The organism is Pedobacter sp. BAL39, assembly GCF_000170795.1.
GTDB lineage: Bacteria > Bacteroidota > Bacteroidia > Sphingobacteriales > Sphingobacteriaceae > Pedobacter.
The window spans coordinates 57672-115342 of the sequence record NZ_ABCM01000010.1 but is presented as its reverse complement, the minus strand read 5'-3'; the positions used below and the strand labels follow the sequence as shown (position 1 = coordinate 115342).

49 protein-coding genes (2 of these 49 cut by a window edge) are annotated in these 57671 nt (G+C 44.2%); 33 read left to right on the top strand and 16 right to left on the bottom strand.

The features are described from left to right. Positions 1-244 carry the beginning of an ABC transporter permease gene (locus PBAL39_RS14150; RefSeq protein ID WP_008242597.1) on the bottom strand. It extends 491 nt beyond the left edge of the window, so the window shows 244 of its 735 coding nt (coding positions 1-244); its start codon is at positions 242-244; the stop codon falls past the left edge of the window. A 172-nt stretch (positions 245-416) separates the two neighbouring features. Here PBAL39_RS14150 and PBAL39_RS14145 point away from each other — a divergent pair, with 172 nt between their 5' ends. The 19 genes from PBAL39_RS14145 (at position 417) to PBAL39_RS14060 (ending at position 26306) form a co-directional block, all read left to right on the top strand. Further along, positions 417-1106 (top strand): SDR family oxidoreductase, encoded by a 690-nt coding sequence (locus PBAL39_RS14145; protein WP_008242596.1) that lies wholly within the window; start codon positions 417-419, stop codon positions 1104-1106. 24 nt (positions 1107-1130) lie between these two features. Then, entirely contained in the window at positions 1131-1961 is an 831-nt protein-coding gene (locus PBAL39_RS24730) for a PspC domain-containing protein (protein WP_008242589.1), read from the top strand. A 50-nt stretch (positions 1962-2011) separates the two neighbouring features. After that, a complete protein-coding gene (locus tag PBAL39_RS14135) occupies positions 2012-2965 on the top strand; it encodes a LiaI-LiaF-like domain-containing protein (protein WP_039866657.1) in 954 nt (317 codons plus the stop codon). A 2-nt stretch (positions 2966-2967) separates the two neighbouring features. Beyond that, a complete protein-coding gene (locus tag PBAL39_RS14130; protein WP_008242584.1) occupies positions 2968-3588 on the top strand; it encodes an RDD family protein in 621 nt (206 codons plus the stop codon). Positions 3589-3717: 129 nt separating this feature from the next. After that, complete coding sequence (ispG, locus tag PBAL39_RS14125; RefSeq protein ID WP_039866655.1) at positions 3718-5679, top strand: (E)-4-hydroxy-3-methylbut-2-enyl-diphosphate synthase; 1962 nt, start codon at positions 3718-3720, stop codon at positions 5677-5679. Next, positions 5660-6250: an RNA polymerase sigma factor gene (locus tag PBAL39_RS14120; protein WP_008242580.1), complete on the top strand. Its 591-nt coding sequence runs from the start codon at positions 5660-5662 to the stop codon at positions 6248-6250. Before ispG ends, PBAL39_RS14120 begins: the two co-directional genes overlap by 20 nt. 85 nt (positions 6251-6335) lie before the next feature. Next, positions 6336-7529 (top strand): FecR family protein, encoded by a 1194-nt coding sequence (locus PBAL39_RS14115; protein ID WP_008242578.1) that lies wholly within the window; start codon positions 6336-6338, stop codon positions 7527-7529. A gap of 192 nt (positions 7530-7721) precedes the next feature. Further along, the gene (locus PBAL39_RS14110; protein WP_232282961.1) at positions 7722-11288 is read left to right on the top strand and encodes a SusC/RagA family TonB-linked outer membrane protein; all 3567 of its coding nucleotides are present in this window, start codon (positions 7722-7724) and stop codon (positions 11286-11288) included. An 11-nt stretch (positions 11289-11299) separates the two neighbouring features. Beyond that, complete coding sequence (locus PBAL39_RS14105) at positions 11300-12679, top strand: RagB/SusD family nutrient uptake outer membrane protein (protein WP_039866653.1); 1380 nt, start codon at positions 11300-11302, stop codon at positions 12677-12679. A gap of 99 nt (positions 12680-12778) precedes the next feature. Beyond that, positions 12779-13708 carry an ABC transporter ATP-binding protein gene (locus tag PBAL39_RS14100; RefSeq protein ID WP_008242572.1) on the top strand — a complete coding sequence of 310 codons (930 nt, stop codon included), beginning with the start codon at positions 12779-12781 and terminating at the stop codon, positions 13706-13708. A 32-nt stretch (positions 13709-13740) separates the two neighbouring features. After that, a complete protein-coding gene (locus tag PBAL39_RS14095; RefSeq protein ID WP_008242569.1) occupies positions 13741-16041 on the top strand; it encodes a Gldg family protein in 2301 nt (766 codons plus the stop codon). Positions 16042-16077: 36 nt separating this feature from the next. Then, a complete protein-coding gene (locus tag PBAL39_RS14090; protein WP_008242567.1) occupies positions 16078-17418 on the top strand; it encodes a DNA mismatch repair protein in 1341 nt (446 codons plus the stop codon). Between the two features lie 2 nt (positions 17419-17420). Then, positions 17421-18743, top strand: coding sequence for a mismatch repair-like protein (locus tag PBAL39_RS14085; protein ID WP_008242565.1), 1323 nt, complete (start codon positions 17421-17423; stop codon positions 18741-18743). Then, positions 18715-18906 (top strand): hypothetical protein, encoded by a 192-nt coding sequence (locus PBAL39_RS14080; RefSeq protein ID WP_008242563.1) that lies wholly within the window; start codon positions 18715-18717, stop codon positions 18904-18906. Before PBAL39_RS14085 ends, PBAL39_RS14080 begins: the two co-directional genes overlap by 29 nt. Further along, positions 18899-21430, top strand: coding sequence for a zinc-dependent metalloprotease (locus PBAL39_RS14075; RefSeq protein WP_008242562.1), 2532 nt, complete (start codon positions 18899-18901; stop codon positions 21428-21430). Before PBAL39_RS14080 ends, PBAL39_RS14075 begins: the two co-directional genes overlap by 8 nt. A 175-nt stretch (positions 21431-21605) precedes the next feature. Further along, the gene (locus tag PBAL39_RS14070) at positions 21606-24047 is read left to right on the top strand and encodes a TonB-dependent receptor (protein WP_039866650.1); all 2442 of its coding nucleotides are present in this window, start codon (positions 21606-21608) and stop codon (positions 24045-24047) included. Continuing rightward, on the top strand, positions 24047-25429 hold the full coding sequence (locus PBAL39_RS14065; RefSeq protein ID WP_008242560.1) for a PepSY domain-containing protein: 1383 nt from the start codon (positions 24047-24049) through the stop codon (positions 25427-25429). Before PBAL39_RS14070 ends, PBAL39_RS14065 begins: the two co-directional genes overlap by 1 nt. Positions 25430-25445: 16 nt before the next feature. Further along, the gene (locus PBAL39_RS25390; protein ID WP_157274030.1) at positions 25446-25736 is read left to right on the top strand and encodes a hypothetical protein; all 291 of its coding nucleotides are present in this window, start codon (positions 25446-25448) and stop codon (positions 25734-25736) included. Positions 25737-25793: 57 nt separating this feature from the next. Next, positions 25794-26306 (top strand): DUF2911 domain-containing protein, encoded by a 513-nt coding sequence (locus PBAL39_RS14060; RefSeq protein ID WP_008242558.1) that lies wholly within the window; start codon positions 25794-25796, stop codon positions 26304-26306. A 270-nt stretch (positions 26307-26576) separates the two neighbouring features. Here the strand turns inward: PBAL39_RS14060 and PBAL39_RS14055 are convergent, their stop codons facing one another. Then, on the bottom strand, positions 26577-27404 hold the full coding sequence (locus tag PBAL39_RS14055) for a S9 family peptidase (RefSeq protein WP_008242557.1): 828 nt from the start codon (positions 27402-27404) through the stop codon (positions 26577-26579). Positions 27405-27577: 173 nt separating this feature from the next. On the opposite strand from PBAL39_RS14055, the gene hemA reads away from it, so the two are divergent. From hemA to PBAL39_RS13990, 13 genes are all read left to right on the top strand, one after another. Beyond that, positions 27578-28804 carry a glutamyl-tRNA reductase gene (gene hemA / locus PBAL39_RS14050; protein WP_008242556.1) on the top strand — a complete coding sequence of 409 codons (1227 nt, stop codon included), beginning with the start codon at positions 27578-27580 and terminating at the stop codon, positions 28802-28804. A 24-nt stretch (positions 28805-28828) separates the two neighbouring features. Next, positions 28829-30409, top strand: a complete 1581-nt coding sequence (hemC, locus tag PBAL39_RS14045) for a hydroxymethylbilane synthase (RefSeq protein WP_008242542.1) — start codon at positions 28829-28831, stop codon at positions 30407-30409. Between the two features lie 10 nt (positions 30410-30419). Beyond that, positions 30420-31388, top strand: a complete 969-nt coding sequence (gene hemB, locus PBAL39_RS14040; protein WP_039866645.1) for a porphobilinogen synthase — start codon at positions 30420-30422, stop codon at positions 31386-31388. Positions 31389-31423: 35 nt separating this feature from the next. Continuing rightward, a complete protein-coding gene (gene hemL, locus PBAL39_RS14035; RefSeq protein ID WP_050784347.1) occupies positions 31424-32797 on the top strand; it encodes a glutamate-1-semialdehyde 2,1-aminomutase in 1374 nt (457 codons plus the stop codon). 36 nt (positions 32798-32833) lie between these two features. Continuing rightward, positions 32834-33700, top strand: coding sequence for a sensor histidine kinase KdpD (locus PBAL39_RS14030; RefSeq protein ID WP_008242539.1), 867 nt, complete (start codon positions 32834-32836; stop codon positions 33698-33700). A gap of 5 nt (positions 33701-33705) precedes the next feature. Then, positions 33706-34410, top strand: a complete 705-nt coding sequence (locus PBAL39_RS14025; protein WP_008242538.1) for a response regulator transcription factor — start codon at positions 33706-33708, stop codon at positions 34408-34410. After that, positions 34410-34934 (top strand): hypothetical protein, encoded by a 525-nt coding sequence (locus tag PBAL39_RS14020; RefSeq protein WP_008242537.1) that lies wholly within the window; start codon positions 34410-34412, stop codon positions 34932-34934. Before PBAL39_RS14025 ends, PBAL39_RS14020 begins: the two co-directional genes overlap by 1 nt. A gap of 96 nt (positions 34935-35030) precedes the next feature. Then, positions 35031-36053: a uroporphyrinogen decarboxylase gene (gene hemE / locus PBAL39_RS14015; RefSeq protein ID WP_008242536.1), complete on the top strand. Its 1023-nt coding sequence runs from the start codon at positions 35031-35033 to the stop codon at positions 36051-36053. A 4-nt stretch (positions 36054-36057) separates the two neighbouring features. Continuing rightward, positions 36058-36603: a protoporphyrinogen oxidase HemJ gene (gene hemJ / locus PBAL39_RS14010; protein ID WP_008242535.1), complete on the top strand. Its 546-nt coding sequence runs from the start codon at positions 36058-36060 to the stop codon at positions 36601-36603. 79 nt (positions 36604-36682) lie between these two features. Then, positions 36683-37249: an RNA polymerase sigma factor gene (locus tag PBAL39_RS14005; RefSeq protein WP_039866642.1), complete on the top strand. Its 567-nt coding sequence runs from the start codon at positions 36683-36685 to the stop codon at positions 37247-37249. Further along, positions 37230-38000 carry a hypothetical protein gene (locus tag PBAL39_RS14000; protein ID WP_008242533.1) on the top strand — a complete coding sequence of 257 codons (771 nt, stop codon included), beginning with the start codon at positions 37230-37232 and terminating at the stop codon, positions 37998-38000. Before PBAL39_RS14005 ends, PBAL39_RS14000 begins: the two co-directional genes overlap by 20 nt. 10 nt (positions 38001-38010) lie before the next feature. After that, a complete protein-coding gene (locus PBAL39_RS13995) occupies positions 38011-38850 on the top strand; it encodes an outer membrane beta-barrel protein (protein ID WP_008242531.1) in 840 nt (279 codons plus the stop codon). A 147-nt stretch (positions 38851-38997) separates the two neighbouring features. Further along, positions 38998-40215, top strand: coding sequence for an ABC transporter ATP-binding protein (locus PBAL39_RS13990; protein ID WP_232282960.1), 1218 nt, complete (start codon positions 38998-39000; stop codon positions 40213-40215). An 11-nt stretch (positions 40216-40226) separates the two neighbouring features. Here the strand turns inward: PBAL39_RS13990 and PBAL39_RS13985 are convergent, their stop codons facing one another. The 14 genes from PBAL39_RS13985 to atpD all read right to left on the bottom strand — a co-directional run bounded on the left by PBAL39_RS13985 (position 40227) and on the right by atpD (position 57419). After that, on the bottom strand, positions 40227-40640 hold the full coding sequence (locus tag PBAL39_RS13985; protein WP_008242525.1) for a hypothetical protein: 414 nt from the start codon (positions 40638-40640) through the stop codon (positions 40227-40229). Between the two features lie 335 nt (positions 40641-40975). Beyond that, positions 40976-42226 (bottom strand): threonine ammonia-lyase IlvA, encoded by a 1251-nt coding sequence (gene ilvA / locus PBAL39_RS13980; protein WP_008242524.1) that lies wholly within the window; start codon positions 42224-42226, stop codon positions 40976-40978. Positions 42227-42228: 2 nt separating this feature from the next. Beyond that, complete coding sequence (locus tag PBAL39_RS13975; RefSeq protein WP_008242522.1) at positions 42229-43737, bottom strand: 2-isopropylmalate synthase; 1509 nt, start codon at positions 43735-43737, stop codon at positions 42229-42231. A gap of 12 nt (positions 43738-43749) precedes the next feature. Continuing rightward, a complete protein-coding gene (gene leuB / locus PBAL39_RS13970) occupies positions 43750-44841 on the bottom strand; it encodes a 3-isopropylmalate dehydrogenase (RefSeq protein WP_008242520.1) in 1092 nt (363 codons plus the stop codon). 3 nt (positions 44842-44844) lie between these two features. Next, positions 44845-46323, bottom strand: a complete 1479-nt coding sequence (locus PBAL39_RS13965; RefSeq protein ID WP_008242518.1) for an ATP-binding cassette domain-containing protein — start codon at positions 46321-46323, stop codon at positions 44845-44847. Next, entirely contained in the window at positions 46323-46907 is a 585-nt protein-coding gene (leuD, locus tag PBAL39_RS13960; RefSeq protein WP_008242514.1) for a 3-isopropylmalate dehydratase small subunit, read from the bottom strand. Before leuD ends, PBAL39_RS13965 begins: the two co-directional genes overlap by 1 nt. Before the next feature lie 135 nt (positions 46908-47042). After that, positions 47043-48449, bottom strand: coding sequence for a 3-isopropylmalate dehydratase large subunit (leuC, locus tag PBAL39_RS13955; RefSeq protein WP_008242510.1), 1407 nt, complete (start codon positions 48447-48449; stop codon positions 47043-47045). Between the two features lie 65 nt (positions 48450-48514). Next, positions 48515-49996 carry a ketol-acid reductoisomerase gene (ilvC, locus tag PBAL39_RS13950; protein ID WP_008242509.1) on the bottom strand — a complete coding sequence of 494 codons (1482 nt, stop codon included), beginning with the start codon at positions 49994-49996 and terminating at the stop codon, positions 48515-48517. A gap of 133 nt (positions 49997-50129) precedes the next feature. Then, positions 50130-50729: an acetolactate synthase small subunit gene (ilvN, locus tag PBAL39_RS13945; protein WP_008242508.1), complete on the bottom strand. Its 600-nt coding sequence runs from the start codon at positions 50727-50729 to the stop codon at positions 50130-50132. A gap of 28 nt (positions 50730-50757) precedes the next feature. Beyond that, on the bottom strand, positions 50758-52497 hold the full coding sequence (gene ilvB / locus PBAL39_RS13940) for a biosynthetic-type acetolactate synthase large subunit (RefSeq protein WP_008242507.1): 1740 nt from the start codon (positions 52495-52497) through the stop codon (positions 50758-50760). 49 nt (positions 52498-52546) lie between these two features. Then, positions 52547-54244 carry a dihydroxy-acid dehydratase gene (gene ilvD, locus PBAL39_RS13935; RefSeq protein ID WP_008242506.1) on the bottom strand — a complete coding sequence of 566 codons (1698 nt, stop codon included), beginning with the start codon at positions 54242-54244 and terminating at the stop codon, positions 52547-52549. Between the two features lie 7 nt (positions 54245-54251). Beyond that, a complete protein-coding gene (locus PBAL39_RS13930; protein ID WP_008242505.1) occupies positions 54252-55142 on the bottom strand; it encodes a branched-chain amino acid transaminase in 891 nt (296 codons plus the stop codon). 508 nt (positions 55143-55650) lie between these two features. After that, positions 55651-55893, bottom strand: a complete 243-nt coding sequence (atpC, locus tag PBAL39_RS13925) for an ATP synthase F1 subunit epsilon (RefSeq protein ID WP_008242504.1) — start codon at positions 55891-55893, stop codon at positions 55651-55653. 20 nt (positions 55894-55913) lie between these two features. Further along, complete coding sequence (gene atpD, locus PBAL39_RS13920) at positions 55914-57419, bottom strand: F0F1 ATP synthase subunit beta (protein WP_008242503.1); 1506 nt, start codon at positions 57417-57419, stop codon at positions 55914-55916. Between the two features lie 237 nt (positions 57420-57656). On the opposite strand from atpD, the gene PBAL39_RS13915 reads away from it, so the two are divergent. Continuing rightward, positions 57657-57671: the 5' portion of an SDR family oxidoreductase gene (locus PBAL39_RS13915; RefSeq protein WP_008242502.1), read on the top strand. It continues 900 nt past the right edge of the window; 15 of the gene's 915 nt are visible here — the first part of the coding sequence; it begins with the start codon at positions 57657-57659; its stop codon lies beyond the right edge, outside the window.

Below are 57671 nucleotides of genomic sequence, written 5' to 3'. Positions count from 1 at the left end.
TCGAGTCGCGGTTAACAGAACCGATGATGGTTTTAGGAATAAAATCACTCACCAGCTGAAAGGCGATCTGTAAGGTCATTACTGCACCAATGAAGGTAGAGATGATTGCAATTAAGCCAAGTGATCCGACACCGATAAAGTCCATCTGCTTAAAAATGGCCTTCATGTATATACTTGCTTTTTCCGGCTTTCGAAATACGGCCTTAAGCAAAAGGATGTACCTGCCAAAATTGGTGAAATTCATTGTTGAAAGATTAGCTGTGGCAATAATGCAATATTACTACAAAGAAACAACAAAAATTGTTGTGACATTCTTAATTTATCAAATAATTATTTCTTATAAATGCTTTTTTGCTGTTTTAAGACCGAAGTTTTGTGTGATGTTTTTTATAATATTGCGACCAAAACTTAATTGTATGAAAGCTGTAATCACAGGAGCGACAAAAGGGATCGGACGGGCCATTGCCATCAAATTGGTCCAGCAGGGGTATGATGTCGCCGTGTGTGCAAGAACAGCCGCGGACCTTGAGCTCCTGGCCGCTGAACTCCGTAAATCGGGCAACAGTGTCTTTACTTTTAAGGCCGATTGCAGCCTTAAAGATGAGGTGTATGCTTTTTGTAATGCAGTAAAGGAAACTTTTGGTAGTATCGATGTGCTGGTCAACAATGCGGGTCTGTTCTTACCCTCAGCGATCTTCAAAGAGGCCGACGATGCGCTTGAATCACAGCTTCAATTGAACTTGCTTGCACCCTATTACATGACGAAATTTTTTGGCAAAATGATGATTGAACAGAGCTCAGGGCATATTTTTACCATTTGTTCCGTAGCGAGCCGGGTAATTCCTGAAAATGCAGGGAGTTATGGTGTAACTAAATCAGCATTGCTCAGTCTTAATGATGTATGGAGGAGGGAGTTATCCAGACACAACATAAAAGTAACCGCTGTTTTGCCGGGGCCGACCTTAACATCGTCATGGGCAGGGACAGAAATTCCACCCGATCGTTTTGTACAAGCCGGGGACGTTGCGGATATGATTAACGCCATTTTAAACTTAAGCAATGGTGCGAATGTTGATGAGATACTGATGAAACCATTACAGTTTTAAAAAAAAGAAAAGGAGGATAGCGTCATGGAAAAGAGATTATTTAGAAATGAACACGAGAAGGTAATTGCAGGTGTTTCATCTGGCATTGCAGAATATATTGAGGTGGATGTAACTATTGTGAGGTTGCTATTTGTATTGTCGACGATATTTCTGGTAGGCACAGGTATATTGGTGTATGCCATTATGTGGATTGTTGTACCGGTGAATAACGATCCGGCAGCAAAATTTTCAAGGTTCAATGAGTTTTTCAAAGGACCACATGGTGGTGTTTACAATTCGCCAAATGCTTTTACACAGCCGCACCAACAAGCTTACCCACAACCAGAGCCTAAAAAAGCAGAAACACAGGATCCCAACAAGGGATGGACATCATCGACCATCAATAATGATCCTTTTGCGTTCGAAACTAAGAAGGACTTTAAACCTTATCAGAAACGTAATAGCGAAACTGGCAGGACTGTGGGTGGATTATTCTTACTCGTGATTGGGATTTTTTTCCTGATGAAGGAGTTCAATATCATACCATTCTGGCTTGGCATTGATAAGTTGTGGCCACTGATCTTTGTGGCTATTGGTATCAGCTTCATCATGAAATCAAAACGCAAAAACGCCTGGGAAGAGTGGAAGAGCCAGCAGGAAGAACAGGTGGCTGCCTCAGTAGAGCCAATTGTTACTGAAGCCCCAGCAAGCACTGTGCAGGACACACCGGTGAGCACCGTCCAGGAAACACCGACGGGTGATACGCATGAAATGCCTGCAAGCACTGTGCGGGAAACACCTGCAGAAGGAACGGGAACGGTAAACCCCGAAGCCGGAACGTCAATCGACGACCGTTTTAAAAAGAAAGAGGACTAAGGTCTTTAAGTATTCACAAAAAGAAATTATTCAAATTAACATAGACAGATATGAAAACGGATAGAATAATGTGGGGAATCATCCTGCTGTTTATCGGCGGCGTGTTGCTCCTGGAGAATTTTAACATTATTGATTTTTACTGGAGCAGTGTTTGGCGCTTCTGGCCGATATTCCTGATTATTGCCGGTTTGAATATACTTTTCAATAAAAACAAATCGCAGATGGGTGGTGCCATTTCTCTTGGCGTACTCATCATTGCATTGGGAGTTCTTTTCTACAGAGGCATACAGCCAAGGCATAATGAAAATAAGTGGTTGGACAAGAGTTTTGAACCCAATATCGATATGGATTTTGATGATGATCATGAACATAGTCGCGGTAAGGAATCCAGGTTTTCGGCTCCTCTGCCAGATGTGATGGCAAAACGTACCGTATTGAACATCTCCGGTGGTGGTACTTCCTTTGAGCTGAAAGGGGAAACCGATAGTCTGTTTACTGCATCGACACACCGTTCCCGTACCGGCTATTCATTGGTGAATGAAACGGTCGACAGCGTCAATACCTTAACTTTTAAGATGAAAGGGAAGTCCAGCTGGTCAGTAAATGAGGGGGGGAACGATGTTGATTTCCTCATGAACAAGAATCCGGAGTGGGAAATCCACATGAATATGGGTGCCGGAGAGGTGAAATTTGACCTATCAGAATATAAAGTGCGCAGTTTTAACTTTGATGGTGGTGCGGCAGCGCTGGACATCAGAATCGGGGACCTGTTACCTATTGCAGATGTCACCGTAAAAACCGGTGTGGCAGATGTGAAGTTGAATGTGCCGGAAAGTGTTGGGTGCAGAATCACCACCAAAACGGGACTATCCGCGAAAGATTTCAATGGATTTACGAAGTTGAAGGAAGGTTTGTATGAATCGCCAAATTATGCCTCCTCCACTAAAAAGGTTTTTATCAAGCTGGACGGTGGACTGAGCAATTTTGAGGTGCACCGTTATTAAAGATGGAAGATCCTACTGATGCAATTTATACGGTAGTTCAGCAAGGTAAGCCGACCGGCCCTTTTGCTTTGGCTGCTTTAAAAGGAATGACCATCCTTCCCGAAACCTTTGTCAGGAAACCGGGAATGGACGATTATAAAGAAGCTCACGAGTTCCCGGAACTGCGTGAGCTTTTTGGTTTTGGCTTCCAGAAGACGGCACCTCAGTATTTCGCATCCTTTGATCAGCGCTTGCTGGCAATGGTGATCGATTACTTTTTTATTGCCATCGGTTATGTTTTTTTAATTTTACTGAGTTACCTCTTCATCACAGAAAAAGGAGCACGTATTACTGCGGGCATTATGGGGCTGCCTTTGTTGCCTTTAGTTAAACTGATCTACGGCAGCGTTGCCGAAGCCTCAGAGAAGCAGGCCACGGCAGGAAAGGCCCTGCTGAATATCAGGGTATGCGACCTTCATGGGGAACGCATCAGCCTGAACCATGCCTTTGGCAGGAACCTTGCCAAGGTGGTTTCTGCATTGCCAGTTTGTTTTGGATATCTGTATAGCTTCTTAAATAGAAAACAGCAGTGTTTTCATGACCTTTTGGCCGGAACACTTGTGATCAAAGACAGGCTCCTCTAACGGATTGATCCGCTTAATCTGTATTTTAGAGGATGGTCAGACTTAAAACGCAGATGATAAAGCATCACTCAGACTTTACATTCGAGTTATGAACATAATCTTTATCTTTGCTTTATATTAGTAGGTGACATGGAAGAAGTATCTGTTCAGAAAGCGTTAATTGGTGGGTATTGCAACAGTTTAACAAAGTATTCGAGGTTTTTAACCCGGGAAGTAACCATCGGCGACGTGCCTATGGGAGGATTGAACCCCATCAGGATTCAGTCGATGACCACCACAGATACGATGAACACTATTGCAACGGTAGAACAGACCATCAGGATGGTGGAATCTGGCTGTGAGTATGTGCGCATCACCGCACCCAGCATGAAGGAGGCGGATAATCTGGCCAACATCAAAAAGGAACTCCGTTACCGTGGCTACAATGTGCCTTTGGTTGCGGACATTCATTTTACACCTAACGCTGCGGAAGCTGCGGCGCGGATTGTAGAAAAGGTACGTGTGAACCCGGGTAACTATGCCGACAAGAAAAAGTTTGAGAACATCGAATATACACAGTCGGCCTACCAGGCAGAGCTGGAACGCATCTATAAAAAGTTTACACCACTAGTAAATATCTGTAAGGAATATGGTACCGCCATGCGGATCGGTACAAACCACGGCTCTTTATCGGACCGCATCATGAGTCACTATGGGGACACTCCAAGAGGTATGGTTGAATCGGCCATGGAGTTCATCCGGATGTGTGAAGACCTGAATTACTATAACCTGGTGATTTCCATGAAAGCGAGCAATACGCAGGTCATGGTGCAGGCTTACCGTCTGCTGGTGGAAACCATGGTGAAAGAGGGAATGAATTATCCGCTACATCTGGGTGTGACTGAAGCCGGTGATGGGGAAGATGGGCGGATTAAGTCCGCAGTCGGCATTGGCACACTGCTGGAGGACGGTCTTGGGGATACTATCAGGGTTTCGCTGACTGAAGATCCGGAATTTGAGGCCCCTGTTGCCCGTGCAATGGCACAACGCTATGAAGCCCGCGCGATGCAGATGGATCAGCAGCCGGCAAGGGAGATACTCAACATTCAGGAGCTGCCTTATACTCCTTTTGCCTATAACAGAAGAACCACGGTTCCTGTACAACATATTGGTGGGCACCATCATCCCGTGGTGATGATTGATGTATCAAAAGAAAATCTTAAAGATCCTTTTTTCCTGAATGCTGTGGGGTATCAGTACAGCGCGGGACTGGATAAATACAACATGACCGATCAGGCCTGTGACCTCGTTTATCTTGGTGATGCGCTGCCGTCATTCTCATTTCCAGGTAACCTGAAGCAGGTTTATAATTATGATACCTGGCTTGGGCTGAAAGATAAAAACAATTGTCATCCGCTGCTAAGCTTTTCTGAATATCAAGGAGTGGCGTTAAAAGATGAACAGCTGAATCTGGTACAGCTGAATGCTGAGGAGGCATCTGGACTGGATTTTAGCGTACTTGGTGAAAAAGTGATTTTAGTACTGACTACGTCGGAAGCACACGGAATGGCGGCACAGCGTGCGCTTTTTGTGGAGCTGATGCGGCAGGAACTTCAGATTCCGGTCATCATTAAAAGAGCATATCCGTCGGTAAATGCGGACGACCTGATGTTATATGCCGCAACAGACCTTGGTGCCCTGCTAACTGATGGTATGGGGGATGGTGTCTGGATCACTGCCGACGAAACAGTTGGCCTGGGGTTGGTCAATTCGACCAGTTTTGGTATTCTTCAGGCTACGCGTACGAGGATTTCGAAAACAGAATATATATCCTGCCCTAGTTGCGGACGTACTTTGTTTGACCTGCAGGAGACTACCCAGCTGATCCGTTCAAGGACTGACCATTTGAAAGGGATCAAAATTGGCATCATGGGCTGTATCGTAAACGGCCCTGGGGAGATGGCTGATGCAGATTACGGTTATGTAGGTACCGGTCCCGATAAAATTACGCTCTATAGAGGAAAAGAAGTAGTGAAAAAAAACGTGAACTCTGCCCGTGCTCTGGATGATTTGATTTCACTCATTAAGGAAGATGGCAACTGGGTGGACTGAACAAGACACCATAATTGCGTTAAAGGCAGGTGATGAGTCTGCTTTTCGGAAGATCTTTGACCTTAATTTCCGCAAGCTGTACACCTTTTCCTTCCGTTTGCTGAAAAATAAAGAACAGGCCGAAGAGGTGGTGCATGATACGTTGATGAATGTCTGGATGAACAGGGACAGGATCAATCCGGATTTCCCCATCGCGCCTTATTTATACACGATCACACGCAGGCTCGCATTGAACGCGCTTCGCCAGATTGCAACTTCCCAGAAGGCCATAGACCAGCTTTGGCTGAATATGGAAAAAGTGAGCAACGATACTGAAGAGTCTATCTTAAAAGAGGATCTGCAGCGTTTCACGGAAGCTGCTCTGGTAAATCTTCCTCCACAACAGCAGCAAATTTTCCGGATGAGTAGGTTTGATGGTCTGAATTATGATGAAATTGCGGAGAAATTGAATATTTCCAGGAATACTGTAAAAAATCACCTCGTTGCTGCCCTTAAAACGCTTAGAATTCATTTCAATCAATCGGATGTGATCTGTTTTCTGATGGTTTCTATGGCTGTTTTCAAAAAATAATAAAAATAATTTCATTTCGACTAGTCCTGAATTCATTTTGATGTGTAATGTCTATATAAACCCAGAGTAAAGGGAATATTAGGGGATGACATATAATCAAAGAATTACGGTTCTGATTCAGCAGTTTGCAGATGGCAGCATCAGCAGGGAAGACTATGCTGAGCTGATCCGTCATTTCAACTTAACAGGTAACGACGAGCAACTCTTTACTGCAATGGATGAGGTCTGGAAAAATACCAGCCCTTCCGCACTTTATACACAGGAGCAGGAAGAGCGGTTTTATCAGCAGCTCATCGGTACGCCGGCATTTACAAAGAACCAACATCATAAAAAGACATTCGGCTTATGGAGTCGGCTGACGGCTGCAGCGGTGGTGCTGGTTGCAGTATCTGCGGGCATCTACTTTTATAAAATCGCAGACCAGCCAGGAAACCCGAATCGTTTCGTGAAGAATGACCTTGCTCCCGGCGGGAATAAGGCCACGCTGACTTTGGCAGACGGCAGTGTGATCAATTTGAATGATGCTGCCCAGGGCGACCTTGCCAGTCAGGGTGGGATTGCCATAACGAAAACGAAGGATGGTCAGCTGGTTTATTCCGTTAAAGGAGCTGATGCAGTCAATCCTGCACAGGCCATGTTGCTGAATACCATTGCGACACCTCGTGGCGGCCAGTATCAGGTAAACCTTCCGGATGGGAGCAAGGTGTGGTTAAATACATCCAGCTCATTGAAATTTCCGGTACAGTTCAGCAAGAACGAGCGCAGGGTAGTTTTGAGTGGGGAGGCTTATTTTGAAGTGGCCAAAAACAAAATGAAACCCTTCGTGGTCAAAACAGCTGCCGAGGAGGTAGAGGTGCTGGGAACGCATTTTAATATCAATGCTTACCCTGATGAAAGTAACCAGAAAACTACGTTGATGGAGGGATCGGTATCTATATCTTTCACAAATCCTGCAATTAAGGGTGCTTTGCTGAAACCTGGGCAACAGGCGCAATTGAATGGCAGTGCGCAACTGAAAGTATTGGATGTGGACACAGAGCAGGCGATGGCCTGGAAGAATGGTTTATTCATGTTCGATGGTCAGGATCTGGAAGGGATCATGAAGCAGGTTTCCCGCTGGTACGATGTGGATGTCGTTTTTGAAAACGATGAAGTAAAAAAGAAAACCTTTAAGGGAACCATTTCCCGGTTTAATCATATATCACAATTATTGCAGGTACTGGAATCTACTGGTTCCGTTGAATTTAAGATGGAAGGAAGGAGGATCACAGCTATGTAACAACTTTACAAAACAGGAGCATGTGATTCAATGAACCGGAGATGCTGAGAACATCCCCGGCGAAGATCAGTGCTTAGACGCGACATATTCACACGTAACAACTAAACCACTAAACAAACAAATGTAATGAAATTTGGGGATCTAATCATCTCCAGGCATTCCGCCTGGAAAAATAACCTGTTAGTCCGTACTATGAAGCTAACCATACTGATATTAACCACCTTTTTGATCCAGGTCAGCGCTGCAGGCCTTGCTCAAAATGTATCTTTTGTGAAGAAAAACGCTTCTTTGAAAGAATTGTTTTCAGAAATCAGAAAACAAACAGGATACAATGTATTCTGGCAAGAGGGGAAAGTAAATGACGCCGTTAAATTTGACGCGTTTTTTAATACTGTTCCCTTAAAAGATGTGCTGGACAAAGCACTGAAACCGGAGTCGCTGGAATATACGATCGTTAACAATACGATTGTCGTGAAAAAGAAAGACGAGTCGTTCATTGACCGCATTGCTGCTTACATGCGCGAGATCAATGTGAGTGGTACCGTTACCGATGCCGAAACGGGCAAGCGAATTCCGAATGTTACAGTAAGGCTTGCTGGTACGACACGTTCTGTAGTGGCCAATGACAATGGTTACTTCGAATTTAAAGGTTTGCCTGACAATGCAAGTCTTATTTTTTCTAGTGTAGGTTATGCAGAACGCTCGGCTACTGCTAATGCGACGATGGAGATTAAGCTCATTCCATTAAGCCAGACTTTGCAGGATGTAACTGTATCTACGGGTTATCAGACTTTGAAAAAAGGTTCTACCACGGGATCTTATTCGGTGATTACAGCAAAAGATATTGAGCAGACGCCAAATGTTAACCTCATGGAGCGTCTTGAAGGTAAGGTTCCAGGTGTTCAATTTGATTTGCGTAACAATACCATAAAAATTAGAGGGGTAAATTCTTACAATTCAGGAGTTAATTCTACGCCGCTGATTGTTATTGATGGGTTTCCAGCCAGTAATCAGAAGTTAACAAATATTACTTCGGCTACAGTCGAAGGCAGCCCAAGATTTGATAAACAGCCAGGTACTTCAGGAAATGCTATATTAAGTTCGTTTAATCCTGCAGATATTGAGAGTATTACTTTTCTTAAAGACGCTGCTGCTGCTGCAATATGGGGTTCTAAAGCTGCTAATGGTGTTATTGTCATCACTACGAAGAAAGGTAAGAAGGGGACTAACACTATTAATTTTGGCGCTACATTAAGTACTTCTGCACCTGCCAATTTTAAAAATATGACCTCAATGTCTAATCGTGATTATCTTGATTTGGAACAGGAGCTGGTGGACAGAGGATTTATAGCTGATCCCATTATCAATGGTTACAGGTCTGCTCCTGTTAGCGAAGCACAGCAGTGGATGTTAAAAGCAAAACGTAATCCTATATACACATCGCAAAGAGATTCAGCACTTCTCGTCTTAGCAAATCGCAGCAATCGAGACCAGCTGAGAGATTATATGTTACAGCGTGCAGTGTCTCAGCAATATGACCTGTCATTTTCGGGCGGTGCAGAAAACAGCTCTTATTACATCTCGGGTAACTACACGAAAGACATTCCCGTGTTTAAGAGCAACTACGGCGAGGTCTATAATGTGAATTCCAATTTGACAAATGACTTTTTGAGCAAAAGAATTACTGTTGCGACTGGTTTGAATTACACTTACTCGAAGAGCCAGGTAAATAGCGCAGCTCTAAACTCGCTGAGCCTTGGTACTTACGGGTTATCTCCGTATGACATGCTTGTCGATGAAAATGGCAATAGGATTTATCGTGGCGTACATGTAACTTCCGCTGTGGCCGACAGTTTGACTCAGGCAAAAAAATTGTTACCATGGAAATATAATGCTGTTGATGAGCTGCAGTACAACAATACCATTGCAACAAGAAATCTGTTTCGAATAAATACCTCGGTTACCGGAACCATTACTGACTGGTTAAATGTTGTAGTGTCTGGACAGATCCAGAAAGGTGCTGAAGAACAGACACTAATTCAAAATTTAAATAGTTATTACACAAGGAATTTGGTCAATACTGGTACCAATCCATTAAATACTTCTGCAATTTCTGCTACTCCTCCTTACGGCATTCCAAAAGGAGCGGTATATAATGCGGGCAGAACGAATTCAGATGAATATGGTCTTCGTGCCCAGCTGAATGTAAAAAAAGATTGGAATGGAATCCATCAGTTTGATTTCCTCGCGGGTTCAGAAATCCGTCAGGTGAAAGTTAGTGGAGGCAATCAGCTACTTTACGGATACGATGAAGATTTATCTACATCTGTTAATGTCAACACTACAAATACAGGTCGGTATTACTCCATCTTTGGAAATCAAATGTCAATTCCATCGGCTAATGGAACAGTTTTTAAAGGAGTAACGCGCAACTTGTCTTACTATAGCAATGCATCGTATGCTTATAAGGGCAAGTACTTTGCTACAGCCAGTGTTCGTTTTGATGATATTAATATATTAGGTGTTGACAGGAGAGATCGCGCAACGCCACTATGGTCTGCTGGTTTAAAATGGAATGCAGCGGCTGAAGACTTTCTGAAGGATGTAAGTTGGATTGATGCACTTAGTATCCGTGCAACATTAGGAACAGGTGGTAATGCACCTACGAGCTCATCAAATTATACAACTATAAGTATATTTCCTGCTGATAGCTACTCTCAACTTCCGTATGCATCAATCTCAGCACCGGCAAACCAGGATATTGGTTGGGAAACAACTAAGACTACAAATGCAGGCTTAGATGCATCATTTTTAGACAACAGATTAAATACGTCATTCGATGTTTATAAGAAGAAAACGACTGATATATTAATGTCTCTTCCTATTAACTCTGCATATGGATTTAATAGTTTGACTTATAATGCTGGCGATATGAAAGGTCATGGTGTCGAGTTCGCATTGAATGGAGTGCTTTTGAGGAAAAATGATTGGGAATGGTCGGCGGATTTTAACGTTTCTTACAACACTAACGAAGTTACTGATACGCGTTTTCCTGCGAAAATAGCCACTGTTGGGATGCCTGTGATTACTTCTGGCTACCCAGTTGACAACCTCTTCGTTTACCGGTGGGCTGGCTTAGATAACCTCGGCCGATCGCAAATTTACGCCAATGATGGTACTGTAATTTCTTCAATATCCACGCAAACTATAAAACCTGAAGACAGAGTATACGCTGGAAGAACCACCGCTCCCTATTTCGGAGGTTTTAGCAATACAATTAGATATAAGGGTTTAAGTTTATATGCCCGGGCTTCCTTCAACATGGGGCATAAGTTCCTGTTACAGAATATCAATAGCAGTTCTTACCCTAGTTCAAATGGTTTTAGTGGTTTGTTGAGTAATACTCAGGCCCTGGCAACTCGCTGGAGAAATCCTGGTGATGAAGCGTTTACAAATGTGCCAGGATTAGGCAATATGAATTTCAATACTATTCAACGATATGTGAATTCAGATATTAATGTTAGGGACGCAGGGAACATACGTTTACAGCAGATTTCGCTAAGTTATAGCCTTCCTGGAACCGTACTAAAAAACATACCATTTATAAAAAGGGTGGATATCGGTGCTACAGTTAGTAATCTTGGTCTGATCTGGGTGAAGAATAAAGAGGGAATTGACCCAGACTATCAAATGACCGGCACATTTGCCAACCTGCCACCAACGCGCAACTATTTGTTTAACCTAAAGGTTTCACTCTAATTTTTAAGATCATGAACAAAATTATATCGACATTATTTATTAGTATCATCTTACTTACTCTTGGTAGCTGCCGAAAGTATGTTGAAGTAGACCCTCAGCAAATGAAGATATTGGAAACTACAAGTCAATATCAGCAATTGTTATACAACTCCAATAATATGGATGCGGCTTATAATTTCCCTATATTTTCAGGCGATGATTTTGGAAGTGACGAGCAGAGCTGGCAGACTGTAAACACGAACAATATAATCATTAAAAACTCCTACATCTGGGCTGATCGAATTTATGGGTCCGAAGATGAGGATATGGATTGGTCGAATCTTTATAAACAGATGTTTATCTGTAACACGGTAATCGACGGCGTAATGGATAGTAAGGAAGGCACCACATCTATGAAAGAGGGTGTGATGGCGGCAGCAAAAGTGCATAGGGCATTTATCTATTTTGTTTTAGTGAACATGTATGCAAAACAGTATGACGCTGCAACAGCGGGAACTGACCTTGGTGTTCCTTTGGTGTTGAGTCCGAAATTTTTAACCGATTTGACCAGAGCGTCCGTTCAAACCGTGTATAGTCAAATAAAAAAAGATCTGACAGACGCATTGCCTGCTTTGCCGGATCGCCCGGATTTTATTTCTAATCCATCGAAAGCCGCGGCCTATTCCATTTTGGCTCGCGTGTGTTTGAATACGAGAGAGTTTTCAGAAGCAAAAAGATATGCAGATCTAACGTTATCTATTCAAAACACTTTGTTGGATTTAAATACCTATAAAAATCTTAGCACTACGCCTTTTCCACTGAAATTTCAAAATCCGGAAGAGATTTTCTTCAAACGTGCAACATACTTTCAATCATCAATGCCAATTAGTGCCAGTGCTATCGCATTATATGATCAGACGAATGACCTGCGCTACAAAATTTACCTCACGCCTCCACCATTTGCAGGTTCGAATTTTACTACTGGAGTGGGATATTTCAAGCATAGGATTGTAACAGATGGTCTATATGTTGGTCCGAATGTGCCGGAGATGATGTTAATTAAGGCGGAATGTGAAGCCCGGGCTGACAATTCAACGGCTGCCACCAACATTCTGAATACACTAAGAAGAAAACGTTACGATGCAACCAATTATAATGCTGATGTAGCTGCGGCTACTGGTAGCGAGGCTTTGCGGTTAGTGATTGATGAGCGTAGAAGAGAATTCATCGGGAAAGGCTTCAGGTGGTTTGATCAACGTCGTTTAAGTAAAGATGCAGGACTAGTGCCAACAGTAACCAGAACTTTCCTAGGTGAAACCTATACCCTTGAGCCTGGTAGCAACCGTTATACTTATCCAATTGCCGATAAGTATATTACTCTAAATCCAGAAATCATCCAAAATCCAAGATAAAAGAAGATAAGCATGAGCTAAACAGCTAAAGGCCGGGACCTGAAAATCCCGGCCTTAGGCTAATGTTATGCGATTACAATCTTGTTAACCACAATAACCATGAATGAACCAATAGTAAGTGTTAAGGGCCTCTCTCATCAATATAGCGTACAGTGGGCGGTAAAAGACATCAATTTTGAACTCACAAAAAACGGTATTTACGGACTCTTAGGGCCAAACGGTGCAGGTAAGTCTACCATCATGAACATCATGTGTGGCGTCATCAAACAGACACATGGCGAGATCTTCATCAAAGGCATCAGCCTTGGTGAACATCCTGAGCAGGCCAAACGCCACATCGGCTTTCTCCCTCAGCAACCACCATTGCAGAACGACCTTACCGTAGAGGAGTTTTTGATCCATGCAGCGAACATCAGGCTGATGGAATCATCGAAAGTAAAGGCTGCCGTTGATGAGGTACTAGTGAAATGTGGCATCAGCCATTTCCGCCGCAGGCTGATCCGCAACCTTTCCGGAGGTTACCAGCAGCGAGTAGGAATTGCCCAGGCCATCATTCATAAACCCGATTTTGTCGTACTTGATGAGCCTACAAACGGGCTCGATCCAAACCAGATCCTGGAGGTTCGTGGTCTGATCAGGGAGATTGCTGAAGAACGTACGGTCGTATTGTCGACGCATATTCTTCAGGAAGTACAGGCCCTGTGCGACCACATCTGGATGATCAACGAAGGAAGTATGATCTTCTCCGGATCGCTGGATGAGTTTGACAACCACATTGTTCCCAACACCCTTGTCGTATCACTCGTCGCTGCACCTCCTGTGGCCGAACTATTGGCCATTCCGGGAGTAGTAGATGTAGAATCGCTTGGCGGCATCCGCTACCGCATCAGCTTTACAGATGCGCAGGACGTGATTGAGCGTGTGGTAGAAACCAGTGTTGCTCAGAAGTGGCGCCTGATTGAGGTCGTGCTGGAGAAAAACTCATTGGAGACCGTTTTTGCGGAATTGACTAAGAAAAAATCAAAATAACACCAGCACATTTTAGCTGATAACTTATTATAATGAAAACAATATTTAAAATAGCGAAGACTGAGCTCCAGGTGTTATTCTATGCACCGGTAGCCTGGTTGATCCTGATTATCTTTACCTTCCAGTTAGGAATGATGTTTACAGGAAATTTTGAGTTCCTGGTAAAGATCAACCTGACGATGAAACAGCCATTGAGAGACGTAACCATGAATGCTTTTGCAAGTGCTTTCGCTGGTTTGTTTGTCAAGGTGCAGTCTTACTTATACCTGTACATCCCATTGCTGACCATGAGCATCATGAGTCGTGAGCTGGGCAGTGGTTCTATCAAACTCTTATATTCCTCCCCAATCAGCAACAGACAGATTATCCTGGGTAAATATGTAGCCCTGATGGCTTTCGGCCTTGTGATGATCGGAATCTTGTCTGTATTCTGCCTGTTTACTGCTTTTACAGTAGTAAACGCAGATATACCTTATATGCTAACAGGACTTCTGGGACTATACCTGTTACTTTGCGCATATGCCGCCATCGGCCTCTTTATGTCGTCATTGACGACATACAACGTGGTTGCAGCATTGGGTACCCTTTGTATTTTCGGTCTGCTGGCTTATGTGAAAGGCGTTGGTCAGGATATGGAATTTGTGCGTGACATTACTTACTGGCTGGCAATTACTGGTCGGAGTGGCACTTTTGTAGCAGGGATGATCACCTCTGAGGATGTATTGTACTTCCTGATTGTCATTGCGTTATTCCTGGGATTCACCATCATCAAATTACATTCAGGAAGACAGAAAAATACCTGGACTGCAGTTACGGGACGTTATGCTTCGGTCTTTATCGTAGCCATGCTGCTTGGATACCTGAGCTCAAAACCAGCATTGAAGTTTTACTATGACGCCACAAGATCCAAAGTAAATACGCTGACAAAAAGCAGTCAGGACATTATGGCCAAGCTGGATGGTGGTTTTACCATTACCACTTACAGCAATATGCTGGATCCTACCGCATATACGGCCCTGCCAATGAACTATAAAAATGATGTCAACTCTTTTGAGCAATACATCCGGTTCAAACCAGAAATCAAGATGGTATACAAATACTATTCTGAGCCTACGGAAAATCCTATGCTTGACCGCATGTACCCTAAATTGAGCCCTCAGAAAAGACTGGATACCCTGATGAAACTAAACGACTGGAACTTTAAAGTCAGTCCTTACAGTGAAATCAAAAAAGAAATAGACCTAAAAGATGAAGGATACCGTTTTGTACGTGTGCTGGAGCGTGAGAATGGTCAGAAGACCTTCCTGCGCATCTATGATGACATGCGGCGTTTGCCATCAGAAGCGGAAATCTCAGCAGCCATCAAACGTCTGGTGATGAAACTTCCTGTGGTCGGATTCTTAAAAGGTCACGGTGAGCGCGACAGCAATGGCGAGGCGGATAGAGGATATAAGACCATTTCCCGCCTTAAGACCTTCCGTTATTCTCTGATCAATCAGGGCTTTGACTTTGAAGAGGTAACACTGGCGCAGCCTGTTCCCGAAACCATCAAAATTCTGGTCGTTGCGGAGCCTAAGGACGCTTATACCGCAGCGGAGCAGGCCAACCTGAATCAGTATATCGCCCGTGGCGGCAATCTGGTCATTGCAGGAGAACCTGGAAGACAAGAGCAGATGAATGCCATTACCGCCAGTCTTGGGGTGAAATTTATGCCTGGGCGACTAGTGAAACCAGCGGTTAAGTTTCAATCAGATCTGATGCTGATGAAACCTACTAAAGAAGGAAGGGCGTTTTCTTATCATTTGGCAGACATGATCAAAATGGGAGGTGTGCTGACGATGCCTTCTGCAAGTGGTCTGGAGTATACGAAAGATAAGGGCTTTAATATCCTTCCGCTATTCAGCAGCGATTCTACAGGTAGCTGGAACGAATTGGAAACTACCAATTTTGTGGACGACAGTGTCCGTGTGAACCCTACAGCTGGAGAAGTGGAAAAAGCTTACCCTACAGTGCTGGCGCTATCCAGAAAAGTCAATGGCAAAGAACAGAAAATCCTTGTGACCGGAGATGCCGACTGGCTGAGCAATGGTGAGCTGGGCATGCAACGTAATGATGTACAGGCTTCCAACTATTCATTGATAGTAAGTAGTTTTTACTGGTTGTCGGATGGTGAAGTGCCTATTGACATGCGTAGAGACGAGCCGACCGACAATGCGTTGAAACACCTGACCGTTGGCCTTTGGTCCTTCTTTGGCTTTTTCCTGAAATGGGGATTGCCACTGATCCTCGCGGCAGCGAGTCTGATCATCTGGATCCGCAGAAGAGGCAGATAGTGTTTGGCTTAACCAATATCTAATTAAACAACATTTATGAGTTTCTCAGTTGATAAACAAACATTAGACGACCTCAATATATTCAATAAAAAAGCGCGTGAGTCTGTTTTTGGCCTCTTTAACCGCACGCGTACCCGCGGCGGTGCAGAAATTCTTGAACAGATGTTCCGGTATCCTTTGTCGGATGCCGGAGCAATTAACCAGCGCAGTAACATCATTCGTTTTTTTAAAGCGGGAGACATCGCTTTCCCCTTTAAAGAAGAGTGGTTCGACCAGGCAGATCATTATTTGAGCAATGCTGATGAACGCAGCAGGCTTTCCGGTGATGAAAATAAGATCAGTCGTAAGCTGAATAGTCTGATTGGTGCAGATACTGCATACCAGCAGGCGGTGCAAGGTGTTGGGGCCATCCTTGACATCATCAACGCTTTTCACCGCTTCCTGGAAGCAATGCGTCAGGTGCCTGGCGACAACCCCTATGAGGAAGAGGTAAGGGCCATTGAACTGATCCTCCATGACGAGGAACTGCAGCAACTGGTTAAGCAGGCGGCCTCGGGCAAGCCAAATTATGAACAGATTGCGGCACATGATAAAATCCTGCGTTTTCAAAAGAAAGATCAACTTCAAAAGCTCTTGTTTTTTGCGCATCATGTAGATGTATACTGCGCAGTTGCAAAGGTTGCCAGGGAGCATCAGTTTGTATTCCCCCGGGCATTGTCTGAAGGGGTTGTCATGAAAATGGAGGGTTTATACCATCCACTTGTAGAAAATGCGATTGGCAATGACCTGATGGTTACTCCGGATAGCAACATGATTTTCCTGACCGGTGCAAACATGGCCGGTAAGTCAACATTTATGAAGTCCCTCGGGATAGCCGTTTTTCTTGCCCATGCAGGATTCCCGGTGCCGGCAGCCAGGATGGAATTTCCGGTAATGGATGGCTTGTTCAGCACCATCAACCTGCCGGATAACCTGAGTATGGGCTATAGCCACTTTTATGCGGAAGTGCTCCGGGTAAAAAAGGTGGCTGAACAACTGGCACAAAAGAAAAAACTGTTCGTCATCTTTGATGAGCTTTTCCGTGGTACCAATGTGAAGGATGCCTATGAAGCCACGGTGGCCCTAGCGGCAGCTTTTGCAAGAAAACGTGATTGTGTATTCGTGATCTCCACACACATCATCGAGGCAGGAGAAGAGCTGAAATCCAAATGCGACAACATACAGTTTACCTATTTGCCTACTTTGATGGAAGGCAGCAAGCCTGTTTATACTTATAAACTGAGACAGGGAATCACGTCCGACAGACATGGAATGATCATCATCAACAATGAAGGCATTATTGATATTTTGAAAAATAAAAAGACCAGAGCCAAATAGCTATGCCATTTATAACAGATAAACAAACGCTGGACGATCTGAACGTACTGGGAAAATATAAGAACAACTCTGTATTCAACCTCTTTAACAGGACAAAAACAGCTGGTGCGGAACGATTGCTGGAACAGATGTTTCAGCATCCACTGACAGATATGAAGCTCATTAATGAACGCAGTGATGTAATCCGCTATTTCCAGGGAAAACGACTTGTGTTTCCGCTGGATGTGCAGCTGCTTCAAACCGCAGAGCAGTACCTCGCTGGGGCTGCAGGTTCAAATATGCTGATGACTACAGTGCAGACGGGCAGGAGAAAAGCATTGAAATTACTTGGCTTGACGGTGGAACATACCCTGGTGACAAATGGGCTTTCGGCAACGATACAGGTGCTGGCGGACATCAGGACTTTTGTATCCAGGTTGTTGTCGGAAGATCCTGACGGGCCCTTTGCTGCCGAACTGAACATGGCTGCAGAAAGTTTCAATAGCGGTAAGCTGGACTGGTTGCCGGCAGCGAAAGCGAAAGTTACATTGTCATTTTTTGAAACTTCACGTTATGATTACCTGCTCAGGGTGGCGTTAAGGAATGAGATGGAAATCATCATGAAACTGGTGCACCTGACAGACCTTTACATCTCAGTTTCTTCAGTAGCACAGGAAAAATCCTTTGCCTATGCGGAGGCTGTTGAGGAAACACAAGACCTGCTGGACATCAACGAAGGTTTTCATCCATGTCTCAATAAAGCGGTTCCAAACTCCGTGAAGATGGATGGCAATGAAAACGTAATCTTCCTAACGGGAGCCAACATGGCGGGGAAATCCACCTTTATGAAATCTTACGGACTTTGTATCTACCTGGCACACATGGGTTTTCCGGTTCCCGCAAAGTCGATGGTATTCTCTGTAAAAGAAGGTATGTATACGTCAATCAATGTTCCGGACGATATCAACATGGGCTACAGCCATTTTTATGCGGAAGTGTTGCGGGTAAAAAAGATTGCGGAAGAAGTGAGCGCTCCAAAGAATCTCTACATCATCTTCGATGAGTTGTTCAAGGGGACCAATGTGAAGGATGCCTACGATGCCACACTGGCCGTATCAGAGGTCTTTGCCACACACCGCAACTGTTTCTTCATCATCTCCACACACATTGTAGAGGTGGGGGAAGCGCTGGCACAACGCTGTGACAACATCCGGTTTACCTATATGCCTACTGAAATGCGGGGCAAGGTGCCGGTTTATACCTACCGGGCGAAGGAAGGCATCAGCAGCGACAGGCATGGGATGATGATCATCGAAAATGAAAAAATCCTCGAGATCATCGGTTAAGGATGCTGCGGTAGTCATGAATAATGTGGTAGCCATGAATAATGTGGTAGCCATCAATATTGCTGTTCTCATCGATGTAACTGCAGCGAAAGGCTGGCGGAATAATAAACATTCCGCCATTAATAAAACACACAAACAAACCAATATTATAAATTATGTTTAATCAGAAATCACTATTATTTTATAGTGTAATCAGTGTAGGTACGCTGATTTCGGGATGTGCATTGTTTCAAAAGAAACAAGCTCCTGTAAAAACAGTGGCAGTAGATCCGGCTAAGAAAAAAGCCGACAGTCTGCAGAAGGCTTCCGGGTTGAAACCTTACAGCGAAATTATTTCAAAAGGCACAAAGACAAAAAAGGGCTATTTCACGGTGCATCAGAAAGATGCGAAATATTATTTCGAAGTTCCAAATGCCATCCTGGGACGCGACATCCTGATTGTAAGCCGGGTGTCTAAAGCCTCCGCAGAGATGCGCAACGGCAACAACGGATATGCCGGCGACCAGCTTGGCGAGACGGTTTATCGTTTTGAAAAAGGACCGGAGAAAAAATTGTTCTTGAGGAGGATTTCTTTCGCTGAGTATGCGAAGGACAGCACAACTACAATGTATGCGAGTGTACAGAAAAACAATGTGAGTGCCATTGTAGGTGCTTTCCCTGTGTTGACCATGCCTAAAGATTCCTCCGCGGTCGTGGTTGATGCTACAGATTTTTTGAACAGCGACAATGATGTGCTGTACTTTCAGGCGAAGGGCAGCAAAGACAGGGCTGGAATGGGTGGTCAGCAGAACGATAAGAGTTACATAGATTACATCCATGCTTACCCGACAAATGTGGAGATCCATGCGGTGAAGACATATTCTGCCGGAAGAAACCCGACAAATTCAAGTTATACCGTGGAGTTAAACTCTTCGATGGTATTGTTGCCGTTAAAACCGATGAAGGCCCGGCTGGAAGACCAGCGTGTGGGTTATTTTTCTACTTCGTTTGTAGATTTCGATGCGGATCCTCAGGGCGTAGCGAGGACTACGTATGTGAAACGCTGGAAGCTGGAGCCTAAACCGGAAGATGTAGATCGTTATAAACGTGGCGAGCTGGTAGAACCTGCAAAGCAAATTGTTTTTTATATTGATCCGGTAACGCCAAAACAATGGGTGCCTTACCTGATCAAAGGGGTGAACGACTGGCAGGAAGCTTTTGAGGCTGCGGGCTTCAAAAATGCAATTGTTGCCAAAGAAGCACCAACAGCTGCTCAGGACAGCACCTGGAGCATTGATGATGCCAGTCATTCTGCCATCATCTACAGGCCTTCCGCTATTGCAAACGCAATGGGACCAAGCGTGGCTGACCCACGAAGTGGAGAGATCATCGAAAGCCATATTTTCTGGTACCACAATGTAATGTCGCTGCTGCAGCGTTGGTACATGGTACAGGCTGCGGCAGTGGATCCAAGGGCGAGAAAACCTGAGTTTGATAAGGAACTGATGGGCAACCTGATTCGTTTTGTTTCTTCTCACGAGGTTGGACATACCCTGGGTTTGTTGCATAACTTTGGTTCCAGCTCAACCGTTCCGGTAGAGAAACTGAGGGACAAGGCTTGGGTGGAAGCTCATGGACATACGCCTTCTATTATGGATTACGCACGTTTCAACTATGTTGCGCAGCCTGAAGATGGGATCTCTGAAAAAGGATTGTTCCCAAGAATTGGCGACTATGACAAATGGGCGATCAAATGGGCATACACCTGGCATCCGGAGTTTGCTACTCCTGAGGAGGAGCAAAAAGCGCTGGTAAAGGTGGTGACAGATTCCCTTAAAAAGAACCACCGTCTGTGGTTTGGCAATGAAGCGGAACCATTTGATCCAAGGTCGCAGAATGAAGACCTTGGAGACGATGCGGTGAAAGCAAGTACCTACGGGATCAAAAACCTGAAACGAATGGTTCCTCAAATTGAACAATGGATGAGCATTCCTGGTGAAGGTCAGGAGCGTCTGTTCAAAGCTTATGATGGCATCTGGAACCAGTACGAACTTTACCTGGGACACGTGACCAAAAACATCGGCGGCAACTATCATACGCCACGTGTAAACGGGGAGGCAGGATTGATTTCTGAGCCCGCACCGTATGCCAAACAGAAAAGTGCCGTGCAGTTCCTGAACGACCAGATATTCAGCACGCCTTCCTGGCTCAATAAAAAGGACATGTTGAGTAAGATCAATGTGAACTTCCCATTTGAGCTGAATGCCCTTCAGCAGACCAGTATCGATGCAGTCATTACCCGCAACAGGCTGAGTAGAATGCTGACCAGCGAACATACAGATCCAGGAAAAATTTATACGGTATCTGAGCTATTTAATGATCTGAACAAAGGCATCTTCAAAGAAATATATGCGGGTAAAAATGTAGATTTCTACAGACGCAATATGCAGAAATTGTATGTGTACAGATTACTAGTGCAAGGTTTTTATACCAACGACATGAGCAGTATTACTGGTCCAAATACGTATCACTTTACCGTTACCGACCTGAATTCCATCATAAGAGAACAGCTTAGGATACAACAGAGCCTGTTTAAACAAGCTTTAAAACGTCCGGGACTTGATAAGTGGACGAAGATCCATCTTAAAGAGATGGATATGATGATTAGTCAGAAATTTGCCGGAGAAAATAGCGGATTGCTGAAATAAAGTCGACAATCCAGCATATCGCAGAGATTGTCACATAAAATCATGCTGAAAAAAGAGCTTCTGGAGTTTAAAATTCCAGAAGCTCTTTTTTATTTAGAATAATTCTATAAATAAGTCTAGGAATTTAGAGTACTGTTATTACTTTTGCAGCTATTCATAATTAATCTAAATAGCGATGTTTTATTTCCGATGCCTTATAGTGGCAGTGGTGATGCTGGTAGGGCATACCGCTTCCGCTCAATTGACCCTTCGTGGTAAGATTACCGATAGTCACAATGTCCCTGTTCCCGGAGCTACGGTCAAATTAGTAGAAACAACCCAGATCATTATAACTGATCGAGAAGGGGTGTTTCTTATCCCTGACCTGAAGGCGGGTACGTACAATTTTATAGTTTCCTATATTGGTTTTGAAACCAAGCGTGTGAAGTTTGCTTTTGATGCTGAAAATGACCTGTTGAATATCGTTCTGGCGGATCAGCAGAATGCTTTACAAAGTGTGGAGGTCGTGGGCAGAAAGGAGCAGTCCTATAAAAATACAAGATCTTTTTCCGGCACAAAAACGGAAACTTTGCTAAAGCATGTTCCACAGTCGGTCAGTTATGTTACTAAGGAAGTTATTGATGACCAGCAGGCCTTCAGAGCGGGCGACATCATTAAAAATGTCAGCGGCGCGTCGACCTTCTCTTATTATAACAATGACATCACGCTCAGGGGATTCAGGACAAGTACAGCCCTGATCAACGGACTACGCACAGCTACAGAAGGCTGGAGTCAGCCGATACTGGCGAATGTGGAACGCGTCGAGGTGATCAAGGGTCCTGCATCAGCACTTTTCGCCAATACTGATCCCGGAGGTACCGTGAATACAGTTACAAAAAAACCGCTGGATGAAAACCGTAAGGCGATCAATTTTGCGACGGGCAGTTACAATACTTATCGGGTAAGCTCAGATTTTACGGGACCGATGAATGATTCTAAAACACTGCTGTATCGTTTAAATCTTGCCTACCAGAATGCAGAGTCGTTCCGGGTGCTGCAAGGGGGTGAAGACTTCATGATTGCTCCGTCGTTTTCATTTATTCCGGATGATAAGACAAAGGTCAATTTCGACTTTGTATACTCAAAATCCAAGAGCAGGCTGGATCGTGGACAGCCCATCTTCGGTGCAACTGCTGGAACAGACCTGAATTCCACACCTACATCATTTGCAATAGGCAAAAGAAATGATTTCCTGCATGAGCTCAATCTTTTTGTAACCGCCTCTTTGCAGCGTAAAATTTCCGATCATGTCAGCTTCAATGCTTCTTATATGAAGTTTATGTATGATGAGGACCTATTGGAGCACCGGACTTCTAACAGGTATGCTGTGGATGAGCTGGGTGCATCGATTCCTACATTAATGGAAATGCAGACCATCCGCAGACAGGGGAAGAATTATAATGACAACATCACCATGTATGTGGTTTCGGATTTCAAAACGGGCCCATTGGAGCATACCCTGTTAACAGGATATGATTACCTGCAGAACCAGACACCCGTAGGAAACTCTTCCTATAATGCAAGGGGATATCTCAGTGCGGACCGGAGCACAAGTATTGCTACTTATGTTCCCGGCTCGTCGTCGCGGTATTATATTGTAAATGGCCGTCCCGTACCAAATGTGCCGCATTTTGACCTTGTCAATCCTGATTACTCATTTTCTGACATCTCAAACTACATTAATGTGTCTTCACAGACCGCGCCGACAAAGTACTATGTGAATGGGATTTATATCCAGGATCAGATCAAATGGGGCAAATTGCGTGCATTGCTGGCCCTGAGACAGGAATATTATACAGACATTCAGAATGTCAATACGCCAACCAGTAAAAAGATTGAGCAGAAGGCCTTGATTCCGAGAGTAGGTCTTGTATACAGTCCTGTTGACGAGGTAAACTTATATGGAACCTATACAGAAGGCTATCAGCCGCAAACGGCAGGAACGATAGGTGACCCGGCCCGGTTTGGTGGTCCTTTTGATCCGCTGATCAGCAATATGATCGAGTTTGGTGCTAAAACTGAGTGGTTCCAGAACCGCTTATCATTGAACCTCGCAGTATACCGTATCGAACAGAATAACATTCTGATCAATGCAAATGATCAGGGTAATCCAGAGCTGCTGCGTCAGGTAGGACAGCAACAATCGAAAGGTTTTGAACTGGATGTGAATGGTATGGTGATGCAGAACCTGAGTCTGACAGCAAACTTTGCTTACAGCGAAGCGACAATTACCGAAAGTGCAGATCCTACAGAGATAGGTACGCTGCTTCCCAATGCGCCAAAGATCCAGGGTGGTTTTTGGGCTAAATATAATTTTATCATTCCTGAGCTGAAGGGTATTGGAGTGGGAGCAGGTGTCAACTACACCGGCAAGAGAAATACGCTAAGTAAAATCCTGACGCTTCCGGAATACACCATTGTGAACACTGCGCTGTATTACAATGTAGACAAGTTCAAATTGTCTGCAAACCTGAACAACATCTTTGATAAAACGCACTGGGTTGGAGGTTACGACTTTAACCGGTTGTTCCCGGGAACACCGAGAAACTTTATGGTAGGTATAGGGTACACGTTTTAATGTCAGCGGTTAAGCAGCAAAAACCGGCCGGTAAGAAAGGCAATAAGCAGCTCCTGTGGACAATACACCATTGGGCAGGACTTTATGCAGGTGTACTGATTGCCGTAATTTGCTTCACGGGGGCAGTGGCGGTCTTTATTCCGGAGATCAGCGTGCTGATTCAGAGAAGTAAATATCCAGTCTCTACTGTTCCGGCCCCGGTGCCTGTCTTCAGCAAATCGCTGGAGATCCTTAAAGAAAAGTACCCTGACATGAAAGGGTTGTTGATTACCCTTCCAAAAACTGCAGGTCAACCTGCAGTTTTTGATTTTAGTGTGAAGGAGGCAAAGCCAGAGAAGGCCCAACAGAAAAAAAGTGACAAAAAGAAGAAAGCTCCCTCAAAGCGATATACTTTTTTTGTCGATAGTAATAAAGACCTGATTCTTGGAAGTAGCATCCAACAGAATTCTTTTGCGAATTATCTGCGTCAGATTCATGTCCGCCTTTATGAGGGGGTATGGGGAAGACAACTCGTCGGTTTGGGTGGCATTGCTTTGCTGGTGGTCACGGTTACCGGCCTGTTTATCTATGCTGATTTCATGAAAAAGCAACCTTATCCAAAGATCAGGAACGGCAAGGGGCTGAGGATAGGGATGGCCGACTGGCACAAAATCCTTGGCATCAGTGCGCTGACATTTAACTTTGTCATTGCCGCGACAGGTGCCTGGCTGGGATTACAACCACTTCTGATCAGATGGTTTAAAATTGAAACACCCAATGTTTTTGAACCGGCCATAAGAAGTACAGCAGCCGCGGATCTCAAAAAAACGGTATCCTGGGAAGAAGTTTTCGCGGTGATGCACACGACATTTCCTGATCTCCAGGCAGAGTACATCAGGAGCTCCGATGATGGCAGCGAAACCATTACTATTGCTGGAAATATTGAAGGACAGATCTATGAACGGAGCATCAACACTTTGATCTTGGCTAAAGAAGGTCTGGCTCCTGTATTTAAATACGACATCAGAGAACAGCCCTTTAGTCATAGGTTTTATTTTGTACAGGAAGCCCTGCATTTTGGTGATTACGGCGGACTGGCATTGAAAGTTTTGTACACGCTATTTGGGCTTACCTCAAGCTTCTTGTCTATTAGTGGATTTGTAGTCTATTTCTACCGTACAGAAAAGAAAATGAAGCGGAACTGGAGCCCACTGAAAATCACTTTTATATACGGTGTTGTATTCTTGCTTTTGCTTGGGACTATTGCAATGGTCAGTACGCTTGCCGGGTATACCCTCGCTGCAAAAATAGCCGGTTACGTGGTGAACGGCTTATTTTTCGGTTACCTGTTGCTACGCTTAGCCCGCTACCTCCACCAGAAGCTGAAAAAAGAACCTATTTAAACTGAAATTATGCGCTATGCCAAAAAACATTAAAACAGCCACAGGTAAACATCCGCAACAATCGATTCGGGATTTCGGATTGATTCAACACAACCTCATTCCCTGGTCGCTGGTAACAATGAATATCGTCTTAGCCCATCTGATTTATTGGGCTGCGATGAAGGCATTCGATCTTCACTTATTATCCATATCGATATTGGCGGTACTGATGGTGACAGGGATTATCCTCCGGAATAAATATCTGATGATCGCTTCAAATTCCGGGTACTGGATTTTTCTGATTTTCAGTCTCTTTTTTGTTGCATAAAACGCAGTCATCCTTAGAATATTTTGATGACCTTAGTAGGCAAAAAAGAACAAAACCATGAAAAAACTAATTGCACTAACGCTTTTTGTAAGCTTATTTACCGCAGTAACCGTTTCCGCTCAGGATAAAAGCAAACGCCCAAGTCCTCCGGCATTGGTCAAAGAAACCACCAAATCTGGTACAACCATCACCATTGATTACAGTCAGCCTTCATTGAAAGGCCGTAAAGTAGGGGGAGAAGTTGCTCCTTTTGGAAAAGTTTGGCGTACAGGTGCCAACGAAGCTACCATCTTTGAAATTGATAAAGCCGTGAAAGTTGAGGGCAAAGCCCTTGCTGCAGGAAAATACAGCCTGTACACTATTCCTGGTGAAAAAGAATGGACAGTGATCTTCAACAGCACTTGGAAACAACCTGGCACACAGTATAACGAGTCAACAGATGTACTTCGTGTAACCGTTAAGCCTGGTAAAGCAGCTGCGGAAACTGAGAAAATGACTTTCACGATTGATAAATCAGGCAAAGTTTCTCTTTTGTGGGGTCAAACGGCTGTTGCTTTCAACGTAAAGTAAGTGTTCGAATATTTACTACCCCAGTAATTTCTCAGCAGGCATCATCACATGAGCTGGTCAATGAGCGGGGTCTGATAGTAAATTAATCAAACAAAAAAAGGACATGTTGCGGAGAGACGTGGAAATGTGTGGGCTTCTTCAGCCCACACATTTCGGTCTCGAAGTAACATGTCCTTTTTTTTGTGAAGTAAAATTTCACCCTTTTTCACGCTGCTTCACGATATTCAACATAAACAACTTAACGGCATTGCAGTTCATCCACCTGGCCTGTCATGATTCCTGCTCGAGAAAAGCAAGCGTCTTCTCACATACCTGATGCAGGTGAAGCGGCAGCCTTTCTTCCTGATAAGGATGTGAAGCACCATACACATGGTTTGCGCCTTCAATTTTTTGTATCTGGGCGTTCAGCTGTTTCTGCGCCAGTTCTTGAGCTACACTGAACGGCACATTAACATCTTCATCACCGTGTAAGATCAGCCATGGTATCTTTACCCGCTGTGCAGCATTGAGAATATTAAACTTATCCTTGTTGGTCTCAAAGTCTTTCAACAGCGTGCTGTTGAGTGGCATCTTCTCTTTTGTGCGTGCGTTCTCAACAAAAATGTGCCCTTTTTCCCGCCATTCATCAATTTGCTCCGGCTTCCACAGACTTGAAAAGTCTGCTATAGCAGACCAGGTAACAAGTTTATCGATGCGGAAATCATTTGCAGCCTGGATGATGGCTAGTCCGCCGCCCTTGCTATGACCGATCAGGATGGTTTGTGGCGATGCCCAGGTACGTTCCGCGTAAGTGATGACCGTGTCCAGGTCTTCAAACTCTTTACTGGTCGTATTTGCGGCAAATGCCTCCAGGTCGCTGACATCATTGGGCTTCGATTCCGTTACTCCGCTGTAAGACAGGTTAAACTTTACATATCTGTATCCTTTTCTGGCGAAAAATTCTGCAGAAAGGCGGTGGGCACCCCAATCTTTGAAGCCTTTAAAGCCATGAACAAAAATTATCGTGCTGAGGTTGCTGTAGTTATCATCATAAGTAAGGTCGCCAATAATTGGTTTTCCTTCGGGACTGCTCAATTTAAATTCCTCTTTTTGAATCATATGTGTCTAGTGATATGGTGTTTATGCAATATAACAATTAACTCTTCAGGAAGTTTACCTATGTTGATTCTATTTGTAATCTTTCTAAATAGCTCTTAATTACTCCATAATGACAGTGGAATAACGGCTTGTTGTTACTTTTGTTACGCTAAAAATAAACAGAGTTAAACATTTTGGAATATTTAAAAATCATTGCTTTTACGCATAAACACATTGACCTGAAAGCATTGGGTAAATTGGTGATATGTGAGCAGACATTAGACGACCGGTTGAAGAACATTCAATCGGAGTTAGATGTAAAAGAAATATTCTACATCGGCACTTGCAACAGGGTCGAGTTTGTGTTTACTTCTTCCCATCATCTTGACAAAGAATTTATCACTCGTTTTCTTACCGTACTGGACATGGGCCTGCCTATGGAGTACATGGAAAAGTTTGTAGAAAACGTGTCTGTATATGAGCAGCTGGAAGCCTTTAATCATTTGCTGCGTACCTCCTGTTCCCTGGAGAGTCTCGTGGTAGGAGAGAAGGAAATCCTTGCCCAGGTGAGAAGAGCTTATGAGGCATGTCGCGTGGCTGGCTTTACAGCAGACTACATGAGGATGATCATGAACAGGGTGGTGAAAACTGCAAAGGAAGTATATACCCATACCAATATCTCCAAGAACCCTGTTTCGGTAGTATCACTGGCATACCGCAAACTTCGCGATTTAAAGATGTCACAGTCGTCACGATTGCTGATCATTGGCGCTGGAGAGACCAACAGAAATATTGCACAATACCTGAAAAAACACAGATATTCCAACTTCTCCATTTTCAACAGGACACTTGAGGCGGCTGAATCTCTGGCCAAAGAGCTGAATGGTGTAGCCTACCCGCTGTCGGAGCTTGAAAATTATACACAAGGCTTTGATGTGATCATTACCTGTACAGGTGCAACAGAACCTATTTTAACCAAAGAAGTTTATACTAAACTGCTGAATGGCGAAACCGATAAGAAAATTATCGTTGATCTTGCCATTCCAAATGATACCGCTGCTGAGGTTGTATCTTCCTTCCCCATTCATTTTATTGAAGTCGAGTCTCTCAAAGAGATTGCCCGTAAAAATATTCAGGAACGTTATGATGAGCTGGTTCATGCTGAGCACATCATCGACGAAAATATCAAGGAATTTGAACTGGTATTGCGCCAGCGCAAAATTGAAATTGCCATGAGTGGCGTTCCGCAGAAGATCAAGGAAATCAAGCATACCGCAATCAATGCCGTCTTTGCCGACGAAATCAACAGCCTGGATGAAAACTCCCGACTGGTACTGGAAAGAGTGATGAATTACATGGAAAAAAAATGCATCAGTGTTCCAATGGTCATGGCAAAGGAGATATTGGTAAAGAATAGCTAGCTTTGCGGAAAAATTAGCATCAACGTGAAAAGACTTATTATCGGTACAAGGGGCAGCGACCTGGCTTTATGGCAGGCCAATTTCATCAAAGACAGACTTGCAGAAATTGGTGCGGAAGCCGAACTGAAAATTATTAAAACGCAGGGAGACAAGATTTTAAACCTGCGCTTGGATAAACTCGAAGGAAAAGGATTCTTTACCAAAGAACTGGAAGAAGAACTTTTAGGAGGTACCATCGATATAGCCGTACACTCACACAAAGATTTACCAACCACACACCCTGCGGGACTTACCATTGCAGCAGTGACAGAACGCGAAGATCCTTCGGAGTTGCTGCTCATCCTGAAAGATTGTGTGGACATCAAACAGAAACTTTCCCTGAAAACAGGTGCCATGGTGGGTACTTCGTCCAACAGACGCAAGGCACAACTGCTGGCTTTGCGCTCAGACCTGAATATAGAAGACCTTCGTGGAAACGTACCTACACGCATCCAGAAGTTAAGAGACGAGAATTACGATGCGATCGTACTGGCAAAAGCCGGTGTCAACCGCTTAAATATAGATTTGTCGGAATTTCATGTTGAGGTGATCGATCCGACGGAAATTGTTCCTGCTCCTGCACAAGGTGCACTGGCCGTCCAGATCCGTGAAAACGATACGGAGCTGTTCGCCTTGTTACAGCAACTCAACCATCAGGATACCATTGATGAGATCGCTGTGGAACGTAAGGTGCTCAACCTTTTTGAAGGTGGTTGTCACATGCCCCTTGGTTGTTACTGTAAAAAGGAAGAGGGCCTTTATGAGGTCTGGACTTCCAAAGCAGAAACAGATGAGCATTTCCCTGACCGCCTGTTTTTCCGCGTAGAGAGCCTGGAAGGTCTTGCGGAGAAGATTGTAGCCAAATTTGCGCCTGAGCGTAAGAAACCATCAAAAGTTTTCATCTCCAGGGAAATTGGAGAACACAGTTATTTCAGAAAAGCATTAGAAAAAAACAATATCGAGATTGAGGGACGTTCTCTGATCCGCACTTTCCCAATTGTGAATGTGCTGGACCCCTTTTATCTGAAACATATCGACTGGATCTTTTTCAGCAGCCGCAACAGCGTGGAATATTTCTTTAACCTGAAGCCGGTACTGCCGAAAAATGTAAAGTTTGGCGTTGCGGGCAGAGGATCGGAAGATTCTTTACGCAAAGCTGGTCACCTGGCTGATTATGTAGGTGAGGGTGGCGACATCGACGAGGTGGCAGAAGTTTTTGCAGATCTTGTTGCTGGGAAGACCGTTTTGTTCCCGAGGGCACAGGATTCCCTGCTGAGCATCCAGAAAGCCCTGAAACCAGATACAAAGGTGGTAGACCTGCCGATTTATGAGACCGTAATTGAAGAAGATGTAGACCAGACGTATGCTGAAGTCCTCATCTTCACCAGCCCTTCAAATGTCGATGCTTATTTTGTTGAGAACTTATTAGAACCCGGACAGCAGGTCATTGCCATAGGCAATTCGACCGGCAAGAAGTTCGAAGAGATGGGTGTGAAATTTATTCAGCCTTACTCTCCGGATGAAATCGGCCTTGCCGAGGCCGTGTTCGGAATAGACGTAAAATAAAAATAGAGATATGATACACCGTCCGCGTAGATTGAGAAAGAATCCTGTAGTGAGGGAGATGGTAGCTGAAACAAGGTTATCAAAAGACATGTTTATATACCCGTACTTTGTAGTACCGGGGAAAAATGTGGTTCATCCAATTGACGCGATGCCGGGCGTGAGCCACTTTTCTGAGGATACTTTACTGCATGACGTAGAAAAGGGGCTGAAACTTGGTGTCAATAAAATTATGCTTTTTGGTGTGGGTGATGAGAAGAGCGAGAATGCTGCTTCTGCCTACCATGACCATTCTCTGGTACCCTCTGCAGTGCGCTTGTTGAAGAAAAACTTTGGTGACGACTTGTACGTAGTTACTGATGTCTGCGTTTGTTCTTATACCACGCATGGACACTGTGGCATCATGGAGAACGATTATGTACTCAATGATCCTACTGTTGAAGTGATTGCAAAAATGGGATTGACCCATGCTGAAGCGGGAGCGGACATGCTGGCACCATCGGATATGATGGACGGCCGCATCAGCGCGATGCGTAACTTGCTGGATGCCGCAGGTCATGTAAACACAGCGATCATGTCGCACGCCACCAAGTTTGCATCAGCATATTATGGTCCTTTTCGTGAGGCTGCCGATTGTGCGCCAAGCAAGGGCGATCGTAAAGCTTACCAGATGGACTTCAGAAATCCTAACGAGGCCCTGAGAGAGGCGTTGCTGGATGAAAGTGAAGGTGCAGATGTGCTGATGGTGAAACCAGCATTGGCTTATCTGGATGTGATGCACAACCTGAAACAACATGTTGATGTGCCGATCGCCTGTTATAATGTGTCAGGCGAGTACTCAATGGTAAAGGCGGCAGCAGCAAAAGGCTGGATAGATGAACAGAAGGTAGTCATGGAAACCATGCATGCCTTTGCCCGTGCAGGTGCCAGCATCATTACCACTTACCACATTCGCGATATCGTAGAGAATAATTGGATGTAAGGACTGAGTCCTGTATTCGCAATTGATAGAAAAATATGTTAGAATCGTTAAAAAAAATGTTTTCAGGAAATGAAGGGGAACTACCTGTAAATACAGGCAGTAAGCCGGATATCTCCAGAGAGAAGTCTGCTGAGTTGTACGAGAAGGCGAAGAATTACTTTCCAGGGGGTGTAAATTCACCTGTAAGGGCTTTTAAGTCGGTATATGGCACTCCTTTGTTTATTCAAAAAGGGGATGGCTGTTATGTATGGGATGCGGATGGAAATCAATTCATCGACTTTTGCGGTAGCTGGGGTCCATTGATCCTGGGACATAACCATGCGAAGGTACGTGAGAAAGTGACGGAAGTGATGCAGAGCGGAATGAGCTTCGGCGCACCTACGGCATTGGAAAACGAACTTGCTGAGCTGATCATCAAAAACAATAAGTTCGTAGAGAAGATCCGTTTTACCAGCTCCGGCACGGAAGCGGTAATGTCGGCCATCAGATTGGCCAGAGGATACACGGGCAAAGATAAGATCATCAAATTTGAAGGTTGTTATCATGGTCACAGCGACTCGTTGCTGGTAAAAGCCGGTTCTGGTCTGGTGACCTTTGGTGAGACTTCTTCTGCGGGTGTTCCAAAATCTTTTGCTGAGGAAACCATTGTCATTCCTTTGAACGATACGGCAGCCATTACACAGGCTTTTGAACAATTCAAAGATCAGGTAGCAGCGGTAATTATTGAAGGCATTCCTGCCAACAATGGATTGCTGATGCAGGATGCGGAATATGTGAAGTTCCTGGAGGCTGCATGTAAGGAAAATAAGGCTTTACTGATCTTCGATGAGGTGATCACTGGCTTCAGGCTTGGCTTTGAAGGGGCGGCGGCACATTATGGCGTAAAACCTGATATCGTCACTTATGGTAAAATTATCGGCGGGGGCCTTCCTGTAGGGATGTATGGTGCTTCGGCTGAGATCATGGGCCATATTTCTCCGGATGGTGGCGTTTACCAGGCAGGTACATTGTCAGGAAATCCGGTAGCGATGGCTGCAGGAATTGCACAGCTGACAGAGCTGCTACGCTCAGGATTCTACAAAGAGCTGAACAATAAAACTGCGGAATTTGCAGAAAGTATTCAACGTTTTGCTACCGCAAGAAATTACAAACTGAAAGTTTTCTATGTAGGTTCGATTTTCTGGATGGCCTTCACGGATAAAGATAAAATCCAGACTGCGGAGGATATTGATCCTGCCAGCATGGAGAAATTTAAAATGATGCACAGGGAATTGCTCAACAGAGGAATTTACCTGGGGCCTTCTGGTTATGAGGTGGGCTTTGTTTCTGCTGCACATACCAAGATCGAACTTGAAAAGGCAAAAAGAGCAATCTTTGACAGTCTGGACATCGTTTTTAGGAATAAGTAAAATAGACTATATTTATAGCACAAAGCCGCACACACCATGAAAAAATCAATTGTCATATTTTATTTCATGTTATTGTACGCCCTGGTACAACTGATATCATGGGGTACACTCGTGGTGAAGTTACAGCCAGCAAGGATGGCCATGGTGATGGGCGAGGGCTCTGTGTTTCTATTTCTGTTGTGCATAGGAGCATACTTCCTGCACCAGTCGATCAAAAAAGAAGACCGTCTGAGAGAACAACAACAAAACTTCCTGCTGTCGGTAACACACGAACTGAAGTCGCCATTAGCGGCCATCAAGTTGTCATTACAGACCATCATCAAAAGAGATCTGGATAAAGCAAGGCAAACCTCCCTGTTGAACAATTCTCTTAAAGATATCGAACGTCTGGATGACCTGGTGGAGAATATGTTGCTGGCGACAAAAATTGAAAACAGGTCGTATACTTTCCCTAAAGAGGAGTTTGACCTGTCGGAGATGGTAACGAAAATTACCGATCGTCTGCAGATCCATTCCTGCAATTGTGAACAGGTGATCAAACAGCAGATCAAACCTGGTATTAAAATTACCGGTGATCCTTTTACCTTATCGTCTGTAGTCACCAACCTGGTTGAAAATGCTGTCAAATATTCAGGTCCATGTGCAGATATAGGTGTCGAATTGGCGGAAAAAGATGGACATACATTTTTAGCAGTCTATGATAAAGGGCCAGGTATTCCTGATGCAGAAAAAATGTTGATATTTGATAAGTTTTATCGCGTGGGTGATGAAAATGTGAGGAAGTCAAAAGGCACAGGATTGGGCCTGTTTATTGTTAAGGAAGTATTACAGAAGCACGATGCGGATATCAGCGTTAGGGATAACGTACCAAATGGTGCTATTTTTGAAATAACATTTAGTTGATTACTATGCAACAGAAATTAAGAATACTATTGGTTGAAGATGAAGACCATTTATTAGATGCTATAAAATTGAACCTTGAACTTGAAGGATATAAAGTTCATGCTGTAAAAGATGGTAAAACGGCTTTGAAGGTTTTCAAAGAAGAGCGTTTCAACCTCATCATCCTTGATGTCATGCTTCCGGAGATGGATGGCTTCCAGGTATGTGAAACCATCAGACTGGAAAACACCGAAGTGCCTATCCTTTTCCTTACCGCTAAGAATACCAGCGAAGACCGTGTAATGGGTCTTAAAAAAGGTGCTGACGACTACCTGGTGAAACCTTTCAACCTGGAAGAATTGATCCTTAGAGTTGGTATCCTGGTAAAACGTAGCATGAAAGCTGACGATCTTAAAGAAATCAACTCTTATAAAATTGGCGATAAAACCATCTATTTCAACTCTTTTGAGCTGAAACATGATGATGGTGTGATCGTGCCTCTAACGAAGAAAGAAACCATGCTGCTGAAATTGCTGATCGAGCGTAAAAATGAAGCGGTTTCCCGTGAGCAGATTCTGGAGACGGTATGGAACTATGATGTTTATCCGTCTACACGTACCATCGACAATTTCATCCTTACTTTCCGTAAGTATTTTGAACCAGATCAAAAGAATCCTGTTTATTTCCACTCTATCCGTGGTGTAGGTTACAAATTCACTGATACACATTAATGTATAATAATATTGGCAGGTATGCCCTGATGGCGGTCTTTGTGATTGCTGCCGGAGCATGCCTTTTTTATGATCAGATTCAGCTGGCTGTAATGGCCGGTTTTTTCTTTGCCTTCGTGGTTTGGAGTCACTTCAAACACAGCTCCATCTTACTGGCTTCCAAACATTTTAAAAACGGGAACTATGAACGGGCAACGCAATTGCTCGCAGAAGTACCCAATCCGGATCGCCTGGCTAAGAACAGGAGGGGCTATTATGAGTTTATGCGCGCTAACATTGCCTTGAAAAAAGAGGATTACGAAGCTGCAGAATACCATTTTCAGATTGCCAGCCGGTTTCCTTTGGGAGGTAAAAATGATAAAGCTTTTGTGATGATTCACCTTGCCAACCTGGCCTTACGTAAAAAGGACGGGGAGCGCATGAATGCCTATGTGGCGCGTGCACGTGAGCTGGCCAGCACGCCCAAAGCCCAGGAAATTGTAACTAAATTAGAGCAGGAAGCTAAACGCCTGACAAACAAATAATCCGATATTCTGTTAAGAATGTCATTTAACAGATAAGATGATGCCTTATTGTAAGAATAAGGATAATTTTATCCCATTAAAACCACATAAAATTTGATGAACACCTTATTTTTAGACGCTGCATTTTCAAAACAGACAGAGCGCCCGCCAGTATGGATGATGCGCCAGGCAGGCCGCTTTATGCCAGAGTACTGGGAGATAAAAAACAAGTACTCCTTTTTGGAAATGTGTAAAACGCCTGAGATCGCTGCAGATGTAACCATGTTGCCTGTCGACCTGCTCGGTATTGATGCCGCCATCCTTTTTTCTGATATCCTGGTAACAGGTGAAGCAATGGGAGGTGATTTGAGCTTTACACAAGGTGTAGGCCCTAAGTTTGCCAACCCGGTACGTACGGAGAAAGATGTAGACAACCTGAATGTGGATGTGCTGGATAAACTGCAGTATGTTGCTGATGCCATCAAGGTGATCCAACAACGACTGAATGGCAGCATTCCATTGATCGGTTTTGCTGGTGCTCCTTTCACCGTGATGAGTTACCTGGTAGAAGGTGGTTCTTCAAAAGATTTTAAACTGACGAAACTGTTGATGCACAATCAGCCTGAAGTGGCACATCGCCTGCTGGCAAAGATTGCCAAAGTAACTGCCGATTACCTTAACCTGCAGATTGCTGCCGGCGTAAATGCCATCCAGATTTTCGACAGCTGGGCCCTGGCCTTGTCATGGAACGATTATCAGGAATTTTCTCATCGTTACATCCAGGAAATCATTGCCAATCTCAATAGAAAAGATATCCCGGTGATTTCTTTCTGCAAAGGTAGCTCTGTATTCGCGCCGATCATGGCAGAAGCTAACCCTGACGTAATTTCTGTAGACTGGAATGCCGACCTGCTGAACATCAAGAAAAGTCTTCCTGCAGGCATTGCCGTACAGGGAAATTTAGATCCTCATATCCTGTATGCTGATAAACCAGTGATTAAAAAGCACATTCTTCAGTTATTTGAGCGCATGCGTGGAGAAAATGGCTTTATCTTCAACCTTGGTCATGGCATCATGCCGGATATCCCGTTTGATCATGTGAAGTATGCAATAGAAGTCATCAAGGATTTTAAATACTAAGCGGATGGAATACTATTATTACGTGCTCTCTGTTCACATCATTTTCGTGGTGAGCTGGATGGCTGGGTTGTTTTATAGTGTTCGTCTGTTCATCTACCATAGGGAGGCCGAAGACCGGCAGGAACCTGAACGTACCATCCTTCAAAAGGAGTACGAAAAAATGGAATCAAAACTTTGGAACATCATCACTAATCCTGCAATGGTACTTACAGTCCTTGCAGGATTGCTGATGATTTACCTGAACCCCAATTTATTAAACCTTCCCTGGCTGCATGTGAAACTGGCCTTCGTGGTATTGCTGCTGATATATCATTTTATCTGTCAGCGGATCATGAAACAATTGAAGCTCGGGAAGTGTAAATTAAGCTCATTCCAGCTTCGTTTATGGAATGAGGTAGCCACAATCCTTCTGGTGGCCATTGTGTTTACTGTGGTCTTAAAAAGTGCAGTAAACTGGATCTATGGACTGATTGGGTTAATTATCTTTTCTGTTGTCATTATGATTGCCGTAAAATGGTACAAGGCCTACAGGAAGAAGCACAACTGCTAATTCAATATTTTTTTCTTTTTTTCCGTTCTGCATGCAACCTTTTCCGGGGCGCATACATCTTCTATATACCAAACACAAAATGAAGTTGACGTTATATAGTATAGATGAACTCATGGAAGGCTGCAAAGCCGGCAACCGGAAGATGCAGGAGCTGCTTTACAAGCAGACTGCGTCCAAGATGCTGGCAATTTGTATGCGCTATGCAAAGGACAGGATGGAAGCGGAAGATGTCTTGCAGGTGGGGTTCATCAAGATTTTTCAAAAGATAGGAGAGTATCGTGGGGATGGCTCTTTTGAGGGCTGGATGAGAAGGATCATGGTCAATGCATCGATAGAAAGCTACAGGAAAACATTGAGGACCTTAAATGTCGTTCCGATTGATGATGCTTTTGACCAGCCATCAACAGGGTTTGATTTCAGCAGGTTGGGCATGCAGGACCTGATGCGCATCATTCAGAAGTTGGCAGATGGTTATCGCGTAGTCTTTAACATGTACGCCATCGAAGGCTATTCTCACAAGGAGATCGCAGATACACTGGGCATTTCTGAAGGTGCGAGCAAGTCGCAGTTATCAAGGGCCAGGGCAATATTAAAACAAGAAATTATAAAAATGGAGGGCATTGATTATGGGAGCTATACAGGATAAGGAGTTTGATCAGTTATTTAAAGATCAGTTAGAACATGCGGAGGTCAGTCCTTCGGCAGGCTTATGGGATCATATTGCAGCAGAACTGGAGCCTAAGCGCAAGCGTGGTTTACCAGTATTCTGGATGTCTGCGGCTGCGGTTGTAGTCATTGGTGTGATGGTTGCATTGCTGATGCCAAAGAAAGATCCAATTCGTCTGCAGGGATCTGCGGATGAGTTTGCCGCCGCGAGTGCCCTGGACATAAGTACCGCGCCAGTTGATGGTGTTCAAAAAATAGCCGCACCGTCGGTTGTTGGTGTCTCGTCAGCACAACCTAAGGACACTGCTACTTATGAAAGTACGCCATTGGTTATTGCGCCGCGTTTTGTGGCTCAAAATGAGAAAAAAGATGTTCACCGGATGCAACCGATTACTGAGAACAACCGTCCTGTTAATAAAGAGGATCAGTTTGATCCAGGAAAGGTAGATGTAAATAAACAGGTGGCTAAGGTTTCTGAATCCAATGTCAGCGATGTCGTGATGGCCAATGTGGACACAGATGCACCACGATATGGAAATGAGATCAGAGAGTCGGATGTTTCTGAAAGCAGAGGGATCAAGAATGTAGGCGACCTGGTGAACTATGTGGTGGATAAGGTCGACAAACGTGAAAAGAAATTTTTAAAATTTAATACAGATGATGATGACAATTCTTCATTGGTAGCCATCAATATAGGATTCATCAAATTGAACTCAAGAAAACACAAATAAACCAAGGGATATGAAACGATTAGTATGGGCAGCACTATTGATAAGCGGGCTTACAGGTGCAACGACTACAGCTGTTAATGCGCAGGAACAGGATACGGTAATCACCACAACCACCACTACAAAAACTACTGTAAAGAAAAAGGATATGGAGAAAACCTTTGACATGAAACATGGCATTGGCATCAATATCGGAAAGAAAGATTCAACAGGAACAACTTCATCTAACGGACGTTTTGTTGGAGGAATTACTTTTACCAGGGTTGATCTTGGTTACAGCAGACTGGTTGACAATGGCAGTTTTACGTTATCTCCGGAAAATGAATTTCTTGATAACAGAGGAGGAAAAACCAGTACATTCTCTTTTGATGTGGCACAGATGGGATACCGTTTCAATCAGAACTTCAAAATCTACGTTGCCGGTGGTTTCGACTGGACACACATCCGTTTGAACAAAAACATTACCATACAGAAGGATCAACAGCAGCTTACGTATGTGGAAGATGATGTGGAATTCTCCAAAAATAGGTTCTCCAGCAGTTACCTCCACATTCCTTTGAACTTTGAATTGAGAACAAAAGAAAACAACAATGGCAACCGTTTTTATTTTGTCATTGGTCCTGAGGTGAGCTTCCTGCTGAATGGTAAAGTGAAACAGATCAGTGAAGAGCGTGGCAAGCAAAAGTTCACAGATGATTACAGGTTCCAGGCTTTCCGTTACGGTGGAACATTAAGGTTCGGGTATAATGGTTTTGGCTTCTTCACCAAGTATTATTTCAATGATATGTTCGCCAGTGCCCCTCAGAAAGGTTTGAAAAATATGTCCTTTGGAGTCACCTTTGGACTGAATTAAAGATGTACCCGATCGGGGTTTTCAAAGGCCGTCAGAATGAGATCGATCTCGTTCTGATGGCCTTTTTCTTTTTGTAGAATCCGTTGATTAACCTCGGCGTTACGTTCTTAGATTTTTGTTGCCTCTAAATTGTCTTATCTTTACGGTGTGAAGGAATCAATTATCACCGTTAAAGGTTTAAGTAAACAATATCAGGCAGCAAACGCTTCTTCAGCTAACACAATGCCCTCACCGGCATTGTCATCAGGATCTTCCATTACCTCCGATCTTTCGAAAACAGATGCTTCAGCAACATGCGGTATTGAGGGACCTGCAGTTAAATCAACTGTGTCGGAACCGATGAATGTGAGCACAGATGGAGTTCAGAATGTTGATGGGGTCAATGCGACTTTAACTACGGATACTTTAACTCCGGTGGCCGCATTACGTTCTTCAGGCGTGGATAATGTGAGTTTTGAGATTAAAAAGGGTGATGTGGTTGCGATTATCGGTGAAAGCGGAAGCGGTAAGTCTACATTGCTCAAGTGTATCTATGGTCTTTTAGAGGTAGATGCGGGAGAAGTGCTTTTTAAAGGTAACCGGGTTTTAGGACCTCACGAGCAACTCATCCCTGGTCATAAGGAAATGAAAATGGTCACTCAGGATTTTTCCCTGAACATCTATGCCAAAGTTTATGACAACATTGCATCGATGCTTTCTAATACGGACATCCGTTCAAAGCATGAGAAAACAATGGAGATCATGGCACACTTGCGCATTGATCATTTGAAAGATAAAAAGATCACTCAATTGAGTGGGGGAGAGCAGCAACGGGTAGCCATCGCAAAAGCACTCGTAAGCGACACTTCAGTCTTATTAATGGATGAACCCTTTAGTCAGGTTGATGCTTTATTGAAAAATCAACTGCGCGCAGATATCAAACGAATTGCCGCGGCAACAGGTGTGACGGTAGTAATGGTTTCTCACGATCCTGCCGACGGACTGTTTCTTGCGGACGACCTGCTTATCGTTAAAAATGGAAAGCTCATTCAGCAAGGTAAACCAAGTGATATTTATCAGCATCCAGACCATATTTATACCGCGAGGATCCTTGGTAACGCCAATGTGCTTACTGCGGAACATGGTAAGATGTTGGGGCTTGATGTGAAAACTGACAATGCGGTCTTTTATCCGGAATGGGTAAAGCTAAATGATAATGGAGAGGGACTTGGCTTTGAGGTCAAAGATGTCTACTTCAAAGGATTTTACGAAGAGCTCTTGCTGGAAAGTGAAGGTGTCTTTATTCGCGCGATACAAATGAATATTGGTCAGCATAAAAAAAACGACCAAGTTCAAGTGAACATTGATCGTTTTTTGAATTTATAATGTTAATTCAACTAGGTAATATCCCTTGATGGAATCAGAACAACTTTGAAACGAATAGGTAGAGTAGGACGGTCTACGATTGTCGCAAAGTTTGAGTTTTGAATATCAAAAGACAGGCCTCCTTCGAATTGTTCATAACTAAAAGCTTGATTTTCAAAAGTGAATGGTAATTGAATGTAACTTCCAGCATTTACAGGATGGTCTCTATAAACTAATATTCCTTCAATATCGACATTGATGGCATCAATTTCAGGGATCAATATCTCTGCATTCAACGTACGATTGTCTGTAGTAGCTTTCCATTGAGAAGGCTGAATTGTAACTATTATTGTACGATTTTCTGTTTCCTGAATAATCGTTTCTTTCTTGCACGACACCAGGCCCAGCGTGGTGGTACAAAGCAGGAGTAAAAGTATTCTTTTCATTTGATTTAGTTTATTTGTGTGTTTGCTGAAAAATAGATAGCAAATCTGTTGCCACAAAAATGAGTTCCATGGGTTTGAATATTCTGTAATTGATTTGTTATGCAAAATTTAATGTAAGAGTCAATTGGTCAGGGCTAATTATATTAAATTTTGTATTGATGAATCTGAAGTATTTGTACAGATATAATGTGTAAACAAAGAGCAGCTACAGGAAAATGTAGCTGCTCTCTAAAATGATATGAGAATGATAACTATATATTGAAGAAGTTTGTCATGCTTTACTCAAAGATTTTCGCTGTCAAATGGGTGTTCTTCCTGATAATAACTCAGTAATATTAAACCAGGTATTCAAACAAAGTCTGGTCGTTATTCAATTCTATAATTTCAAATTTAAACTCCTTCATCCTTGCCAATAGCGAATCGTAATCTGTTGGTTTTGCCAACTCAATACCTACCAATGCAGGACCATTTTCCTTATTTGTCTTTTTGATAAACTCAAAACGGGTAATGTCATCATGTGGACCCAGTACATTGTTCACAAACAACTTCAAAGCCCCCGGACGCTGAGGGAAGCGCACAATGAAATAATGCTTCAGTCCTTCAAACAACAAAGATTTCTCTTTGATCTCCTGCATGCGTTCAATGTCGTTATTGCCGCCGCTCACAATACAAACTACTGTTTTACCTTCAATCTGATCTTTGATGTAATCCAGAGAAGCTACTGCAAGCGCACCCGCAGGTTCCACTACAATCGCATCCTCATTGTAGAGCTTTAAGATCGTGGTACATACTTTACCTTCCGGGATCAGCAGCATTTGATCCAACAGTGTTTTACAGTATTCAAAAGTGAGGCTGCCCACCCTTTTCACGGCAGCACCATCCACAAAGCGGTCGATGTCATTCAAGATCACAGGGCTACCGTTGTTCAGTGCCTGTTTCATGGAAGGAGCACCCTGAGGCTCCACGCCAATCAGCTGGATATCAGGTTTCAGGTTCCGAAGATAACTTCCCACGCCAGACGCCAGTCCGCCGCCACCGATAGGCATGATCACCATGTCCAGCTCAGGGAGATCTTCAAAGATCTCGACACCTACAGTACCCTGACCTTCAATTACCTTTGCGTTATCAAAAGGAGGGATGAAAGTCATTTTGTGCTCCGCAGTATAAGCAAGGGCTTCCTTCAGACAGTCGTCAAAAGTATCACCCACTAAAACGATTTCAATCAGGTCGCCGCCGAACATCTCTGTCTGTCTTACCTTCTGCTTTGGCGTAATCTCAGGCATGAAAATCACGCCTTTAATGTTCAGCTTTTTGCAGGAATAAGCCACACCCTGTGCATGGTTGCCCGCACTGGCACATACCACACCCTGGGCCATCTGCTCCGGCTCCAGTGTGCTGATCATGTTGTAGGCTCCTCTAAGCTTATAAGAACGCACCACCTGAAAATCTTCTCTCTTCAGGTAAATGTTCGCATTATAAGTTTTAGATAGACCAAGATTGTACTCAAGAGGGGTACGTTTTACCGTACCCTTTAATCGTTCTGCTGCGCCGGTAAAATCCAGCTCTACTACGTTTTCTACGCTCATTATTACATAAATTTATTCATTGCATCCAGATAGGCATAAGCCGAAGCTTTCACGATATCGGTGCTGAAACCATGACCCACATAAGACTTTCCTTCGCTGGCAATCCTGATGTTCACTTTGCTCACATCATCGCTGCCACCATTTACAGCCTGAATGGTAAATTCTTTCAGTTCGATATCGGCACCAACGATGCTCTGAATCGCATTAATGGTTGCATTTACAGGTCCGTTTCCGGAAGCCATCGCTTCTTTTTCCACACCATTGTGCTCCAGTTTAATGCTCGCAGTCGGACTTAGCGGATCACCACAAAGTACCTGCAACAAGGTCAATTTATAACCGTTTTTATAAGAATCCTCTTTGCCATCACTCATCAATGAATGGATGTCATCATCAGAGATTGCTTTTTTCTCATCAGCAAGAATCAAAAATCTTTCATAAACCTGATCCAGGTTCAAACGCTCAATCTCGTAACCCAAACGCTCCAGATGGTGCTTCAGTGCATGGCGACCGCTACGCGCGGTAAGGATGATGTCTGCGGAGTTGATCCCTACATCTTCAGGGTTCATGATCTCATAATTTTCCCTGTGTTTCAGGAAGCCATCCTGGTGGATACCAGAGCTGTGTGCAAAGGCATTCTGACCAATAATTGCTTTATTCGGTTGCACAGGCATGCGCATCATACGGCTCACCATGTTACTGATGTCGCTGAAATGTTTCGCATTAATGTTGGTGTTCAGTCCCAATGCATGGTGTGTTTTCAGGATCATCACCACCTCTTCAAGGGCAGTGTTACCAGCACGTTCACCAATACCGTTAATTGTACACTCAATCTGACGGGCACCATTCACAATACCCGCCAAAGTATTCGCGGTTGCTAAACCAAGGTCATTGTGACAATGTACTGAAATGATGGCCTGGTCAATGTTCTTTACATTCTCTTTCAGATACAGGATTTTAGATCCGTACTGATCAGGAAGGCAATAACCGTTCGTATCAGGAATGTTCACTACTGTAGCACCGGCAGCAATCACGGCTTCTACCATCTGGGCAAGAAATACGTTATCCGCACGGCCTGCATCTTCCGCATAAAATTCGATGTCTTCAACAAACTGTTTTGCATATTTTACAGCATCTACCGCACGTTCAAGGATCTTCTCCCTGGTGCTGTTGAATTTATATTTGATGTGCATATCTGAAGAACCAATACCCGTGTGGATACGTGGTCTCTTCGCATATTGTAACGCTGCAACCGCAGAGTCAATGTCACCTTTGTTGGCACGTGTCAGCGCACAGATGATAGGCTCCTGCACCGCTTTAGACATCTCTACCACACTCTGGAAATCACCAGGACTGGAGATCGGGAAACCCGCCTCAATCACATCTACCCCAAGGGCTTCCAATGCTTTGGCAATTTCAATTTTCTCGGGGGTCGACAACTGGCAACCCGGTACCTGCTCACCGTCCCTAAGGGTGGTGTCAAATACATAAACTCTATTAGGATCGTGTAACATAATTCTTCGGGTTTAGTTTGACAATGTGTTTTGAGTGATATATTTCAATACCAGTTTGCCCATTTCCTTGGTGCCTAGTACGTTGTACGGGTTTGTGGTTTCATCAGCGATGTCATTTGTTCTGAAGCCTTCCTTCAGGGCCTGATCAACTGCATTTACTACAACCTTTGCTTCATCCTTAAGACCAAATGCAATTTCCAGCATCAGGGCAACCGACAGGATAGAGGCCAGCGGGTTTGCCAGGTCTTTTCCGGTGATGTCGTGTGCAGAACCATGGATCGGCTCAAAAAATCCAGTGCTTTCTCCTACAGACGCCGACGCCAGCATACCCATAGAGCCTGCAATCTGAGAGGCCTCATCAGTAAGTATGTCGCCAAAAAGGTTCGCAGTCAGTACCACATCAAAACGTTTAGGATCCTTGATCAGCTGCATCGCTGCATTGTCAATGAACATGTGTTCTGTTTCTACCTCCGGATATTGAAGGGCAACCTGCTGAACAGTCTCTCTCCATAACCTTGAGCTTTCCAGCACATTGGCTTTATCTACAGAACATAATTTTTTCTTGCGCTGCATGGCTGCTTCAAAAGCTTTGTGTGCAATGCGTTCCACCTCATAACGGTGATAGATCATCAGGTCTGAAGCGGTGTTGCGATCTTCAGAGCGGTTTTTCTCGCCGAAGTATACATCTCCCGTCAGCTCCCTGAAGAATAGGATATCAGTACCTTTCAGGATGCTTGCTTTGATGCTCGAAGCATTCAGCAATTCATCAAAAAGTAAAATCGGGCGCAGGTTTGCATACAGACCTAACTCCTTGCGGATTTTAAGCAATCCTTGCTCAGGACGTACTTTCAGCGAAGGATCGTTGTCGTATTTAGCATGGCCAATCGCTCCGAAAAGAATGGCATCACTGTTTTTCGCTTTTTCAAGCGTTTCATCAGGCAGGGGCTCACCTGTTACTTCGATGGCTGCATGTCCCATCAGCGCTTCATCAAAAGTAAACTCATGACCAAAGTCGGTAGCAATTTGTTCCAATACTGCCTTTCCCCAGGTGGTCACTTCCGGGCCGATACCATCCCCTGGTATAACTAATATATTCTTCTTCATTTTTTAAACGCTTTCTAATCTATTTTCGATGAGCTTTACCTCACCGTTTTCTAATACTATTTTCTTCTCAATGCAGGAAGGAAGCTGCGATTCAAAATGGCCTACATAAATCAATGTCGTTCCATTTTTGCAAAGCTCGTCTACCAGTTTGTTAAAATGTTTGGTCTGCTGATGGTCTAAACCCTGACAAGGTTCATCGAGGATCAGCAGCTCCGGGTTTTTGATGATGGTACGCGCCAGCAATGCCAGACGCTGTTTGCCCAAGGGCAGTTTATTCATCAATGTATTTTTGTACTCGTCCAGCCCGAAATAACTCAGCAGCTCATCCGCCTGTGCTTTTTTGGTGGCTCCGGGATCGCAGAATAAACCTGAGCTGTCGTAGAATCCGGAAACTATACTTTGCCATACCGTAGCGGATGCATCAAAATACCAATGTAACTCCGGAGATATCAGACCAATACGTGCCTTGATGTCCCAAATGCTTTCTCCACTGCCTCTTTTATTACCAAACAGGTAAAAATTGTTGGAGTAGGCCTGGGGATGATCGCCACTAATCAGGCTTAGCAAGGTCGATTTGCCCGAACCATTGTGTCCCTGTAAAAGCCATTTCTCACCAGCATTTACTTCCCAGTTGATGTCTTTTAATACTTGTTTGTCACCGTAACTGATGTTTACATCAATCATCCTGATGATGCCACAGGCATTGTAAGCCACTGGAAAGTCGCGTAGAAAAGCGGGCACAGGTTTCAGGGCTTCTTCCTTGATTGTCATTTTATGCGATGCCTGATGTTCTTCCAGGTTGCTCTCATGGATCTGGCCCTCCCTGATTTCTGCTACACGATTGATGCAGGATGGCAAGTCCCGTTCATTGCTGATCAGGATCAATTGTAATCCTGCTCCTACAAACTCGTCGATCAGCACATTCAGATTTTTTCTGGACGCTGCATCCAACCCATTGTAAGGCTGATCCAATATCAATAGCTGTGGTTTGAACCATAAGGCCTTAACCAGCTGTAGTTTTTTATGTTCTCCGCTGGACAACTGTATCAATGCGGAATCCAGCAACGCGGCATATCCCAGCGCATCAATAATACGATCAAGAGAACTGAAGTTTAAACCGTTTTTTTTGCCATAAGCCTCCAGCTCTGCATTTACCGTCGCCGTCACCTCCACCGCCTGCTTGTTGTATCGCTGCTGGTAGTAAAAGTTCGACTGACCTTCGAGGTCTTTAAACTGATACCAGTTGGCTACATACAATGCCTTTGCCGGAAGGGCAGACTCTGCGTCAAAGTGCAGTTCTACATTTCCGTAAACATGGTCGGCACCCGCAATAGCCTTCGCTAAAGTGGTCTTGCCACTGCCACTTTTCCCGCAAAGCAACCAGTGCTCCTTCCTGCGGATGGTCCAGTTCATGTCCCCCAGCACCACCTTTTGGTGGTACTTGATGTTTAGGTTGGTAATATGGACGACGGGATCTGACATTATCTTGCTTTCTCGAATGCTTCGATCAGATCTTTCTGGTTTAAGATGAAATCGATATCATCGTATCCATTGATCAGGCATGATTTTTTGTAAGGGTTGATTTCAAAAGAAGACTGCTCACCAGTGTCAGCAATCGTTACCGTTTGCTGCTCCAGGTCTACCTCCAGTTGTGCAGTATGACTTTTGTCTACTGCTGCAAAAATCGCAGCCAGAAAGTCTTCGCTTACCTGGATAGGTAAAAGACCATTGTTCAGTGCATTGCCTTTGAAAATATCAGCAAAGAAGCTGCTGATCACTACGTCAAATCCAGCATCCTGAATGGCCCATGCAGCGTGCTCGCGACTACTCCCGCAACCAAAATTCTTTCCTGCTACCAGCACTTTACCGCTATAGGTAGGGTTGTTCAGCACAAAATCCGCTTTCGGGGTATTGTCGCCATTGTAACGCCAGTCGCGGAACAGGTTCTCACCAAAACCTTCACGGGTAGTGGCTTTCAGGAACCTTGCCGGAATGATCTGGTCGGTATCAATATTTTCTATATTCAGCGGCACAATTGCCGATGTAAGTTTCTCAAATTTTCTCATCAGTGTATACTGTTTGCTGTTCCTAAGAACATGTTTTATTCTGTGTCCATCACCATGTTTAAGGTGATGCTGGTTTTGCGCGATCCGGTGATATCAAAGGGGCTGAACACATTCAACATCACCCATCGACGATCGTTATGCTTTAACCAGTAACTCTCTAACGTCAGTAATTTTTCCGGTCACAGCAGCAGCAGCAGCAGTAAGCGGACTTACCAGCAATGTCCTTGCATCCGGACCCTGGCGGCCCTCAAAATTTCTGTTCGATGTAGAAACGCAGTATTTGCCGGCAGGAATTTTATCTTCATTCATCCCCAAACAAGCACTGCAACCTGGTTCACGCAGCTGGAATCCAGCCTGTTCGAAGATCTTGTCCAGACCTTCGTTGATCGCCTGTTGCTCCACCTGTTTTGATCCAGGAACAATCCATACGGTTACATTCTCTGCTTTGTGTTTGTCTTTTACAAACTCTGCCACCTCGCGCAGGTCTTCAATGCGGGAGTTGGTACAGCTGCCGATGAATACATAATCCACTGGTTTTCCAATCAATGAAGTCTCATCTTCAAAGCCCATATAGGCAAGTGCTTTTTCGTAAGACAACTGCTCTTTATCAGGCTGTGATTGTGTTGCAGGGATCGTTTCCCTGATGCCCATACCCATACCCGGGTTGGTACCGTAAGTAATCATTGGAGCAATGTCTTCAGCTTCAAAAGTAAGCACACTGTCAAACTGCGCATCAGCATCACTGTATAAGGTTTTCCAGTAGGCGAGGGATTTGTCCCATTCTTCACCTGCAGGCGCAAATTCTCTTCCTTTGATGTAGTCGAACGTGATCTGGTCAGGGGCAATTAAACCACCTCTGGCACCCATTTCGATACTCATGTTACAGATCGTCATCCTTGCTTCCATACTCAAAGCTTCGATGGCCGAACCTGCATATTCAATAAAATAACCTGTACCACCGGCAGCAGATATCTTAGAGATGATGTACAATATAATGTCTTTAGCAGTTACGCCCTGACCCAGCACGCCGTTCACCTCGATTTTCATCGTCTTCGGCTTTTGCTGCAGCAAACACTGCGTAGCAAAAACCTGCTCTACCTGTGAAGTACCGATTCCAAAAGCGATGGCCCCAAAGGCACCATGCGTGGACGTGTGGCTATCACCACAAACCATAGTTTTTCCCGGCAATGTGATGCCCAGTTCCGGACCAATCACGTGTACAATTCCCTGGAAAGGGTGACCTAAACCATACAGCTCGATGCCGAACTCAGCACAGTTTTTAGTCAGCATGTCTACCTGATAGCGGGAAAGCTCTTCTTTAATTGGGAGGAGCTGATTCAACGTAGGCACATTGTGGTCAGCGGTCGCCACAGTTTGCTGCGGGCGGAGGACAGGTAAACCTCTTTTGCGCAGGCCATCAAAAGCCTGTGGAGAGGTTACCTCGTGGATGAGGTGTGTATCAATGTATAAAATATCAGGAAATCCTGCTTCGCTTTTTACCACGTGTGCATCCCAAATTTTTTCTACTAATGTTTTTGACATTTTGTTGGTGTTTTTTTATGAACGGCTTAGGTGCGGATACACCTAAGCCGTTAGTTTTTGATGTATTAGGCCGTTTTAATTGATTTCATTGCAGTCATCGCTTTTCTAAGCTCAGCACCTACAAGCTCAACCTGGTGTGTGCGGATCACTTCGTTTACTGCAATCAGCGCTCTGTTGTCTACAGCACCGTCTTTGCCTTCGTTGAAGTTTTTGCCGACAAGGTCCGTATCTACTCTCGTCATGAAGTCGGCCAATAAAGGCTTACAAGCATGGTCAAACAGGTAGCAGCCATATTCAGCAGTGTCAGAGATCACCCTGTTCATTTCGAATAATTTTTTACGGGCGATGGTATTCGCGATCAGCGGAGTTTCGTGTAATGACTCATAGTAAGCTGATTCAGGTTTGATACCCGCTTCAACCATTGTTTCAAAAGCAAGCTCCACACCGGCTCTTACGAAAGCAACCATCAGGAGGTTGTTGTCAAAATATTCCTGCTCGCCGATGGTAACATTACCGGCAGGAGTTTTCTCAAAAGCAGTCTCACCCGTTGCAGCACGCCATGCCAACAGGTTTTTATCACCTGCAGCCCAGTCTTCCATCATGATGCGGCTAAACTCTCCGCTCATGATGTCGTCCTGATGTTTCTGGAACAATGGACGCATGATGGTTTTCAACTCTTCAGAAACTTCGAAAGCTTTAATTTTAGCCACATTGCTCAACCTGTCCATCATCGCAGTGATACCACCTTGTTTCAAGGCTTCAGTAATCACTTCCACACCATATTGAACCAGTTTAGAAGCATAACCAGCATCAATACCTTTCTCAATCATTTTATCAAAAGAAAGAATTGATCCTGTTTGCAACAATCCGCAAAGGATCGTTTGCTCGCCCATCAAATCGGACTTCACTTCGGCCACAAAAGATGATTTCAATACACCAGCTCTGTGACCGCCAGTACCTACGCAATAAGCTTTCGCCTGCTCAAGACCTTTTCCTTCAGGATCGTTCTCCGGGTGTACAGCAATTAGTGTTGGTACACCAAAGCCACGCACATATTCCGCTCTCACTTCAGAACCTGGGCATTTTGGTGCCACCATGATCACGGTGATGTCTTTACGGATCTGCATGCCTTCTTCAACAATGTTGAAACCATGAGAATACAATAGGGTAGCGCCTTGTTTCATCAATGGCATTACCGCGTTCACTACTGCAGTATGTTGTTTGTCAGGAGTAAGGTTGATTACCACATCAGCAGAAGGGATCAGTTGCTCGTAAGTGCCTACGTTAAAATTGTTTTCCGTAGCATTTTTCCATGAATCTCTTTTGCCATCGATGGCTTCCTGACGTAAAGCGTAAGAAATGTCTAAACCACTATCTCTTAGGTTCAAACCCTGGTTAAGTCCTTGTGCACCGCAACCTACGATCACTAGTTTTTTTCCTTTCAGTGCATTTACGCCATCCAGGAACTCAGAACTTTCCATGAAATCGCATACGCCCAGTTGGTTTAATTTTTCTCTAAGAGGTAAGGTGTTAAAATAATTTGACATCGTTTTTATTGGTTTTATAATTAGGTTCTTATATAATATTTAATCGTTTTGTTCTCATTTTGATCTCTTTTCATCCTGCATCCGGCCGGAGCTTTCGCAGCATGCAAGCAGCTATCGGGCTTGCTATATCGTATTACATCGTGAATACATTTTTTTCTTTGTCAAGATACTCATTTTCTATGACCTCCTGACCAGGTTCCTTACGTTCAAACTCTCTTAGCTTGGCGTTAAAGCCTTCACTGTCTTTGATGATGGCTACCCTTGCGCTTCTCACAAACTCGATCAGTCCGTACGGCTGAAGCACCGTAATCAGCTTATCAGTTTCTTCTCTGTGACCAGTCACCTCAAATACCGTGTAGTCCTTACGGATGACCACTGCACGGGCACCATTTTCTCTCAGCAGACGCTCCACCTGTACCTTTTCAGCAACAGTATCCGTAGGCACTTTGTATAGCGCCATTTCCTGCCAGATGACGTCGTCATTGGTGTTATAGTATACCTTTAACACTTCCACTTGTTTCTCGATCTGGCGGGCAAGTTTGCTGACTACATCTTCCGTTTCGTTGATGACAATATTGAAACGGTGGATGTGCTCAATCTCCGAAGGAGAGGTGTTGAGGCTGTCGATATTGATTTTTCTTCTTGAAAATATGATGGCGATACGGTTCAGTAAGCCGATCTGATTTTCGGTATATACTGTAAACGTAAATTCCTGTTTTTCGTTAGTTTCCATTTTCTGGCAATTGCTGTTGATTCGTTAATTATTTAAGCCTGATTTCACTTACACTCATACCTTGAGGTACCATTGGGAACACATTGTGCTCCTGGGCAACCATTACTTCCAGCAGAAATGACCCTTTGTGGTTTAACATTTCCTGCAGTGCAGCATTGAGGTCCTCACGTTCTGAGATCCGTTTTCCGGCGATGTAATACGAATCTGCCAGTTTCACGAAATCCGGGCTGGTGATGTCCACGAAAGAATAACGTTTGTCGTGGAACAGCTGTTGCCACTGACGAACCATCCCCAGGAACCTGTTGTTAAGGATCATGATCTTCACATCCACACCACTCTGCATGATGGTGCCCAATTCCTGACAAGTCATCTGGAAACCACCATCACCAATCACGGCAACTACCGTGCGGTCAGGAGCACCAAACTTAGCACCAATTGCAGCAGGTAAGCCGAAGCCCATCGTGCCCAATCCACCGCTGGTAATGTTGCTCCTCGTGTTGTTGAACTTGGCATAACGGCAAGCCACCATCTGATGCTGACCTACGTCAGTTACTACTACCGCTTCACCTTTGGTCAGTTGATTCAGCTGGTGGATCACTTCACCCATCGTCATCTCTCCGCTTTGTGGCTCTAGTTCATGCTGGATCAGTTGCTCCTGTTCAACTTTATCGAAAGCCCTGAATTCAGCAAGCCATGCAGTATGGTCTTTAGGTTCAATAAGTTCCGTTAACAATGGAAGGGTCTCTTTGCAATCTCCCCATACCGGAATATCGGCTTTCACATTTTTATCAATCTCGGCAGGGTCAATGTCCAGGTGGACCACCTTTGCCTGTTTCGCATATTTGTCCAGACGACCAGTTACGCGGTCATCGAAACGCATACCAATAGCAATCAGTACATCACATTCATTCGTCTGAACGTTAGGCCCATAGTTACCATGCATACCCAGCATGCCCACGTTTAGAGGGTGGTCTGTAGGGATGGCACCAGCACCAAGGATGGTCCATGCTGCAGGAATACCACTCTTCTCTACGAATGCCTGGAATTCTTTTTCAGCAAAACCCAATGATACCCCCTGTCCGAAAAGGATGAAAGGTTTTTTTGCAGCGTTGATCAGTTCAGCAGCCTGCTCAATATACTCTTTACGCACATTTGGTTTCGGGCGGTAGCTGCGGATGTGGTCGCAAGGCGTATAACCTTCAAAATCAAAAAGCTGAAGCTGTGCATTTTTGGTGATGTCAATCAACACCGGACCTGGTCTGCCACTGCGTGCAATGTAAAATGCTTTCGCCAATACCGCAGGGATTTCTGTAGCATCCGTTACCTGGTAGTTCCACTTGGTCACCGGGGTAGTAATGTTGATTACGTCCGTTTCCTGGAAAGCATCGGTACCCAGCAGGTGCGCAAACACCTGTCCGGTGATGCATACCATAGGTGTGCTGTCGATCTGTGCATCAGCAAGACCAGTCACAAGGTTGGTTGCTCCCGGGCCAGAGGTGGCGAAGACCACGCCGACTTTTCCTGAGGTACGGGCATAACCCTGACCAGCATGTGTTCCACCTTGTTCGTGGCGGACCAGAATGTGTTTCAATTTGTCTTTGTAGTCATAAAGTGCATCATAAATAGGCATGATGGCACCGCCTGGGTAGCCGAAGATCGTATCTGTACCTTCAGCAATCAGTCCTTCCAGTAAAGCTACAGAACCCGTAACGGAAACCGTCTTTTTGGGTGCTGCTAAGGTGGTTGCTTCCTCTTGTGCTGTGTTCATTGTTTTATAATTAGGTTTTTTTTGGTCGTTAATTAATAATTGTAAATGTTTAATGTGTGTAGGCGTCAGTAACACATCCTTCGCTGGCATCACTAACCTGCTTGATGTATTTGTACAATACACCGCTTTTCACTGGCGGAGGCAACTGTTTCCATTCTGCCTTACGTTTAGCCATTTCCTCATCAGAGATCTTCAGGTTAATGGTATTGTTGACTGCATCAATGGTAATCATGTCATCATCATTAACAAAGGCGATGTTTCCACCATCCCATGCTTCAGGAGTGATGTGTCCCACTACGAAACCATGTGTACCTCCGGAGAACCTTCCGTCAGTGATCAGGGCAACCGATTTACCCAGTCCGGCGCCAATGATGGCAGATGTCGGTTTCAGCATTTCAGGCATTCCAGGAGCTCCTTTAGGGCCTACCTGTCTGATCACGACCACATCACCCTGGCGTACACGTCCACTCAGGATTCCTGCGATCAACGATTTTTCCCCGTCAAATACACGTGCAGGGCCTTCAAATTTCTCGCCTTCTTTACCACTGATTTTTGCTACTGATCCTTTTTGAGCAATGTTGCCATACAGGATCTGCAGGTGACCAGTTGTTTTTAGCGGGTTGCTGACCGGGAAGATGATCTTTTGCTGATCGAAATCCAGGTCTACGGCATCAGCCACATTCTCAGCAAGGGTTTTACCCGTTACCGTCATACAGTCGCCATGCAACAGTCCTTCTTTCAATAGATATTTTAATACTGCAGGAACACCACCAATTTCATGCAGGTCTTCCATCAGGTAAGTACCACTAGGTTTTAAATCGGCAAGTACCGGAGTATTGTTACTTACGTCCTGGAAATCATCGATCTTCAGGTTCAGGCCTACAGATTTGGCCATTGCAATCAGGTGGAGTACGGCATTGGTAGATCCACCTAGTACCATCACCGTTACGATGGCGTTGTGGAATGACTTCTCGGTCATGATGTCACTTGGAAGAATGTTTCTCTCCAGCAAAACACGGATTGCTTTGGCAGCATTGATACATTCATCCTTTTTCTCCTGACTGGTAGCAGGGTAGGAGGAGCTATAAGGCAAACTCATGCCCATTGCTTCAATTGCAGAGGCCATAGTATTTGCGGTATACATCCCCCCACATGCACCCGCACCAGGGCAGGTATGGCGGATGATGCCTTGATAATCTTCTTCTTCGATGTTACCGGCAAGTTTCTGACCCAATGCTTCAAAAGCAGAAACAATGTTCAGGGCTTTGCCTTTATAGTTTCCGGAGTGGATACTTCCACCATATACCATGATCGAGGGGCGGTTCAGACGTCCCATGGCAATGATGGATCCCGGCATATTTTTGTCACATCCAGGAATGGTGATGACACCATCATAATACTGTCCGCCACAGATGGTCTCAATAGAATCGGCGATGACATCTCTGGATACCAGGGAGTAACGCATTCCGTCTGTACCATTAGACATTCCATCACTCACACCGATGGTGCTGAAGGTCAGGCCAACCATTCCGTTGTCCCAGACGCCTTTTTTTACCACCTGAGCGAGGTCGTTCAGGTGCATGTTACAGGTGTTTCCATCGTAACCCATGCTGGCAATGCCTACCTGGGCTTTGTCGAGGTCCTCTTTTGTTAGGCCAATCCCATACAACATGGCCTGTGCGGCAGGTTGTGTAGGATCTTGAGTGAATGTTTTGCTATAGCGGTTTAATTCTGGTGTTGTTGACATGTTTAGTTTATATGATTACTTCGTAATTGTGTTTCTCTAGTACCAGGCTTTTATAGGTGCGTTGTATGGTTGACCCCACGGTGTCTGTCCACCGTAAAGGAAATTTGTATTCGTCAATATTGGCGATGCCTGCAATTTCTACTGCGGTTCCGCAGAAAAAGGCACTGTCTGCATGTTTGATGTCCTTCACCGTCAGGTGTTTCTCAATGACATCGATGTCCAGTACGCGGCAGAGGTGCATGACCGTGGCGCGGGTAATTCCAGGCAGGATGTTTCCGAGTGGAGGCGTATATAAACGTCCTTTTTTCTCGATAAAGATGTTGGCTCCCGGACCTTCGGCAATGTGGCCGTCGCTGTCCAGCAACAAAGCTTCATCAAATCCTTTACTGCGGGCCTCGGTGGTCGCCAGGATGGAGTTCACATAGTTACCGCTTACCTTGGCTTCAATAGGAGTCGATTTTGGATTTGGCCGTTCATAACTGGAGATGCATACTTTCTGGAGCTTGTGGCCCAGGTATAATCCCCAGTCCCATGCACAGATCATGATAGACACTTCCGTTGCCGCTACCAGTGTCATGTTTGGCGCACAGTAGATCAGCGGGCGGATGTAAGCATCCTTCAGGTTGTTCAGTTCAAGTAACTTATAAGTCTGTTTGATCAGGTCGTCGATGTCCCAGTTGAACGGCATGTGTACCAGTTCAGCAGATTTCTTTAACCGTTCAAAATGCTCACGCGCTTTGAAGATGCGCGTTCCATTGTGGGTCTGGTAAGCCCTGATGCCCTCAAATACAGCATAACCGTAGTGGAGCGACTGTCCGTAGATGTCGGCGTTCGCGTCGGCAGCTTTTTCAAACTTGCCGTCTATGTAAAGCACTGTATTTGGGGTTGAATATTTCATCTTTGTTATATTAAAAAAGCGCCACTTGTGGGTGGCGCTCGGAGTATCTTTATGAGTATTACATAGACATTACAGCGCCGTTTCCTTCCGAATAATCAGTAGGAGTACCACATTGATAATGACAATAAATAGGGCAGTGATGCTAAGACTCATTGTTGTTTTTTTAGTGTTGCTTTATAAATCCAATTTAGGCTATGCTCGTTAAACTATCAATAGCAGAACGAAAATAATTGAAAAAAGTATAATATTCTTTATTTATAATTAAAAACGGAATATAGTTTGTTTTGAGTGTCTGTTTTGGTATTATCATTGGCGTGTCGTAGACCAAATATGGAATCGGTATTCGGTATACATATTATGCTTGCATTATAATAATGGCCCATTTCTTCCTGAAATCTCTTAAAGTGCCATCAAAATTTAATAAAAGTGATGCTGATCATTAAAAAACTTAGGGCACAAAAAAAGCCCTTTGATATTTTCAAAGGGCTTTCCATAGTATGATTAAATATTAAGCAACCCCTTCGGCTAAAACAATAATTTTGTTTTTTAAAACCTCGACGACACCACCTTTAATAATAAAGGTCTCTTCATTGGCTTTGCTTTTAATAATTACCGGTCCATCTTCTAATGTGGAAATAATAGGAGCGTGGTCTTTCAGAATTTGAAAAGAGCCCATCGTTCCAGGAACAGTAACTGCTGTTACTTCCCCTTCGAAGACTTTTTTATCTGGTGTTAATATTTCTAGTGTCATATATATAGTATATACGCTGATTAAGCGTTTGCTTCAGCTAATAGTTTTTTACCTTTTTCAATAGCATCTTCAATGCTACCTACTAAGTTAAATGCAGCCTCAGGATATTCATCAACTTCACCATCCATAATCATGTTGAATGCTTTGATGGTATCTTTAATGTCAACCAATACACCTTTCAGACCTGTAAATTGTTCAGCAACGTGGAAAGGCTGAGATAAGAAACGCTGAACACGACGTGCGCGGTGTACAACCAATTTATCTTCCTCAGAAAGCTCGTCCATACCAAGGATGGCGATGATATCCTGAAGTTCTTTATAACGTTGAAGAATTTCTTTTACACGTTGAGCGGTGTTATAGTGCTCATCACCTAAGATTGCTGGAGAAAGGATACGTGATGTAGAATCCAGTGGATCCACAGCAGGGTAGATACCAAGCTCAGAAATTTTACGTGACAATACAGTTGTTGCATCTAAGTGGGCAAAGGTTGTAGCCGGTGCCGGGTCAGTTAAATCATCCGCAGGAACGTAAACCGCCTGTACAGAAGTAATTGATCCGCGTTTTGTAGAAGTAATACGCTCCTGCATTAAACCCATCTCAGTAGCAAGTGTCGGTTGGTAACCTACCGCTGAAGGCATACGACCAAGAAGTGCCGATACCTCAGAACCTGCCTGAGTAAAACGGAAGATGTTGTCAACGAAGAAAAGGATATCTTTTCCAGCGCCTTCACCATCACCATCACGGAAATATTCAGCAACAGTAAGACCTGAAAGGGCCACACGTGCACGTGCACCAGGAGGCTCATTCATCTGACCGAATACCAATGTTGCTTTAGAATCTTTTAATTTTTCAGTGTCAACTTTACTCAAGTCCCAACCGCCTTTTTCCATAGAATGAAGGAAGTCTTCACCATAGTTGATTACGCCTGACTCGATGAACTCACGAAGAAGGTCATTTCCTTCACGTGTACGCTCACCTACACCAGCGAATACCGATAAACCAGCATATGCTTTTGCAATGTTGTTTACCAGCTCCATGATCAATACTGTTTTACCAACACCCGCACCACCGAACAATCCGATCTTACCACCTTTTGCATAAGGCTCTAATAAGTCGATTACCTTGATACCTGTGAAAAGTACTTCAGATTCAGTTGAAAGCTCATCAAATCTTGGAGGAGCATTGTGGATTGGTCTGCCGTTTGCATTATCAACCTTGTTGATGCCGTCAATAGCTTCACCCACAACATTGAACAAACGACCTTTAATCTGGTCACCAACAGGCATTTTGATAGGAGCACCAGTATCTACTGCTTTCATGCCACGAACTAAACCATCGGTCGAGTCCATTGCAATTGCACGTACGCGGTCTTCACCAAGATGTTGTTGAACTTCTAAAACGACCTTCTGACCGTTTTCTTTTTCAATCTCTAATGCAGAGAAAATTTGAGGTAAATGAGCATCGTCAGCAAAACTCACGTCAACTACCGGTCCTATAATCTGCGCTATTTTTCCAATGTTAGGCATATATTGTTTTGGGTAAAATTATAAATATCAAATTGTTAAAGGGCGTTTTATAGGCCCGCAATTCGGTTTGCAAAGTTAAGATTTTCCAACACATATTATATATATTAATAAAAAGTTTTTCCACAGTTTTTAATTCGGTATTTTAGCGGCTACGCGGTAGGGGGCAACAGGCTGTATTTTAGGGTCTAAAAGCCCTTCCGTGATGTTAATCATCTTTGAAAAAATCAACCTATCTTCATGAAAACAATTTTA

Excerpts from the sequence above, each read along its gene's own strand:
- PBAL39_RS14100 (WP_008242572.1), top strand. The coding sequence starts at position 12,779 with ATGAATGAACCAATAGTAAGTGTTAAGGGCCTCTCTCATCAATATAGC.
- ilvA (WP_008242524.1), bottom strand. The coding sequence starts at position 42,226 with ATGAGCGTAGAAAACGTAGTAGAGCTGGATTTTACCGGCGCAGCAGAA.
- leuB (WP_008242520.1), bottom strand. The coding sequence starts at position 44,841 with ATGAAGAAGAATATATTAGTTATACCAGGGGATGGTATCGGCCCGGAA.
- PBAL39_RS14075 (WP_008242562.1), top strand. The coding sequence starts at position 18,899 with ATGTTTAATCAGAAATCACTATTATTTTATAGTGTAATCAGTGTAGGT.
- PBAL39_RS14065 (WP_008242560.1), top strand. The coding sequence starts at position 24,047 with ATGTCAGCGGTTAAGCAGCAAAAACCGGCCGGTAAGAAAGGCAATAAG.
- atpC (WP_008242504.1), bottom strand. The coding sequence starts at position 55,893 with ATGACACTAGAAATATTAACACCAGATAAAAAAGTCTTCGAAGGGGAA.
- PBAL39_RS14085 (WP_008242565.1), top strand. The coding sequence starts at position 17,421 with ATGCCATTTATAACAGATAAACAAACGCTGGACGATCTGAACGTACTG.
- hemE (WP_008242536.1), top strand. The coding sequence starts at position 35,031 with ATGAACACCTTATTTTTAGACGCTGCATTTTCAAAACAGACAGAGCGC.
- hemB (WP_039866645.1), top strand. The coding sequence starts at position 30,420 with ATGATACACCGTCCGCGTAGATTGAGAAAGAATCCTGTAGTGAGGGAG.
- PBAL39_RS14110 (WP_232282961.1), top strand. The coding sequence starts at position 7,722 with ATGAAGCTAACCATACTGATATTAACCACCTTTTTGATCCAGGTCAGC.
- PBAL39_RS14080 (WP_008242563.1), top strand. The coding sequence starts at position 18,715 with ATGAAAAAATCCTCGAGATCATCGGTTAAGGATGCTGCGGTAGTCATG.
- PBAL39_RS14095 (WP_008242569.1), top strand. The coding sequence starts at position 13,741 with ATGAAAACAATATTTAAAATAGCGAAGACTGAGCTCCAGGTGTTATTC.
- leuC (WP_008242510.1), bottom strand. The coding sequence starts at position 48,449 with ATGTCAAAAACATTAGTAGAAAAAATTTGGGATGCACACGTGGTAAAA.
- PBAL39_RS14105 (WP_039866653.1), top strand. The coding sequence starts at position 11,300 with ATGAACAAAATTATATCGACATTATTTATTAGTATCATCTTACTTACT.
- PBAL39_RS13995 (WP_008242531.1), top strand. The coding sequence starts at position 38,011 with ATGAAACGATTAGTATGGGCAGCACTATTGATAAGCGGGCTTACAGGT.
- PBAL39_RS14090 (WP_008242567.1), top strand. The coding sequence starts at position 16,078 with ATGAGTTTCTCAGTTGATAAACAAACATTAGACGACCTCAATATATTC.
- PBAL39_RS14130 (WP_008242584.1), top strand. The coding sequence starts at position 2,968 with ATGGAAGATCCTACTGATGCAATTTATACGGTAGTTCAGCAAGGTAAG.
- hemL (WP_050784347.1), top strand. The coding sequence starts at position 31,424 with ATGTTAGAATCGTTAAAAAAAATGTTTTCAGGAAATGAAGGGGAACTA.
- PBAL39_RS14115 (WP_008242578.1), top strand. The coding sequence starts at position 6,336 with ATGACATATAATCAAAGAATTACGGTTCTGATTCAGCAGTTTGCAGAT.
- PBAL39_RS25390 (WP_157274030.1), top strand. The coding sequence starts at position 25,446 with ATGCCAAAAAACATTAAAACAGCCACAGGTAAACATCCGCAACAATCG.
- PBAL39_RS14145 (WP_008242596.1), top strand. The coding sequence starts at position 417 with ATGAAAGCTGTAATCACAGGAGCGACAAAAGGGATCGGACGGGCCATT.
- PBAL39_RS14070 (WP_039866650.1), top strand. The coding sequence starts at position 21,606 with ATGTTTTATTTCCGATGCCTTATAGTGGCAGTGGTGATGCTGGTAGGG.
- PBAL39_RS14025 (WP_008242538.1), top strand. The coding sequence starts at position 33,706 with ATGCAACAGAAATTAAGAATACTATTGGTTGAAGATGAAGACCATTTA.
- atpD (WP_008242503.1), bottom strand. The coding sequence starts at position 57,419 with ATGCCTAACATTGGAAAAATAGCGCAGATTATAGGACCGGTAGTTGAC.
- leuD (WP_008242514.1), bottom strand. The coding sequence starts at position 46,907 with ATGAGAAAATTTGAGAAACTTACATCGGCAATTGTGCCGCTGAATATA.
- ilvN (WP_008242508.1), bottom strand. The coding sequence starts at position 50,729 with ATGGAAACTAACGAAAAACAGGAATTTACGTTTACAGTATATACCGAA.
- PBAL39_RS24730 (WP_008242589.1), top strand. The coding sequence starts at position 1,131 with ATGGAAAAGAGATTATTTAGAAATGAACACGAGAAGGTAATTGCAGGT.
- ispG (WP_039866655.1), top strand. The coding sequence starts at position 3,718 with ATGGAAGAAGTATCTGTTCAGAAAGCGTTAATTGGTGGGTATTGCAAC.
- ilvD (WP_008242506.1), bottom strand. The coding sequence starts at position 54,244 with ATGTCAACAACACCAGAATTAAACCGCTATAGCAAAACATTCACTCAA.
- PBAL39_RS14060 (WP_008242558.1), top strand. The coding sequence starts at position 25,794 with ATGAAAAAACTAATTGCACTAACGCTTTTTGTAAGCTTATTTACCGCA.
- PBAL39_RS13975 (WP_008242522.1), bottom strand. The coding sequence starts at position 43,737 with ATGTTACACGATCCTAATAGAGTTTATGTATTTGACACCACCCTTAGG.
- ilvC (WP_008242509.1), bottom strand. The coding sequence starts at position 49,996 with ATGTCAAATTATTTTAACACCTTACCTCTTAGAGAAAAATTAAACCAA.
- ilvB (WP_008242507.1), bottom strand. The coding sequence starts at position 52,497 with ATGAACACAGCACAAGAGGAAGCAACCACCTTAGCAGCACCCAAAAAG.
- PBAL39_RS13930 (WP_008242505.1), bottom strand. The coding sequence starts at position 55,142 with ATGAAATATTCAACCCCAAATACAGTGCTTTACATAGACGGCAAGTTT.
- PBAL39_RS14030 (WP_008242539.1), top strand. The coding sequence starts at position 32,834 with ATGAAAAAATCAATTGTCATATTTTATTTCATGTTATTGTACGCCCTG.
- PBAL39_RS14055 (WP_008242557.1), bottom strand. The coding sequence starts at position 27,404 with ATGATTCAAAAAGAGGAATTTAAATTGAGCAGTCCCGAAGGAAAACCA.
- hemJ (WP_008242535.1), top strand. The coding sequence starts at position 36,058 with ATGGAATACTATTATTACGTGCTCTCTGTTCACATCATTTTCGTGGTG.
- PBAL39_RS14000 (WP_008242533.1), top strand. The coding sequence starts at position 37,230 with ATGGGAGCTATACAGGATAAGGAGTTTGATCAGTTATTTAAAGATCAG.
- PBAL39_RS14135 (WP_039866657.1), top strand. The coding sequence starts at position 2,012 with ATGAAAACGGATAGAATAATGTGGGGAATCATCCTGCTGTTTATCGGC.
- PBAL39_RS14020 (WP_008242537.1), top strand. The coding sequence starts at position 34,410 with ATGTATAATAATATTGGCAGGTATGCCCTGATGGCGGTCTTTGTGATT.
- PBAL39_RS13965 (WP_008242518.1), bottom strand. The coding sequence starts at position 46,323 with ATGTCAGATCCCGTCGTCCATATTACCAACCTAAACATCAAGTACCAC.
- PBAL39_RS14120 (WP_008242580.1), top strand. The coding sequence starts at position 5,660 with ATGGCAACTGGGTGGACTGAACAAGACACCATAATTGCGTTAAAGGCA.
- PBAL39_RS14005 (WP_039866642.1), top strand. The coding sequence starts at position 36,683 with ATGAAGTTGACGTTATATAGTATAGATGAACTCATGGAAGGCTGCAAA.
- PBAL39_RS13985 (WP_008242525.1), bottom strand. The coding sequence starts at position 40,640 with ATGAAAAGAATACTTTTACTCCTGCTTTGTACCACCACGCTGGGCCTG.